This is a genomic window from Candidatus Neomarinimicrobiota bacterium (genome assembly GCA_016784545.1).
Lineage (GTDB): Bacteria > Fidelibacterota > UBA8477 > UBA8477 > JABMPR01 > JABMPR01.
This window is the reverse complement of sequence record JADHUM010000037.1, coordinates 1-41,065: the sequence shown is the minus strand read 5'-3', so window position 1 is coordinate 41,065 and position 41,065 is coordinate 1. Positions and strand designations below refer to the sequence as shown.

30 protein-coding genes are annotated in these 41,065 nt (G+C 44.8%); 18 read left to right on the top strand and 12 right to left on the bottom strand.

The features are described from left to right. The first annotated feature begins 499 nt into the window (after positions 1-499). On the top strand, positions 500-2,308 hold the full coding sequence (locus tag ISR87_09700) for an ABC-F family ATP-binding cassette domain-containing protein (GenBank protein ID MBL7025720.1): 1,809 nt from the start codon (positions 500-502) through the stop codon (positions 2,306-2,308). A gap of 224 nt (positions 2,309-2,532) precedes the next feature. Here ISR87_09700 and ISR87_09695 read toward each other — a convergent pair whose 3' ends face one another. The 9 genes from ISR87_09695 to ISR87_09655 all read right to left on the bottom strand — a co-directional run bounded on the left by ISR87_09695 (position 2,533) and on the right by ISR87_09655 (position 16,391). Beyond that, entirely contained in the window at positions 2,533-8,742 is a 6,210-nt protein-coding gene (locus ISR87_09695) for a UvrD-helicase domain-containing protein (protein MBL7025719.1), read from the bottom strand. Between the two features lie 79 nt (positions 8,743-8,821). Further along, complete coding sequence (locus tag ISR87_09690; protein ID MBL7025718.1) at positions 8,822-9,247, bottom strand: hypothetical protein; 426 nt, start codon at positions 9,245-9,247, stop codon at positions 8,822-8,824. 88 nt (positions 9,248-9,335) lie between these two features. After that, positions 9,336-9,545: a zinc ribbon domain-containing protein gene (locus ISR87_09685; GenBank protein MBL7025717.1), complete on the bottom strand. Its 210-nt coding sequence runs from the start codon at positions 9,543-9,545 to the stop codon at positions 9,336-9,338. Positions 9,546-9,687: 142 nt separating this feature from the next. Continuing rightward, the gene (locus ISR87_09680; protein ID MBL7025716.1) at positions 9,688-10,605 is read right to left on the bottom strand and encodes a DMT family transporter; all 918 of its coding nucleotides are present in this window, start codon (positions 10,603-10,605) and stop codon (positions 9,688-9,690) included. Positions 10,606-10,844: 239 nt separating this feature from the next. After that, positions 10,845-11,969, bottom strand: a complete 1,125-nt coding sequence (locus ISR87_09675) for a sensor histidine kinase (GenBank protein ID MBL7025715.1) — start codon at positions 11,967-11,969, stop codon at positions 10,845-10,847. Positions 11,970-12,056: 87 nt separating this feature from the next. Continuing rightward, positions 12,057-12,899 (bottom strand): NAD(P)-dependent oxidoreductase, encoded by an 843-nt coding sequence (locus tag ISR87_09670; protein MBL7025714.1) that lies wholly within the window; start codon positions 12,897-12,899, stop codon positions 12,057-12,059. Between the two features lie 25 nt (positions 12,900-12,924). After that, complete coding sequence (locus ISR87_09665; GenBank protein ID MBL7025713.1) at positions 12,925-13,800, bottom strand: 2-oxo acid dehydrogenase subunit E2; 876 nt, start codon at positions 13,798-13,800, stop codon at positions 12,925-12,927. A 13-nt stretch (positions 13,801-13,813) separates the two neighbouring features. Further along, on the bottom strand, positions 13,814-15,049 hold the full coding sequence (locus ISR87_09660; GenBank protein MBL7025712.1) for a C40 family peptidase: 1,236 nt from the start codon (positions 15,047-15,049) through the stop codon (positions 13,814-13,816). Between the two features lie 109 nt (positions 15,050-15,158). Then, on the bottom strand, positions 15,159-16,391 hold the full coding sequence (locus ISR87_09655; GenBank protein ID MBL7025711.1) for a GNAT family N-acetyltransferase: 1,233 nt from the start codon (positions 16,389-16,391) through the stop codon (positions 15,159-15,161). Between the two features lie 265 nt (positions 16,392-16,656). Between ISR87_09655 and ISR87_09650 the strand changes: the two genes are divergently transcribed. Continuing rightward, positions 16,657-18,837, top strand: a complete 2,181-nt coding sequence (locus tag ISR87_09650) for a PBP1A family penicillin-binding protein (protein MBL7025710.1) — start codon at positions 16,657-16,659, stop codon at positions 18,835-18,837. A gap of 92 nt (positions 18,838-18,929) precedes the next feature. Here ISR87_09650 and ISR87_09645 read toward each other — a convergent pair whose 3' ends face one another. Beyond that, positions 18,930-19,703: an AMP nucleosidase gene (locus ISR87_09645; GenBank protein MBL7025709.1), complete on the bottom strand. Its 774-nt coding sequence runs from the start codon at positions 19,701-19,703 to the stop codon at positions 18,930-18,932. A 150-nt stretch (positions 19,704-19,853) separates the two neighbouring features. On the opposite strand from ISR87_09645, the gene ISR87_09640 reads away from it, so the two are divergent. Both ISR87_09640 and ISR87_09635 read left to right on the top strand, forming a co-directional pair. After that, positions 19,854-20,558, top strand: a complete 705-nt coding sequence (locus ISR87_09640; GenBank protein ID MBL7025708.1) for a hypothetical protein — start codon at positions 19,854-19,856, stop codon at positions 20,556-20,558. A gap of 217 nt (positions 20,559-20,775) precedes the next feature. Then, positions 20,776-26,085, top strand: coding sequence for a T9SS type A sorting domain-containing protein (locus ISR87_09635; protein MBL7025707.1), 5,310 nt, complete (start codon positions 20,776-20,778; stop codon positions 26,083-26,085). Between the two features lie 123 nt (positions 26,086-26,208). Here ISR87_09635 and ISR87_09630 read toward each other — a convergent pair whose 3' ends face one another. After that, entirely contained in the window at positions 26,209-26,670 is a 462-nt protein-coding gene (locus ISR87_09630; GenBank protein MBL7025706.1) for a prepilin-type N-terminal cleavage/methylation domain-containing protein, read from the bottom strand. A gap of 372 nt (positions 26,671-27,042) precedes the next feature. On the opposite strand from ISR87_09630, the gene ISR87_09625 reads away from it, so the two are divergent. The 14 genes from ISR87_09625 to ISR87_09560 all read left to right on the top strand — a co-directional run bounded on the left by ISR87_09625 (position 27,043) and on the right by ISR87_09560 (position 39,648). Then, entirely contained in the window at positions 27,043-28,044 is a 1,002-nt protein-coding gene (locus ISR87_09625; GenBank protein MBL7025705.1) for a Gfo/Idh/MocA family oxidoreductase, read from the top strand. A gap of 183 nt (positions 28,045-28,227) precedes the next feature. Beyond that, a complete protein-coding gene (locus ISR87_09620; protein MBL7025704.1) occupies positions 28,228-28,596 on the top strand; it encodes a GntR family transcriptional regulator in 369 nt (122 codons plus the stop codon). Beyond that, the gene (locus ISR87_09615; protein MBL7025703.1) at positions 28,596-29,453 is read left to right on the top strand and encodes an ABC transporter ATP-binding protein; all 858 of its coding nucleotides are present in this window, start codon (positions 28,596-28,598) and stop codon (positions 29,451-29,453) included. The genes ISR87_09620 and ISR87_09615 overlap by 1 nt, the downstream gene beginning before the upstream one ends. Then, positions 29,450-30,448 carry a hypothetical protein gene (locus tag ISR87_09610; GenBank protein MBL7025702.1) on the top strand — a complete coding sequence of 333 codons (999 nt, stop codon included), beginning with the start codon at positions 29,450-29,452 and terminating at the stop codon, positions 30,446-30,448. The genes ISR87_09615 and ISR87_09610 overlap by 4 nt, the downstream gene beginning before the upstream one ends. A gap of 32 nt (positions 30,449-30,480) precedes the next feature. Next, complete coding sequence (locus ISR87_09605; GenBank protein ID MBL7025701.1) at positions 30,481-31,302, top strand: hypothetical protein; 822 nt, start codon at positions 30,481-30,483, stop codon at positions 31,300-31,302. Positions 31,303-31,466: 164 nt separating this feature from the next. Continuing rightward, the gene (locus ISR87_09600; protein ID MBL7025700.1) at positions 31,467-32,261 is read left to right on the top strand and encodes a YIP1 family protein; all 795 of its coding nucleotides are present in this window, start codon (positions 31,467-31,469) and stop codon (positions 32,259-32,261) included. 51 nt (positions 32,262-32,312) lie between these two features. Beyond that, on the top strand, positions 32,313-33,578 hold the full coding sequence (locus tag ISR87_09595) for a TolC family protein (GenBank protein ID MBL7025699.1): 1,266 nt from the start codon (positions 32,313-32,315) through the stop codon (positions 33,576-33,578). A gap of 9 nt (positions 33,579-33,587) precedes the next feature. Further along, positions 33,588-34,832 carry an efflux RND transporter periplasmic adaptor subunit gene (locus ISR87_09590; GenBank protein MBL7025698.1) on the top strand — a complete coding sequence of 415 codons (1,245 nt, stop codon included), beginning with the start codon at positions 33,588-33,590 and terminating at the stop codon, positions 34,830-34,832. 80 nt (positions 34,833-34,912) lie between these two features. Then, a complete protein-coding gene (locus ISR87_09585) occupies positions 34,913-35,122 on the top strand; it encodes a GIY-YIG nuclease family protein (GenBank protein ID MBL7025697.1) in 210 nt (69 codons plus the stop codon). Between the two features lie 147 nt (positions 35,123-35,269). Then, complete coding sequence (locus ISR87_09580) at positions 35,270-35,971, top strand: ABC transporter ATP-binding protein (protein ID MBL7025696.1); 702 nt, start codon at positions 35,270-35,272, stop codon at positions 35,969-35,971. An 88-nt stretch (positions 35,972-36,059) separates the two neighbouring features. Next, a complete protein-coding gene (locus ISR87_09575; protein MBL7025695.1) occupies positions 36,060-37,280 on the top strand; it encodes an ABC transporter permease in 1,221 nt (406 codons plus the stop codon). A gap of 75 nt (positions 37,281-37,355) precedes the next feature. Continuing rightward, positions 37,356-37,694, top strand: coding sequence for a GIY-YIG nuclease family protein (locus tag ISR87_09570; protein ID MBL7025694.1), 339 nt, complete (start codon positions 37,356-37,358; stop codon positions 37,692-37,694). Positions 37,695-37,696: 2 nt separating this feature from the next. Continuing rightward, on the top strand, positions 37,697-38,953 hold the full coding sequence (locus ISR87_09565; GenBank protein ID MBL7025693.1) for an ABC transporter permease: 1,257 nt from the start codon (positions 37,697-37,699) through the stop codon (positions 38,951-38,953). A 29-nt stretch (positions 38,954-38,982) separates the two neighbouring features. Continuing rightward, positions 38,983-39,648 carry a DUF4395 domain-containing protein gene (locus ISR87_09560; GenBank protein ID MBL7025692.1) on the top strand — a complete coding sequence of 222 codons (666 nt, stop codon included), beginning with the start codon at positions 38,983-38,985 and terminating at the stop codon, positions 39,646-39,648. 92 nt (positions 39,649-39,740) lie between these two features. On the opposite strand, the gene ISR87_09555 is transcribed toward ISR87_09560, so the two are convergent. Then, on the bottom strand, positions 39,741-41,065 hold a 1,325-nt coding region (locus ISR87_09555), incomplete at its 5' end, for a proline--tRNA ligase (GenBank protein MBL7025691.1).

The following is a 41,065-nucleotide window of genomic DNA, read 5'->3' as shown; positions in this document are numbered from 1 at the left end:
GCCGCTATAGCAACTTTTGCCTTGAAACTAGAACTGTGATTACGTCTTTTTCGCTTTGTCATGGTGTCCTCCTTCTGGACTTATATTAATCCGGAGTCTACACCTAAGCCACTGTCCAGTTTTTGGGGTCCACCTCTCATGCAATAAATAAAACAATATCAGCACCTTAGGTGCTAATTCATTTCATTTCATTTGATTTAAACATAATATGGGGTGAGGCCTAGTCATACAAGCACTAAAAACGTCACAAATATAACATTTCGCCTTGATTTGATCTCAATCACCCGCCAAGCATTTTCATCCCTACAAAAACATTTTAACTATATCCAAAACACACCCTAATATTCTAATGCAGGTATGAGATTTCGCCATGTTATTGTTAGCCTCTCAGGGATAATTATTATCCCATCACACACATAGTATAGCTCAGCGTAATAATTATATTGATCAAGGTTATTATTTAATTCACATGTTCCTTATTGTTACGAAAGTAAATCATTTGCCCCCAATCACACTCATATCAACTCAGCGCATTAATAAGTCCTATAGCAAGACACTCCTGTTTAAAGATCTATCTCTTAATATCCACTCTGGTGAACGCATTGGTTTGATCGGTCCCAATGGAGCCGGCAAATCCACCCTGTTAAAAATACTGGCAAATCTGGAGCAAATAGACCAGGGAGATATTTCCAGCAGCTCGGGCCTGCGAGTATCCTACTTGCCCCAGACCGACATCCTGGATGAGCAACTGTCTATCCGCGACATCATCTCCCAGCATTTCCCTGAACATCTCGCCCATTGGGAAATTCAGAAACAGCTCAAGGACATTCAGATTCAAATGCAGTTTTCAGACCTTGATAAACTCGCCGGCAGCTTATCCGGGGGATGGAAAAAACGGGTTGCTCTGGCGTGCATCCTGGCCCAGGATAATGATTTGGTGCTGCTGGACGAACCGACAAACCATCTGGATCTCCAGGGGATTCTCTGGCTGGAATCCTTTCTTCAAAATGCCCGGTTCACATTCATCATGATTAGCCATGATCGCTTCATTTTGGAAAATACCTGTAACCGTATCATGGATCTGGACCGACGGTACAAACAGGGCTATCTCAAAGTCGAGGGCAACTATTCTCGCTTCCTCCAGGATCAGGAAAAATATTTAAATGACCAACTCATGGAAGAAGCAGCCCTCTCCAACAAGGTTCGGCGGGAAATTGACTGGCTGCGTCACGGACCCAAAGCGCGGACCACCAAAGCTCAATATCGGATTGACAAAGCCTACGACATGATCGATGATCTCGCTGAATTAAAGGGTCGCAATAACCTTCAGACAGAAGCGGGACTAAAATTTGAAAGCGGGGACAGACGCTCGAAAAAACTGCTCCACGCCAGGGGGATCAGCAAAACCAGAGGGGGACAGCTCCTGTTTAAGGATTTTGATCTCTTTCTCTCTCCCCGCATGAAAATCGGCATTATGGGAGTCAATGGCAGTGGCAAGAGTAGTCTCATAGATGTGCTGAGAGGCGAGTTGAAGGCCGACACGGGAGAGGTTGAACGGACACAGGGTATTAATCTGGTTACACTGGATCAGGCCCGCCATCTCCCTGATGAGACCTTATCGCTGAAACAGGCTCTGGCCCCTGATGGGGAAATGGTCATATTCCATGGCAACCCCATGCATGTCAGCGCCTGGGCCCAGAAATTTCTATTCCAGAAAGAGCAGTTGGAACTTCCCATTTCCCAATTGTCCGGGGGAGAAAGAGCCAGGGTCTTACTGGCCAAGATTATGTTGGAGACATCTGAAATCCTCATTCTGGACGAACCAACCAATGATCTGGATATCCCCACGCTGGAGGTTTTGGAAGAAAGCCTGTTGGAATTTACTGGTGCCCTCTTGCTGATTACTCATGATCGCTATTTAATAGATCGGGTATGTGATGAGATTATCTATTTGGCTGGTGATGGAACCGTGAAGATCTTTGCCGATACCTATCAGTTGACAACTTATCAAAAGTCAATCCACATAGTGAATGAACCTGTTGAGGCTCGCAGACCCAGCAACAACAAACTCCAACGCCAGCAACTTAAAACTCTACGCAAACGTTTTAATAAAACTGAAAGAGATATTGGTAAGTGTGAACAAGCGATTGCAAAATTGGAAGCTGAACTTCATAACCCTGAGAATGCCTCTGATCCGGGTAAACTCTCAGAGCTCTCACAGAATATTGAAAAGCTTAACCATGAGATTGATACCCTTCTGGAAGTCTGGGAAAAAGTGAGCGACGAGATCACCGAGATAGAGAGTTAGTGAGTTTATGAGTTTGTATGTTTGTGAGTGATAGTCAGTTCGTCATCCCGAGCACTTCGACCAAACTCAGCATAGACTTCATCGAGGGACTTGGTCACCAAATACCAACCACTTAACGCTTTAACTTTGATAAATATACTACATCCACTGAAATTTAACACGTATTGGCTGATCAGTAGATAGACGCCCCTGGACTCCGCTCGTGGTGACGTATCCAAAATTAATTATGAGCGAGGCAGAGCAGTTTTCCGGCAGATTCGATCAAAAGGACAATAGCTACAGGCATGTTTCTCATCCCGTGTGGTCAGTGGGAAATGATTGTCCGCCAATGACTGCGCATAGCCAAGAGTTTCAGAGATGATGAGGTCGACTGTCCAGTCAGCTTCACCACCAATGGCCAGCCTGTCCCTGGATTTTGGCGATACGTTAGTCATCACGGGATGATCAGTATTTACATCCCCGATGTATCCCTTCAATCCAATTGCATTGTCCCTGAAGCCCTTGATCTGCTCGTAGGTCAAGACCACATCCTTGTCAGGATACTGTGCTTTGAGAACCAGATAGTAAAACAACATCTGACTGGTCCAGAGTTCTTTGCTTTCCTTAATATCAACTTTACCTGTTTTATAGTCCGTGGCCCATACATGTGCTTCGGAAACCAGGATGCGATCAATTTTTCCACGGAGTGAAAGTTTAATTGCTTCACCTTTGATTTCATAAGCTGGCCAGGAGAGGGCATCCTCCATATCTCCAAAGGCTTGCTCATGCAGTCCTGTATCACGGAAGGCAGGGAGCAAATCCAGTTCAATTTTCAAGAGGGCGGAAATCAGATTTTGTTCCACATCGTGAAAGTTTTTGAAGTATAGTTCACCCCATTTGTTATGGAGTAAATCTGCCTCCAGATCGATTTCTTTTTCAGCAAGAAGCGTGGTTGCAATCTCTTGAAGTTTTTCAAGGGCGGCAGAGAAATTTTCGGCGGCCAGTAAAAAGCCACCATCAAGCCCAAAGCGCTCCAACACCTGGTGAACCAGATTGCCCACTTCAATTTCTTCACGCTCTGCAATATTGGTCTCAGCCGTCTCCAGGCGAAGTTTACGACTATACCAGTATCGCTGAGGACATTTCACCAGTTCATCAAAAGCAGAAGCTGAGATATGATTAAATTCCCTTACTTCATGATCATACAGTTTCCCCTGCCACTCTTCTTTTCCCGGGGCCTGCTGTAGCTGATTGTGTCGAATGCTTCGGGGAGATGATGCTGCTGGAATAAGCTTCCTAGCAAGTTGCGTATATTGCTGATCGCGGGTTAAAACCTTGAGTTCCGGGTAATCCACCTTTTCTAAATATTGACAAAACGTACTTTCCTGGAGAGCTGCTCCATCAGAGTTATAACCAGGAACAGTAATGTGGAGATGATCGGGGGGAAAGTTCAGCCACTGTTTGAAGAGATAAAGGTTTAGAAACCACGGGTTCAGGGCGGCAGGTTTAAGATAGGGATTGATATTCACTGACAATGGAAACTGACCCTCAGTCAGTCCCATAACAAATAAATGGCCTGATTTCAAATTCAGCGTATCCAGAAGCGAAATGACATCGATACCAAAACCCTGGGAGGAGGAAGCCACTTCAACGCCCCTCAACCGCTCCCGCAATTCTCGATTCAAGTCACCCAGGCTCCCCTTTCTACTTAAATATCTGTCCCAATCATTGCGTAGCCCCAGAACGGCATTCTTTAATGATGTATATGCTTTTGAGGCGACTGTGCCTGGATCCAATCGATGAGCAAATTGAAAATCCTTGAGTACGTTAAGTAGCCAATCCGCTGCATCCACCAAACCCAGGGGTTGTCCGGTTTGCCAGGTGTCAGATAGAAATTGAAGCAGTGATTTCGCGGTTTCCTGAAGTTTGGGATGTGACACCATCTCAGGTAATTTCTCACTGACCTGAGTGACACCTAGTTTGCGCATTTCAATATCAAGTTTTAATCTGGCATACCCCTCTGCCCCACTGGGCAGCACTAAAGGATGGAGCCAGACAGACATGGCCAGATCCCAGGATATCTGTTGTCGGAGTCGACCCTGTATGAGGGTGAAGGCCAGTTGAGTAACCGGTCGCTCCATGACCGGCTCACGCTTGCTTAAGCGCACTGAAATTCCCTGTAAATCAAAGACCCGCTTGATAGCCGGGACATAGCGTTCCATGGAGGAGACAGCAATACGAATATCTGAGGGGGCGATGTGATTGGTGATCAATTCTCTGATTTGAGCGCCCACCAGGACTGCCTCTTCATAAATGGAAAAGCAGGAGGTGAAGCTGTGCAGTTTCTCCTGAGAGGGCATCTCTTCCTGGGACATCCACCTATCAATTGACATATCAAAACCTGCCACGGGCTGCCCGCCCTGGAGTGGATCAAAAAAGATGAGGTCATGATCATTAGACAGGTTTCTTAAGAAGTCGTAATCTGATGGAGAGGTGGAGTGAATTGAATTGACAATAATCTTACGGGGGGAAGGAAGATTGCTTATCTCTGATTTTTGCCCAGGTATCTGTATCGAGTGTTTTTTGCACCACTCTAAAAATTCTGAGAAGAGTGACTGCTTCCCCTCAACTACCGCTTCGCCCCCCGTAGCCTTATAGAAGGCTTCTGCCATGCGATTGATGACACCCCATTGCATTCGTTTACCAGAGAGTTGAGCAATGCCCAGGCGGGTCAGGTATGGTGTGAGTCGGCGACCGGCTGGTTCTGTCATTTTCCGAACATCACCCAGGGTCATTATTTGGAGTCGGGGATGGTTTAAGCCTGCTTTTGCCAGAGACTGGCCCAATACTTCGCCACTGTTTTTTGTTGGCTCTATGATGAGGATTTCTGATAAATCATCCTGTCGATTCAAAACGTCTATTAAATGGGGGTTCAAATCTTGGGCCCCTGGCATGACTGGCTGCAAGCCCTGGCCCTGCTCCCGGGTAGCCAGACCTGAAAAATATAAATCTTCCTCAAACTCTATGGGAATAAGCTTGTCAAAACGGTTGAAGTAAAGTTCTCCCCGAGCTTCAATTCCATACAAGTTTTTAATCATCCAAAGATAGGTCTGAATTTGATACCAATAGGCATGTTGCTTTAACTTCTCCAGCGTGGGTAAAACTTTATCAGTCTTATAGTCAAGCACAACCCACTCATCTCCGTTTTGATACAGCAAATCGACAATACCCGATACCTTAAACACATGAGTTTTGCTTTGCAGATATCCAAAGACTGGCAATTCTGGTAATCGGTTAACACCAGGAATCGATGCCAGCTCTCGTGAGAGAGCACTTTCACGGTATGTGTTGAGACATTCATTAAGGTCAGTGAGGAAGGGTCCTTGCGTATCTGGATCAATAACCCCTTCGTCCTCCAGAAACAGTTTGATTTCCAGTTCATGATTCTCGGGCTGATACCATTCCATTTCCATGGCTCTGTGGAGGAGGCGGCCAAATGTAAGGGCCGAGGTCTCCAGTCCTAAATCATCTCCGACCTGCCGTTCATCCGACCCGGCGTAATGACTCTGATCCATCCATGTCATTATGGTATGGGGAGAAATTTCGGAGTAAATCCGGGGCTGCATGATGGGGTCAATCGAGGTGATCGCTTGACCTGTTGACAGTGGTTTAGCTGCTTCAGCGTGGAGAATCTCTGACCCCAATGTGAGATCATAGACAAGCGCTTCATCTGATCTTTGTTGCCATTCCTTTTTTAAAGCGTGAGGATCGTTTAGAGCCAGTTCCTTATCTATATCCACATCAAATACAGGTTGAAGATACCGGCTCCAGCGTGAATTGGAGAAAGCTTTGGTTTCAGGTTTAATTTTTGCGACGAAACCTATGCCATACTTTGCACGGGTCACCGCGACATAGAATAATCGCTTGTCTTCAGCTTCCTCCTCGGCCTTTGTTTGCGCCTTTATGCGCTCATACATTCTGGTTTTGTGACTGGCGTGTTGGGAGTCCAGAGTTATTCCGACCTGCCAGTTAATTCCATCCCGGCCAATAAAGATTCCGCTGGTATTGCTGGGATTCGGGGACTCCATTCCCGGTAAAATGACAACTGGAAATTCCAGACCCTTGGCTTTGTGAATGGTGAGAATTTGAACTCTGGCCGCACCTGGCAACTCAGCTTGACTGGCGTCCCCATGTTGAATCTGATACTTCATGTATTCATGAATTTCACGCATACCCAGACCATCCAGAGAAAGCTGGTGAATCGTATCGATGATTCGATCCAGATTTGCTAACCTCAGGAGTCCCCCGGTTTCAGATATCCAGCTCAGTCTTCTCTCATCCTCAGATATGATTCTATCCATAAGCCGATCAAGGGGTTCGCGGGCACTGGCCTGTTGCCAGGCTCTGAGCGAATCACATATCTCAGGATTCAATTGCTGCAGTCCTTGCCAGACCCAACCCGATCCGCTGGATGCTCCTGTAACATCCTTCAAGCGCTGGATATCGGCATCCTTCATCACAAAAAAGGGGCTGCGTAAAACACCTATCAAGGCCAGGTCATCCAGGGGGTTGACCAGCACACTGATCAAATGGTAAATGTCATAGCTCTCTTGTTGTTTGAATAATCCCTTACTCGAGAGCACCTCAAAAGCTATCCCCCTCGAAGTAAATATTCTGATGTATTCCAGGATGGGCGTAAAGGCTCTGAGCAGAATTCCAATGGAGGGTCCCCGTTTTGGTTCCAGTCCATGATCTGCAATCCAGTTGAGCCACTCATGGGTCATATCTGCTGTCTTGATTATATCAACCGGGTACCCTCTCGAGGCCTCATCATCCAGTACCACATGGATTGAACAGCGTGATATATCGGCCTTATGATTAGCTTTTAATATGCTTTTCGCTGCACTAGTCTTACGAAACACCGTTTCATATAATTCAGTTTTTCCGCGGTCTTTTTCTCCTGGAAAGGCTGAACTGATAAGCGGATTCACGACTGAGGAAACATAACTTTGAGAGGAGCGATAGGTTTCATCCGCTGTGAGGCACCATCCGCCACCGCCAGCGAAAATATTACGAACTCGGTTCATCACCTGTACATCAGCCTGGGTAAATCTGTAGATAGACTGCTTGGTGTCACCTACTATAAACAACCCATGATTACGGAGTATTCCCTGACCGGCTTCAGCAATGAGCCTTACAATATCCCAGCGGACATCGTTGGTATCCTGAAACTCATCAAAAAGAATATGCTGGTAACGCTGTCCATAAATGGCAGCGACTTCTTTGTTTTCCAGCACCTCGCGAGTTCTTAGCATAACTTCATTAAAGCTGAGAATTCCCTCACGGCGCAGGCGCTGATTGAGTTCCTCAAGATATCCCATAAAGAATTTTGCCAGATGATGATTAACCAGGCAGGCATTAACATCCCACCTGCTGGGTATATCCTGCATCAAGGTATCATATGGAACCAGAAGCTCAGCTTTGTCTTTGAATGCTCTCAATCGAGATCTTAATTCATCCCGAAAATCCTCAGGCCAGACAGACGACAATACTGAAGGATTTTTTAAATAATTACTTCTATTCTGAGTTAGGGCAATACGGCGGGTGAATTCAAACAACTCCAACCCGTAGCGATAATCATCTTCAATTGGACTTTTTAAAAAACTCAAAAGATCCCGCAATGAAAGGTACTGTGGATTGGTGGTATCCAGTATCTCCTCTTCAGGGGGAAGTCTATCAACCAATTGAATCAAGGCAGCTTCAATCTCATCCAGCACATCAGGGAGTGGGTTTCTCTTTATAAATTCGGATTGGAGTTGATCAGCTGGCGTGCTGCTCTGGTGTTTCAACCAATTTGTCAACAGCTGAGCATGCGATTGGAATTGCTTGATATATTCACTGATGTGCCATACTGAGAGGTGTTCAAGTAGAATTTGCAAATCCGGGTCATTGCTGCGACTCCGCTCCCCCAGATATTTTTCCCAGGTCTCAAGCTCCATCCGCTGAGTGTCGGCTTCATCCTGGATCCTAAATTCTGGATCAATTTCCAGTCGCTCTGCTTGTTCACGCAGGATTTGTGCACAAAACGAATCTATTGTTGAAATGGCATTCTTCGAAAATGTGGAGCGAAAATGCATTTTGGTCTTTTGTGAAGCTGATCGCAAATAGGAACCAAATCCCGCATCGACATTTTCCAGAGGCTCATCATTAAGCAGTTTATTCAAGTCCTCATATATCCGGCCAGCCATTTCGGCCGCTGCCTTACGAGTAAAAGTTATCACCAGGATATTTGAGGCATCTTTTGGGGAGTGAACTGAATCGTCTTGCGACTTCGCAAATTCATTCATAATGGCTGAATAACGTTTAGAGAGCAGCCATGTTTTTCCGGCTCCAGCACAAGCTTCAATAAAAACGTTTTTATCGAGATCAAATACTTTACTTAAATCAATACTCATACTGTTTTAATTTTGGATAGATGCATCTGCATTAAACACAAATACGTATTGTAAGCTGTGGTTTGATAAAGTATAGCGGTCAGGGTGTTTGATCAATAATCGCAAGGAGCCTTTGTGAGAAGTCTGGTTTCAAATCCTCCAGATATTTTGCCACACCCGGCATGGCGCATATTCTGTGGACAGCCTCCTCCAATGCTAATATCTCTCCTTCTTCAAGATCACCTGCATCAGCTTCATCACACTGGGATTCAAAGCCCTGGAAGGCTGCAGTCACCATTAGAGTCATACGCACTTCTTCATCAGGACTGCTCGCCTCTATTCCTTTGGCCAACTTCGCCCATAGCAAAGGTTGATCCATAAAACCCTGCATAAAGTCTTCGGCTTTATCGCTACTAGACTTTTCCTTGGTTCCCCGCATCAATTTTGTATTATTGTATATTTTGTAAGCAAGAATTATAAATAAAATAATTGTGACGACTGCTGCAGATATGTCAATTATGGTCATGCTTTCCTCTCAAGCAGTTAAATTTATGCACATGCTCGGCTTTAAGTTTTAACAAAGAATTAACACAATAAAACTTAAAACTGTTGGACTAGCTGGTAAACAGGTCCAGTATGTTTCCGAGAGAACTTGTCTCAGATTTATATATCTCAGTATACTTGCAATTCACGCAGGTAACTGTTGTAAATTTTTTATTCTGGACATCAAATATTTTGGAAAGTCCGCCACCAGTCGCTGCGAACTGCCCTGTTTCATATTCATTGTTTTTACATTTTGGACATTGCCAGTTACTATGCTGCATGAAGTCATCCCTATTATTCTTCCTTTTGAGGAATCTAACAATCCAAAAAAACTACCACCTCAAAATTGTCAGAAGTGGATGAATGTAGTTAATTGAACTCCAATCTACAATACTCATGCTTCATCAGGCGAGGCACATATTTTCAGGCCTTAGAAGGCTTGAATTGAACCAGTATTGCTCCCAGAGCGGCAATGGCCATTCCGATTCCCTCCTGAGTAGAAATCCTTTCACCCAGAAAAAACCAGGCAAGAAAGGCAATTTGAATCAGCATGGTTCCATTAATGATACTGGATTCCATGGCAGATATGGAGCGGAGTGTGTGATTCCAGAGCGTAAATGCAAATGCCGTATTCACCACTGCCAACCAGATGAGATAGAGCCAATTCCGGAAGTCAATTATGGGGATTCCTGAGTACAGAAAACCGGAGAACAATAATATGATTGAGCCAACGCCCATACTGATAAATGTGATGACTACAGGACTGATATCCTTCTGTCTGTTAATATCGCGTCCCAGAATACCTGCTCCCGAATTAGCCAGGACCCCAAATGTCATCACCAGCAAACCCAACCCTTGATTCCCTTCAAAAGAGATGGGGAAAAAGTAAAAAATGATTCCAATTATAAATATACCAGTACCCAGCCATTGCAGGCGACTGGGAATTTCATTGATAAACAGGATGCCCATAATTGCCACGACAATTGGAGTAAAATTTAACATCAAGCTTACACTCACAGCAGGGAGCAGGGACAAACCTAAAAACTGCGTGCCTTGCGTCAGGGTGTAAAATACAAATCCAAGCAGGATTAACTTGCTCCACTGCTTTGAAGAAAGACCCCTGATTTCATCGGTATATTGTTTTTTAAAGATAAAGGGTAAAAAGCACAGGAAGGCCAGGAAATATCTCAAACCAGCGTAGGTGATGGGAGGTATGTCTGCCAGTCCCCATTTGATAATGATAAACGAAGTCGACCATAAAAAAGTAACGAGGAGTGCCTGGAGAATGGCAAAAATATGTGGTTGCTGTTTAGCATTCATCTCAAGTGCTGTTCCGTTCATGTTCTAATTGGTTTACTCTTTAACTCCCAGAAACTGAGGCGTTACGCAAATATTTTTAAATCTACAGATGTGGCTAACAAAACTCCAATCCCATAAGCCACCAAAGGGTCAAAAATCACTCCCAACAAATAGTTGTTGAAATACTGAGACAAGCAAGCGCGAGTTCCATAATTACAATTTAAAACGACTTTGCGAGCCTCTTGTAACAAGTCAGGGAATCAAAGCATTTTGACAGAAAGTTACATGATGGGGAGTGAAAAAGTAAAGGTTGTTCCTGCCTTTGGCTTTGAGGTGAAGTGAACATCCCCTCCCAATATATTTTCTCCAAACAGTTTCATGGAGAAGGTGCCCAGCCCTCTGCCTGACTGACCTTTGGTGCTGAAATTTCGCTGAAATACTCTCAGGCGGACATCCTCAGGAATGACTTGATTATTATGAACATTGATGCTCACTCTATTGGTCTCAAGCGCATGTGAAACATGTACGGAATCACCTTCGTCTGATGCTTCCAGTGCATTAGTAATCATATTCGCAATTACTCTCTCCATAAGCGATACATCCGTTGTGATAATAAAATCTTCAAAATCTTCAGCATAAACGAGGTGCTTATTTTTGCTAGCCGGATGTTGAAGGAAAAGGGTCATCATGTCTTCCCGAATCTGACCAAGCGAAGTATTTTGTTGCACTAGATTATTGTAATCTGCACCACTCTCCAGCAAAAATCTCTGAATTTCAACGGCCTTCTGCAATCGCAGGGAAGAACGACGGACAATATCAACCATGGGGGATTTGTTCTCATCACGAGCTAAAATTTCACTGGCTCCAACCAGACCAGATAGCATGTTGTTGATATCGTGGAAAAAGGTTCTTTCAAGCGCAGCTCTTTGCTGTTCGAGAGTAATATCTCTCAGAAAAAGCATGATATATCGAGTGTTTTGAATAACTGCTGGGTGGGACCGAACCTTCAGAACAAGATCAACATCGCTCCCGTGATTATTTGCTTTTAAGGCACAAATCTCCTCAGTAGGCTCGTTGCTCTCCAAACTACTCACAATAGCCTTAGCTGCGCCACAGGTCGAACAATATTTAGTCGTCCCACATCCTGCAGGGGCACCACTGGCATGAATACAATCCAGAGCGTTACCCGGACGTAAACCCAGAGCTACTATTGGATCCTTCACACCCAACATTTTCAGAAAGGAATCATTGATAGAAATAATCTGACGTTGCTCATTTAGAACGGCCAGCAACCCGCCAACCGTTTCCATCAATCCCTCAATGAAGAGGCTTTCTGATATTATGGAATGCTGTTGGTGCAGTTGTTCTTCAGTCGCTTTTTCCGCGGGTGCAAAATAACTATCCATTTGATGCATCCTCCCCGAAGGTTTTAACTGTATCTCATAATATGCACATTGGCATGTTTTAAATTAACATGAAAAAAATGACCATCATCAAATTGATTTAGCGTTTTTTAAGCTTTCAAGGACCTCTTCAATCGAGGGAGTCACTTTTTCATCCTTATATTGTGCAATCCTGTCGTAGATATCCCTCGCTGAGAGGTGAAATCCAGATGGTTGCCCTGCACGCTGGAGGGTGGCTGCAATTTCTTCCATCTCACCTGAAAACCTCCACGCTTTTAATGTCACCCCAGTGATTCGATTGATAGTGCGCTGGGCAAAATCTGATCCATTCCTGGACCATTGTTTTTCTAATTCTGATCGAATGCCCAGTTCATCTGCCGTCGCCATAATTGAGCACAATAGAGCAGTGGTTCCTTTGGTATATCCAGCAAAGCACATTTTGATGGCCGAAGCCTTCCCTACCTCAGTCCCCATAACATTCGTCTCCAGGGGTCCTCCTTGAAAACAGGCTGCCACTTCAGCAGCTTTGGCCCCGGCCAAATGAAGCCAGGTGCTTTCAGGCTCCCAGGCTGGACCGCCGATGATCCCCCCATCAACAAAATCAATATCTCTTGAACTCATCAAGTGATGAATGGATTTAGCCTTTTCTGGAGAGATGGCATTTACATCAGCGTAGATACCTCTAAATGAATATTCAAGTACTTGACTGGCAACATTCTGGGCAGCGTGAGGGGGGCAAACTGAGACAATAACATCAGTTGTTTCACAAAGGTCCTTTAATGATTTCGATTCATTCAGATTGTGTTCAGCAGCTCGAGCCGTTGTTTCATCGCTGCGCCCTGCAGAAACCCAAAATGCCTGATGCCCTGTCGCCTGAGCTGAAGCGGCCAGTGAGATACCCATAGCACCTGGATGCAAAAATCCAATGTTCATGTTAATTCGCCCTTTTCGCTATTGGCTAAATCCCCAGCGTATCCTCGCCTGGGATTTTTTCCACGGTGGGTTGTTCCAGTTCCATCTCAGGATTTTCAACCAGATTTTTCAATAATTCCAAGGCCTTGATACTATAGAAACCATCATTAATTCGTTCATCGAAACTGTATTTGATGGTCATCATGTCTTTCACGGCGGGACGACCACGATCATCGAGGGCCATGCGAGGCTCGTTTGTCCCCAGAGCCATAAAGATGGGGATGTCACCCCACTCATACAGGTGATGATAGGCTGGCTGAAGACCAATACTTCCCAGATTGGCGATGAACAGACTAGCATACAATTCATCGCCTTTAATCATAAATCCCGGTAGTAACCCAAAATGATTGAGTGTTTTCAGCAACCAGGTAAAAAAACTAACCATGAACATTGGAAACATGAATACCAGATCCATCTCCTTATCCGAAACTGATCTTGCACCTTCACGACCCTTTTTGATGCCACCCTGAATATTTCGAACTGTTTCTTCAAAGGACCAGTCAGGATTAATTTTCTTTTTGACGACAACGATGGGCGCTTCATCATTCATCTCTTTTTTCATAGAGAAGCTGACCCAAATCCCGTCACGCTGAAAAATGCGCCGACCAGCTACAAATCGATTCAAACCAGGTCGCTCCTTAAAAACCTGAGCGGACCTCCAGATAATGAGATGTAAGATACTGGCCTTTAGTCCCGTTTCTTTTTGAAAATCCTCCACATACTTCCAGGCTTTTTCCACTTCAATGTGCTGTTCATAGTAAACTGTCGATTCAGTTCTGCCATGCATGAGAAATGGCATTATCCTCCGCGTGTTGGGCAGGTTCTTCACAAATTTTCCATCAGGTCTCCAGCGAAAAGGCATAGCTATTCTCCCTCTAATATTCAAGTATGTAACTGAACTGCATGGCACGCTCCAACGAACGCTCCCGAGCGCCAACATTCCGCCATGTATAGGCAATGCTGGATGAATTATTCAGAGCAAACTGGAACCCCATATTCCAGGTGATCCCTATGTCTTTTAAAAAGACGTGGTCAAATTCTATAGTAGTCAGGAGTCGTCGGGTGATTTGCTGCTCAACTCCAAAAAAGAAATAAGTGTCATCATTTCCATCATAGGTGGCCGACTTATCATGATAAGCGAAAAGGTCCGTCGTGGCGATACCCCCACTCACTCGCCCTCGACCCAGATGCAATTTTTTGAAGCGCTCATATTTATATGAGGCGACCATATAGGCATTGCGGGGTGGACTCCAGCGGTTTTCAACTATTTCAACAGAGTTGGTATCAGTCGTCACTGTCCAATTCCTGCTATTGCTTTCAGCACCAATTGCCAGAGAGGGAAGTAGCTTCCCTTTTTGCTCCCAGAATCGAAATTTGGTGCTCACAAAGGGCAGCTCAAATCCAAAGTTATCCATGTTGTGTCCGAGAAACTGATTGACCTGAATTTCTGCCCCAAACTCCCAGCGATTCCACAGGCTTACTGCACTGGCAACTCTGAGGTTACCCTGGGCATCATTCTGGATATCCAAGCCGATAAATCGATTTTCTATCACATCAGCAGTAGGGATATCTATGAGTCGGCGAATCCGGATGGGATATGCCTTGGGAAGCAAATGGAATTCTCCTGCAACCTCACCAGAACGATAATCGGAGCCCGTCAATCGTCTGGCACCAATGTAACGTCTCATCCAGTAGTCCGTATCCAGAGGAACTTCTGTGACCCCAGCACTGGTGCTGGCGTGAATCATCTTGTCGCTCTTGGTATAGACCCCGACATGACTGACACCCTTTCCCAGCGTATCAAAAAATATTAAATCTCCATATTGAAGTTCATCCCTGGAGACTTCATCACCTACTGTGTATTGCATGCTGGAAGTTCTTGGAATGATAATCCCCTGATCACGGTAAACACCTGATGTTAACCCTGAGCAATCCACACCACGACCTGGCTCGGTGCCTCCCCATTTGTAGGGAGTACCCATATATTTGTCAAATGACTTATCCATTTTACTCTTATTCAAGTCATCATAGACACCCACTTTTTGCGAACTACAGGCATTTAGCAGGATAGCAAAGATGACCATACTCAGAGGTAAATATTTACGTCCCATGAACGCTCCCATTTGTTCTCAAGTCAGAATTATGCCCAAAATATAGTTGCTAAAGAGATGCACGCAACTATGCGTTCTGTACATAATTTTTTCATTGGAGTCTTGCGACTTAATAATCCCAATCCGGATGGGGATTAGGAAGACAGAGCACTTCATCCAAATCGTTCAGCAGCGATTCTGGACTACTTAGCCTGCCAGTGGCTGCTAAACCCGTAGCCGGCCTGACGCCCAGCCACATGCGAGTGAATGTGCCAATATCGGTGACCAGCGTCGGGAGCGATTTATCTAATCCCTTGCTAAGGTGAGATGTGGGTCCAAGTTCGACTGTATACTCACCGGCACATCCTCGCCAAGTCATTTCCGAGTCTATGAGCTCTTCAAGCGGGTCACTGAGATCAAGATTAAAGCGCAGGGATCTGGAATTTAATTGTGTGGCTTCAATGCATGTTTCCAGATTGCAGATTCTTGTCTGCCAGTAAGCAGTGGCTCGATTGATGTGCTCAAAGCCTGATTTCTCGGTGACAATTCTTGATCGGAAAGGATTTTTAATCAAATCCTGAAGCTGTATCCCTCCAGGTTCTCTCATTTTGACCAGTCGAATTTGATCCCCCAGGGACTTAATCAATGCCATCAATTCGATAAATTGGTCCATGGTCTGAAATGCCATCATATGAATATCCATAGGACCGTGCTCACCCTTACTGCTAGCCCAGAAGAAGTGAGTCAATTCCCCCTTTGTGCCATCTGAATAACCCAGGCCAAAACCCTTTTTTATCCATGCCAATTCGGCTTCAATTAGATTTTCCTGGGTTATCGTGACCCCCCCATGCTGGGTTTTCCGGTTTTGAAGTGCGTGATGAATTTGCTTCCAATCCTCCCCTTTTAGACGCTGAGGAGGACGAAAACTTTTTTCTATAGTAATGTCAGCTGGATCAAAACTCATCCAGTGTACATAACTGCCACTACCGTATCCCAGTTGATCGTAAAACCCTTGTTCAAAAATTCCCAGGGTTGAGACGGCTGCGCCTGCTTCAGCCTCCTCAGCAATGAGTTGGGCAGTCAACTTTTTTGCCAGACCTTGTTTGCGTGCAATTCTGCTTGTTGTAACTGACGAGACTACTGATAGGGGTAAGTCTTTTTTCAAGAATCTCATTTTGCCAGGATTGGCTGTAACCAGACATTCAGCGCTCCCATTCAGGTCAGCAACCAGAGCTCTTCCCTTACCCAGAAAGGCTTCAAGTAATTTTTCTTCAGAGATGTCTTCAATCCATTGTACTTCACGCCAGATTCTTTTGGCTGCTTCAATGTCTTTGTTATGATCATATTTTCTAAATGTATACATCGAGGGAATTCCCTATAAATTTAAAGATTCGTTGCTGTTCATCTGCATAATCAGTCTGTCTGACGGTATGCAAAAATATAGTAGTAAAGCGGGGGTGTGCAATATGCCGTTTTTGGGGATAAATCGCACTCAAAAGCCATACCTCTCAGTACCGGACAGGACCAGGTTGACTTTATCTACCTGAAACCTGAAGCGATTGAAATATTACTTATTTGAGTCAAAAACGTGTGAACATGACAGGCATATAGGTTTATAATTGTAAGATATGATGAAACAGTTCCAAGCCAGGGGTAGTCGACAGAAATTTAAGCAGAGGTTCTATATTGCCTCAATCGTGTCCTTGGCTGTTGTTGTGGGCATTTTTACCTGGCTGTTTTTTTTATCAAAAGACCTCCCCTCTCTGGATGAGCTGGAGCGTTATGATCCAGATTTAATCACTCGTATTGTATCAGCTGATGACCAGGTTATTCAGGAACTGTTTACCACGCAACGCACACTGGTGAAATCGAATGAAATCCCACCCCACGTGAAAAAAGCACTCATTGTGACAGAGGATCAACAATTCTATGGCCATTGGGGAATGAACTTTTTCAGGACGGTTTACAACATTTCCCTGAATGTTTTTACAGGAAAAATTCATGGTGGAGCCTCCTCACTGACCCAGCAATTGGCCCGCAGTTTATATGCACGCATTGGCTTTAAGCAAACCTATCTGCGCAAACTTCGAGAACTGATCACTGCCATTCAAATCGAGCATACCTTTACCAAAGAAGAGATTTTGACCATGTACCTGAATACGGTGTATTTTGGACATGGAACCTATGGTCTACAGGCAGCCTCCTCCAAATATTTTAACAAACGGGTGGAGAATCTGACCCTGGATGAAGGGGCCATCCTCGTGGGGATGCTCCGCTCGCCGGCCTACTATTCACCAATTACCCATCCAGATCGATCCAAACACATTCGAAATGTGGTCATCAATAATATGTTTCGTGAAAAAGCCATCAATGCGGTGGAGAGAAATTATTATAAATCGCTCCCCATTGAAACCTATCTCCCGGATAGCGTGGATGTTGCCAATGTAGCTCCTCATTTTGGTGAATATGTGCGTCGTCAGCTTGAAAAAGAAGATGATGAACTCGGGGTCGATCTTTATCGAGATGGTCTGACCATTTATACCAGTCTGGATACTCGCATGCAGACTATCGCCAATGAGGTTGTAGCCCGTGAGCTGGAGCGGGTTCAGGCAATTTTTGACGCTCGTATGATGGATGAAAAATCAAAAGCCTTGGCAAATATTCTGGAAATACACAATATTGACCTGACGGTTGATACGGTTCGCTTGATGATTTCTGATTCTGTTGAAATGACGCATCAGATTGAGGATTTATTGACTGTTCAAGCCCAATTGATTTCTCTTGATGTGGAGACGGGTGAGATACGAGCCATGGTTGGTGGAAAAGATTTCAGCAAATCAAAATGGAATCGGTCGACCCAGATGAAGCGTCAACCTGGTTCATCCTTTAAGGCCTTCCTGTATACAGCAGCCATTGACAACGGCTACCCTGTCACAACCACCCTCTTAAACCAGCCTGTTGTCATCAAGCTGGGGACAAATGATTCCACGGATTGGCGCCCAAAGAATTATGATTTAAGCATGGGCGGCGAAACCACCATGAGAGAAGGGATTCGACGCTCACTCAACTTGATTGCAGTCCGCACGATCCAGGAGCTTATTGCACCAGCAGCTGTAGTGGAAAAAGCTCGGGCCATGGGTATTACCACCAGATTGTATCCTGGCGATGCCCTGGCTCTAGGGGCCTCAGGAGTTTACCCAATTGAGATGGCAGCAGCCTATGCTGTATATCCTCGGATGGGAATCTGGATCGAGCCCCTGGGAATTCTATCAGTCCAGGATCGCTTTGGCGGTGTCCTGCGAACCTATAAACCTGAACGCAAGGAGGTTTTAGGACGTGGAACATCTTATGTAATGCTGTCGCTTCTGGAAACTGTGGCCAATCGGGGAACCGGGGTAGGTGCAAGAACCAGATTTGGATTCCATGAACCTGCTGGTGGAAAAACTGGGACAACAACTGGGTTTACAGATGCCTGGTATGTCGGATTTACCACTCGCTTATCCACGGCGGTCTGGGTTGGTATGGATTCTCCCTCAATTAGTCTGGGTCCCGGAATGGCTGGATCCGCACTGGGAGTTCCCATCTGGGCGCAATATATGAAAGCTGTTTATGATAGTCTGGATTGGGATCGTCAGGAATTTGAGGTTCCTGAAGAGTCTGTTGTATTTGCCAATGTCTGCTCTGAAACACATAAGTTGGCGACCCAGTATTGCACTCCTGAGCGCGAGGTATTCTTACCTGGAACTGTCCCCACCCAGCATTGCGATGTTCATGGGAATCGTTCCAAACCAAAAGTTATCGACTTTTAAATAATCAGTTACCGTTGGGAATTGTCCTGTTTTTCTCCAGGCGAGGATTCGAATCCTCGCCTGAAGAAAAATGAATTATCTGAGGATGTTTTCTAAAACGAGAAGTGTTTGATTGATTCACCCTGCTCAGCAATATGGGTCATGGCCTCGATGCCAATATCCAGGTGCATATCTACATATTTCTTGGTGACACTTTGGTCCAGAGCTTCAGTCTTGATGCCATCAGGAACCATGGGGAGATCGCTGACCAGCAACAGGGCTCCACGGGGGATGTTATTGGCTAAACCTGTGATAAAAATGGTAGCCGTTTCCATGTCAATACCGATACACCGTGTTTCGCGGAGATATTCTTTAAATTCCTCGTCATGTTCCCACACTCGGCGGTTGGTCGTGTACACGACTCCTGTGCGATAATCAAGGTCCTTCTCAACCAATATCTGTGAGATGTATTTGTGGATCTTAAAGCTAGGCATTGCCGGGACTTCGGGTCGGAGATAATCGTTACTGGTTCCTTCGCCTCGGATGGCAGCGATGGGGAGAATAAAATGGCCCAGATCGGTGGATTGTTTTAGACCGCCACATTTTCCCAGAAAGAGAACACCATAGGGATCGATTGCTGAAAGCAAATCCATAATGGTCGCTGCATTTGCCGAGCCCATTCCAAAATTTATGATACTTAAGCCATCCTGATTGGTAGCCACAGTCATACTGCGATCTTCGCCAAAAATAGGCACCTCAAAGCGGTGTGCAAACTTGTCCACATAATTTTTAAAATTGGTAAGTAATATTCTATCCCCGAAGGCTTCTGGCTCCACCCCGGTATAACGGAAGATCCAGTCTTTTACAATTGCTTGTTTTGTATCCATGCCGTTAATCTAACCTGCTTCGCTCTTGTCCAAAACAGTTTGCTCAAATTGTCGTTGCTTCCAGCATTCATAGATTCCATCCATGGATCATTATTTCAATCGCAGTCTGTGACCCCGAATAAGGGCAATTTGGTTTTGGAAAGAGCCTATATGTGGAGAACAAAAGTCTTGTCATCAATGGCACCTGCGGGGAAATTCGAGGACATGCCCAAAAATCCAAAATATTACTTTCTATCTACTCTCCTGTACCTCTTGGTAGTGTCCTGCACTTCCCATGCTGTTATTTCTCCAGAGCCCCTGAAGCCTGAAGAAACGTACAAGGGTGTGGTTCTTTCAGCTGAAAATATGATTCCACAATTTGTCTTCAGGAAGGGCATGGGACAAAAGATGGATGCTGGTATTCGCATTGGTATGCTCCCTGTTCACGGAAGCGGTGTGGATGCAACCTTTTTGCTCCGAGATGAGGGCAGCAGATTGCATACAGTTAATTTTGCCGCGACCTATGCAGAGCAAAGTTCTTTTGGAGCAACCTACTACAATGTGTCCAGAAAAGATCGAACCAAAACCGTGCGGCGAGATGGAAAAGTTTTCAAGCAAACTGAAGTTGATGCATTTAATTACGGCTACATTGGGCTTCGCTATAATTATATCCCTTCAGGTTTCTGGGGGGACAAGGTTCATCTCTTTGGTTTACTTTATGGAATGAATTTTAGAAAGACCTGGGGTCTGGAGTTTGGATATTTCCATGATTTCTCAGGTCGAACTCCAGTTTCTGATCTGGGGTTCAATCCCAAGTACGCCCCGCTCTCAGGGATTTCCATGCGAGTATGGTTTGGTCAGTTAATTAAAATTTGAGACCCTTATATATCTATATCACTAATATATCTCATTTTCATGTCATCCAGAATGCTTCAGGCAATAGCCTTGAATTGGTTCTGAGCTAGCTCTATATTTGATGTTTAACCATAGAAATTCGAGCGTTTTCAAAAGCTCTTATTTTTTGCTATAAAAATTTTGTACTGTGAAAAGACTAATTGAGGTCCACGATTAAATGAATACTAAGGAGTATACCATGAAACGATTGTTCTCTAACGGATGGGTTCTTGTCCTCGTCATGCTACTGGCAACTGGTGCCTTTGCAGACCGGAAGGTTGCACCATCAGCTGCTTGTGATCTGTGTCTGAAGACAGCGGCCGATGGAACATTGGCTGTAAACTGGAACGCTGAGACAATCCACAATTCATCGCTCCGCGATGAAGAAGCTGTATATCATGATGGCTCCTTCGAAGGTCAAATCGGCTGTGGTGGAGGCTGTGGCTTCAGTGTACGTTTCACAGCAGAAACCCCCATCTTCCTCACTGGCTTGCAGCTTTATACCCAGGGTGGAGATGCTTTTGCCGCAGTTGTCAGCATCTATACTGATCCTGCCTCTGCAGTTACCGGTCCTCCAACTCTCCCCATTGGCCCATATGATGGCACCGCGCTTTGGGAATCTGAACCCATGGATCTCACCACTATTGATGATCCAACCTCACAATTTGATATTGTCCTGGACAATCTGGTTCTGGATGCTGGCGACTACTATGTTGTGGTCTGGGAAAATGCTTCTGGCTTCCTCGGGATTGCCAGTGACTTGCAACCAAATTATTTAGATCGTAACTGGGCATACTCCGCCAACGGTTGGGAAATGATCAATGATGCCGTAGGTGGTGATCCTGAACTCGTGGGAAATTTTGCCATTTCTGCGACATACATCCCCCAGGAAATTGAAGGCTCCTACATGACCGTTGATACGCGGAATATAAACTTTGGCGTTCTCCAGCTCGATGATGGAGCAGTGACTGCAGATGTCACCATTGGAAACATCGGTCTGGACCCCTTTGATGTAACAGCCATAACCATTGATGGAGTAGATTTCTCCACAACACTGGTAACTCCTGTAACTGTCCTGGCAGATTCATTTGTGGTTTTTGATGTAACTCTGACTCCTTCTGCTGAAGGTGCCGTAAACGGAACGTATACCATTATTTCAGATGCAGACAATGTCACCGAGATTGTGGTGAATGCCTCTGCCATGGTATTCGACGGGTTTCCAGAATACATGGTATGGAATCCTGCCAGCTCCATTAGTGGACCAGCCTTCGTCACCGCCTTTGGTGAGCTGGGCTTAACTGCTATTGAAACTCCTGATTTGTTCATTTTTGGTGATCCGCTGGATGCAGAATATTCAGCTATCTTTATAACTCTTGGTATATACGCGAACAATTATGTCCTCCAGGATAGCTCTGAGGAAGTGATGGCCCTCATGGCTTTTGCCGATGCAGGGTATCCACTTTATATGGAAGGTGGCGACACCTGGGCATTCGACCAACAAACCGTCCTTCATCCCTACTTTGGTGTTGATGGTATCGCAGATGGAGGAGCCGATTTAAGCTCAGTCATGGGTGCGAATCTCCTGGCAGGAATGGACTATCCATATGCTGGTGAGAACAGCTTTATGGACCATCTTGCACCGCTCACTCCAGATGCTCAGATAATTCATGTGAACCCTGCCGATGGTGAGGGTTGTGGAATTGGGAACCTTACTCCAACCATGACTTCAATTGGTACTTCTTTTGAATTTGGTGGATTGACTGATAGTATATCAACCAAGACAGAACTGCTTTCAGAATATCTTGATTTCTTCGCAACACCTTATACTGACATTAGACCACCCGTTGTCTCTGGTGTAACCCAATTCACCTTCACCCTAGACACGGAAGGTCCGTATGCAGTCGAAGCCTATATCGCTGATAATGTTGAAATGGATTTTGCCATCATTTTTTACAATGTCAATGGTGGTGCTTTTTCAACAGCATCTATGAGCGAATTGGGTGATGGTATGTACACCGGTGATATCCCTGGACAACCCATTGGTAGCACTGTTGGATATTACATCCAGGCTTTTGACGCCGAAGGTAATGAAGGCTTTTCTCCTGAAGGTGCTCCAGATGAACTCTATTTCTTTGATGTCGTCTCTCATCTTCCCCCCATGTTTGTGGAAGCCGTCTCTGGTCTTGATGGAACCATCGAATTATCATGGTTGGCACCAGGCACCGAAGCTCCACCCCTGGTGGAATGTGCCGATTTCCCCATCCCTTCACTCCCCTTCAATGCAACAGGTACAAATCTGGGTATGGTCGATGATTTTGACGTGACTTTTAGCGATGGAGAAGATGTGGCTTATCAATTGAATGTGATGGTCCCCTCCACCTATACCATCACGCTTCAAAATGGCACAGACTATGACTCCAAACTGGAAGTTTTCTTTGACGATTGTATCACGAGCACTGGCTACTACAATGACGATGCTGGCAATCTCCAATCTGAACTTGTTGATGTTTATCTAGATCCCGGTACCTACCTGGTCGTTGTAGATGGTTTTGGTGGAGCTACTGGAAATTATACACTTGATATCTTTGAGCAAGTCGCTCGTCGACAATCAGTCGTTGTTGCGAAAAACGATCTGAGGTATGAGCTCGATAAACTGCATACCGCTGGAATTGAAATCACATCAGGCATGCTGAGCTCCAGCCCAAATCGTTACTATCTACGTGAATTACGTGAATTGACCAATTTTGGTATCTATCGCAGTGAAGCATCACCCGTTCTCATTGAAGCCGGGAATCAAGTAGCAGTTATTGATACGCTGCCAATGGCTTACACGGATTTTCCACTGGCAAACGGCGTCACATACTATTATCGAGTCACAGCAATTTACGATGATGGTGAAGCAGCTTCTTCACAGGTTGAAGGTGTCCCAATGAATCATGAACCCATGATGCCTACCGGGCTGATGGGTACTGTGGTTGAAAATGATATCTTTTTGGAGTGGCATGCCAATACTGACTATGACCTCGCAGGCTATTATGTCTACCGTGATGGTGAGTATGCTGCTACGGTCACAGACACGACTTACACAGAAAACCTGATCGATGGGGCTTATCAGTATGTGGTATCCTCATTCGATACGGGTGGTATGGAATCTGATGTTTCTGAACGTGTTCAGGTTCTGGTTGGTGAAGTTCCCCCAAGTGAACTTCGTGCTGATGGCTACTTTGATGATCACATCGAATTAACCTGGAGAGTACCTGGGAACCCGGCACCACCCCTCATGCCTTGTGCTGATGAGTTGATCCCATCCCTCCCATTTGTTACCAATGGAAGCACAGTTGGTATGGTGGATGACTTTGATGTCAGTGGAACTGATAACGAAGATTATGCCTACCAGCTCTTCATGCCTCAAGATGGCGCGATTGACATTACCCTTTGTGGACCAAACATCGATTATGATGCAAAGGTCGAGATTTTCAATGGCGATTGTGATGTTATTTTATCAACTGGTTATTATGATGATGATGGTCCTAACTGTCCAGACAATCCAACCTTGATTGGACCCTCTGAAATCCTGGGAGCCTTTCTTCCCGAAGGTGTTTACTTCATCGTAGTGGACGGCTTCAGCACCAACGCAGGTAATTATGATCTTACTGTAACAGAATCAGAAACACAAAGACAGTTCACACCTGCGACTACTCGGGAAACCCTGAAGAAGCTTGTGCTCAACAATGAAATGTCACGCATGGAAGCTGATGCCATCATTGCCGCAGAAGAGATTACTCCTTTCGCTCCAGTCTTTGTTGAGTATGCAGACTCTCAGAACGACTTGCGAGATCTGCGAGATCTTACTCATTACAATGTCTATCGTGATGGCAGTGTCATTGGTACAACGACCGAGACCATCTATAATGATGCCGTTGAAGAGGATATGCCCTACTTCTATCAGGTCACAGCCACTTATGACAATGGTGAAGAATCTGCTCCTACCAATCTGGTTGAAGCACGCGCCAATATGGCACCTGGTCCTCCCACCAACCTCAATATTGAGGATACTGGTCATACGGTTACCATGACCTGGCAAGATCCACTGTTTAATATGGATGGGTCCCAATGCTTTGACCTTGAAGGTCTTGAGATCAAACGGAATGGCAACATGATTTCTACTGTGGATGTTTTTGAGTGGAGCTTTATGGATTTCGCCTTACCAGATGGACATTATGTCTACGAAATTTCTGGCTTTGATGAAGTCCCCAATCACGGTGCCTCTGTTTCTGCTGACGTCTGGGTCGGACCAAAACCTGTTATCGTTCAGGTCCTTACCGATGGTTATCCCTACGAATCTTCATGGAACATCTATAATTCCAGCAGCAACATCGTTGCCAGTATCGCGCCCGGTGATTTGGCTGATGCAGGCGTACTCTACGAATGGGCCATTGCTCTGGATCCTGGAACCTATCTGTTCGAAATGCTGGACACATATGGAGACGGAATCTTTGCTCCAGGGTACTATCAGGTCATGCATGGTACCAACATCCTGGTTGGACCTGGTGGTGATTTTACTACCCAGGAAATCACTCCCTTCGTTGTCGAATCGACCATTCTCATGGGTGATATGGATGGGGATGGATTCCTGAACATTCTGGATGTCACCCGCTTTATTGAAATCGTGACTGAAACTGGTGATGCTCCCACATTTGATGAATTGGCAATCATGGATATAAATGGTGATGGTACCCACAATATCCTGGATGTTGTCCTCCTGATTGAGGCAGTCCTCAACACAGGTGGACTTGCCAAAGACGCGCCGATAATTGAGGACATCACAGCCACAATCGCTCCCCTTACATTGACCAATACTCGTGAATGGCAGAATATTCCCGTCACGGTGGATTGCTTTGAGATGGTAGCTGGTTTCCAGGCTGATCTGATTTTCGATCCCAGCATTGTCGAACTGGGTACACCTGTTCTGGCTGAGGGAAATGAATCCGTAGGTGTTTTCTCATCTGTGAATGGCAATACCATGCGCGTTCTGGGTATTGATCTGGCTGGGAATATGATTGATCTGGCTTCTGGTCTGCTCATGAATGTCCCGGTTCAAGTCATTGATGAAAATGCAACAGGCGCTCTGGATTTTGATGTTGAGGGTCTGATCATTTCCGGTCCTGGCGGTGTGGAAATCGTCGCGGAATGTCTGGTTAGTATCATTGATATTGGTCTGCCAGCTCCAACCGAGTTCAGTTTAAAGCAGAACTATCCCAACCCCTTCAACCCGACTACCAACATTCGCTATGATCTGGCTGAGAAGGGGAATGCCCATCTCGTGATTTATAACATGTTGGGTCAGGAAGTCCGCTCCCTGGTGAATGGAAGTCAGGATGCTGGACGATATGAAGTGATCTGGAATGGACTGGACAACTCTGGGCAACCAGTAGCCACGGGCATTTATATTTATCACTTACAAGCTGGCAGCTATTCCAATACCATCAAAATGGCCTACATCAAGTAGGACTCATTTTGCAGGGGCTTCCCCTGAGTATATATCAAAAAAGGCGAGGATGTACTCCTCGCCTTTTTTTGTTATTTGATTGAAAGGGGATCAATCAGACTTACCTGGAGGAAAGTTTATTCCTTAATAAGCCCAACCACGCTCCTCAGAAATGCTGACACTTAAGCTGTCTCTGATATTGTCAGGCTCAAACCAGGCGAACATGACTGTAACCTTGAGATAATCTGGTAGGGAGGTGTCCAGGGGGGCAACACCATCAAAGGGGTCATCCACTCCTCTGACTGTTGTGGTGCGATAGCCCTGCATCCCATCCAGGGTGATGGGGACTGAATATTCAGGCATGCTATCTTGAATTGTGAAATAATCCATATCAACTGCAATAGCCATACGGGTAGCCATATTAGTCCAGGCCAACTGATCGCGCCTACCGGCATCGGCTTCCCAGCGAACGTGATTGTAAATCTGGTATGAGCCCACAGCAACCACAGAGAGCAGGACGGCGGACAAAACAACCTCAACCAGGCTATAGCCATTATTCTTGTTTGAATTTAAATGTTTAGCTAATCCCATAACTTCCCACGTCACGACTTCCCCATCATGAGATTCATATCAATTGAACGTTGTGCTGAAGCAGAAAAATTGATCCGGAAGCGCAGACAAGTCAGAATGCAATTCCCTCCCCGCAGAAGCGGGATTGCAAGTACTCTATAGCAAGTAATTGTTTTTTCAATACCTCGATGTCAATTCATGATGATCCCGTAATCATGATCGTCGTGGAACTTAGAAAAAATTGTTTCCCATATCTATCATTAATTTGAAGGGAAGTTTCCAGAAAAACTACTTCCTAAATGTTGGATAACTCACCTCAATTCTTAGGTTAAATCATACACATCTAAATTGCTTTCGGACAGCAGAGCCTCAAGTTATTGAAATTCTGACAATAGGAACATCTCTTCAATGAACAATGCAAAAACTCTTAAATGGGGGATTATGGGACTTGGAAACATCGCCCATACAATGGCCAATGTCCTCAAGATAACTCCTCAGAATCAGCTCGTTGCCGTGGCATCGAAGTCACATTCCAGAGCAGTAGCATTTGGCAAAAAGTACTCGGTTAAGCATGTATTCACTTATCAGGAGATTGTGAATAGTTCAGAAGTTGATATCATTTATGTGGCTACCACCCATAATTTCCATTTTGAGAATGCCAAGTTAGCTCTGGAATCCGGAAAACATGTGCTGATTGAGAAGGCCTTTACCGTCAACTCCGTGGAGGCCCGGGAACTCGTGAACATCGCCCGATCCCATCATCTGTTTTTAATGGAAGCCATCTGGACCCGATTCCTGCCCAGTGTGAATATGATAAAAGCTAAAATTGTAGAATCAGAACTTGGGGAGATTAAGCAAATCAATATTTCTTATGGTGGCTTTGTGGGTCCAGATTATGAAAAACGACTCAATGATCCAGATCTGGCTGGCGGTGTTACCCTTGATATGGGTATTTATGCCATCTCCTTTGTCTGCTATATCCTGGGTGAATTACCAGTTGAGATAAAATCCATGACACGTTTCAGCGAGTCAGGTGTGGATGAATTATCAAATTACATGTTTAGGTTTCCCTCAGGCTGCCTGGCTAATATAAGTACCAGCTATAACTTGAAAATGGTGAGTGAAGCCATGATTTACGGATCTAAAGGTTACATTAATTTCCCAAAATTTTCAGGTGGATCGCAATTTACCCTTTTCAGACATGACGGTAGCAATGAGATAAAGGATACTCTGGAGGTTCAGGGAAATAACCATGAGCAGGGATTCATATATCAGGTCCTGGAGGTTGCCCGCTGCATCCAGTCCGGCGAAATAGAGAGTCCCATTATACCCCTGAATGAGACTGTTGCCATCATGGAAATCATGGATACCATGCGTAAGGAGTGGGGTTTTTGCTATCCCTTTGAGTAGGAAGTCGATTACACCTTTGTAAATCTCATCCAGTCAAATCTATTGACTACCCCGCCTTTGGAAAGTCCTCCAGCAGGTTCACCTTGATCTCCTAAATGATTACATATCTTGTGTAAAAAGTTCTTGCATCTTGTATTGTATTGGTGTTATAGTAATGTAGAACACCAAAAGAGGTGAAAGAAAATGAACTTTGATCAAAAAACACCGATCTACCAACAACTGGCTGAGTCTATTCGCCAGGACATACTCTCAGGGGCGCTTCCTGCTGAAACAGCAATCCCCTCAGTCAGACAAATATCTGTCGAGTATGGCCTGAATCCTCAGACCGTTTTAAATGCAACCCAATTACTGATTCAGGAGGGTCTTTTGGAAAAAAGAAGAGGACTGGGCATGTTTGTCCAGAAAAGTGCTCGCAAACAGCTTAATCAAAGCGCCAGCGAACGCTTTAAAAACGAAACTATTCAGGCTTTGGTTCAGGAAGCTCAATTGCTTTCCATTTCCCAATCTGATCTCATCGAACTTATCCAAAAGAATTACGGGGAGGGAGTATGATGTCTGCCCTTATTGAATTAACGAATGTCAGCAAATCCTATGGTGATCTTAAAGCACTTGATGGTGTCAGCATCCAGATTCCACCTGGAAGAATCGTCGGTCTCGTCGGTCCCAATGGCGCAGGTAAAACCACCCTCCTGAGAGCCATCACCGGCGAGTTGGATTATCAGGGCGAAGCAAAAGTGCTGGACTTTGAGCCACGGACTCAACGTGCTGCACTCATGGAAAAAACGGGAGTTATTCATGATATAGCTGTGCTACCATCTTGGATGAAAGTCAAAGAGCTCCTCAGTTTCCTGGAAGGAATTCATCCCGGGTTTCATCGCGAAAAAGCAGAGAGCTTTCTGAAATCCACAACCATATCAATGGATAAAAAGATCAAGTCCCTGAGCAAGGGGATGAAAACCCAATTACATCTTGCGGTTACTCTGGCTGCAGACACCAATTTACTCATCCTGGATGAGCCCACCCACGGCCTGGATATCCTTTTCAGAAAACAACTGTATACCAGCGTTTTGGAAGATTACTTCGATGAAGAAAAATCCGTTCTCATCTCTACACACCAAATCGAAGAGGTGGAGCATATCCTCTCTGATGTCATTTTTATCAACAGAGGTAAAATCCTGCTCTACGCCAGTATCGATGAGCTGAGCCAGCGATTTACCCAGATAACCGTTCCAGCCGATCAGGTAGAAGCGCTGAGAGAACAACTCAAACCGATAAGCGAGTACGGTATCCTTGGGCGGAGAGTCTTTTTACTTGAAAACACTGAGAGCAAAGCGTTGGTCGGTCTGGGTGAAATCCAGACACCCTCTGTCGCTGACATATTTGTCGCTCTTATGGGAGGTGAGTCATGAAACAGTTATTGGTTCTTTTTAAACGTGAATGGCTGGAATGGCAAAGGGTCATCATCGGAACCATCCTGGTCATCACCTTTCTAAACCTGCTCATGTTGCTGTCGGTATCCCGTGGATCAGACTTTTTCCATGAAAAATTGGATCAGGAAGGGCATATCATATTAGAGGATTTTCAATTCAATGACGATGAAGAAGTTGATCTGGATATCCGCCTGAATGGAAACGATCTTGAGATTACCATTGATGGGAAGGACGCTCCCCGCAGTGTTGAAAAGATGCTCAGTAAAGTCGCCGTGCCTGTTGCCTTCGGTCTCCGTTTTGGAATGATGGGCACCTTTGCATTCATCCTTTTCCTGAGCATGTTCTACTTTTCAGATGCCATTTACAAGGAGCGTGCTGACAACAGTACCCTCTTTTATCGCAGCCTACCTGTAAATGATCATATGCTTCTCGGCTCCAAAATAGGTGCTGGACTTGTCGGTGTGATTGGATTAACACTCTTCCTTTCGCTGGAATATCTCATGTTCATTCGAATGGCTATCTGGATCATGGGTGAACCCTTTTCTTCTCTGGCTGGTTTGATCTTGAGTCAAATATCCTACTTCAGACTTATCTGGGATTGGTTTGGCTATCTCATTTTTGCAGCCATCCACATGGCACCACTTGCCCTGTTCCTGATGCTGGTGGGAACCTATGTGAAAGGACGCCCCCTCCTGATTGGAATCGGTGCACCCATTCTTCTGTCAATCAGCTGGGCTATCATATTCCAGAGTGCCGCCCTGTTAAAAACCATCGGGAAGTTTTTCTGGGGTTTCAACCAGGTCATTATCGATCAATGGGAAATCATGGAAAAAGGGTTCGATTCCGATATGGCTATATACGGGAATTTTTGGGCATATATCTTTAATATGGATACAGCTATTTCTGTTTTGGTATCCGCCTTGCTTTATTATGGCATATGGCACGTGTATCGCAAAAACATACCAACAGGATAGAATCCTGGAACTTTGGAGAAAGAGAAATTATTATGAAAACTAGAACTGCTTTAATCCTTGCAATTATTTTAGGTCTTTTCACCTATACCCTCCCCCTTTATGCAGGTGATAAGGAATATCACATAGAGGAAAAAACGGTCATTGAGATTCCGGTCGTGGGAAAAATATCAACCTCGACCTCAAGCTATCTCTCAGGTTGCAAGCTAAAGGAAGCTACCACTGTCAAGATGCACAATGCTCTGATCAAGATGGTGAGCGATTCAGATGGTAAGCATACTGATGTAGTTCTATCCAACCTCTGTGATGAAGTTCAATGGCAATATGATCAAGAATCTTCATCATATGAGTCACTTACTTTCCAAGAAATTCGTGACCAGAAATCCCAGCAAAAAGAAGAACATGAAACTCATATTGATATGGCGTCAGATCAAAATGATATAGATCAGCCCGGGGAAATGGTAAGAGAAATTCTGGGCTATGAGAAAAATATTAATGGCCAAAAAGCTAGAAAAGTCGTCACGACTATACATCCCGAAGATTCTAAGGTTTATGTAGTTATTGAAGAATACTATACCTCAAACTCATCTGCCTTATCCAAGATCACCAGAGCCAGAGAAGATCTTAGTCTCAAACTGGGTTATGAAGAGGATCATATTGAAGGTGTTCCCTCCCTTGTGAATGTGATATATAACGATATGAAGAGAGATCGGGAATGGTCTCGTCCAGAGGGTGAAATTGTCAGATTTGTTATTCGTCTCCTGGATGGTGATGATGATGACGTGTTCACCATGAAGTATGATGTCCTGGAAGCAGAGACAGCCAGCTATCAGGAGGATCATTTTGCCTTGAAGTGAGTTAGTGGTTCAAGAATTAAAACGCAGAAAGTAATACCCTTGACTTGAACAAATGGCATATTCATTGCCGAAATATAGAGCACAAGAAGTGAATTGGATCGGTTCACTTCAACGATATAAAATGACACCTATACCGATCCCCAATTGCAAGAGGGTTAAATCTCATGGAAAACATATCATTCATTCAACGGATTGTGAATTTATTCTTCACGCCCAGCCAGGCTTTTGAGGGATTCTCTGACGGGGTTTCCTACAAGGATTGGCTTTACCCACTGCTTATTGTGACGGCTGGAATAATCGTTTTGCCTTTATTTTATCGAGATATCAGCCTCGATGAGGGCGAATCTCGAATCAATCAGGCCATAAACTCAATTGAAAATAACGCCGATCTACCTGAAGAAAGAAGGACCGCAATCCTTGATAAAATGTATGGAGGTCTCGATAAAATCCAGGACTCACGAGACAACCCCCTGGCTTTTCGCAACATGTGGGGCTATGTATTCATTCCAGCTATGATTTTTGTCATGGCGGCCTTCTTTGCAGCAATTTTGCTTCTGGTTGGCAATTTTGGTATGGGCGGGAAAATCAAATTCTTCCAGATGTTTACCATGGTGATGCTAACATATCTCATCAGCGGCAATGGATTCTTTATGAACATGATTCCCGGTGTTGGAACCCTGGAACTCATGATCAAAACTCCCCTCATCATCATGAAGGAATCTTCAAGTCTCACATTAAGTCCTGGGCTTATGTTTGATGAGATTGACACCTTCCTCAAACATTTTCTAAATCAACTCGACATATTTAGAGTCTGGGGTATGGTGGTAATGGGATTTGGGTTCGCCAAACTCTATAACAAACCGACAGCTACTGGCATGATGGCTGTTGGATTTCCCTGGCTCATCCTCGTCTCAATTGGAGCAGCCCTCATGAAAGCCAATTCAGTGGCTATGGGCTAAGAACCCATTTCAATAACATACAAATCAATAAAATATATGATAGGAAATTCCATGCGCTCAAACACAATCGGGTCTTTACTCATCCTTCTGGTCAGTCTAGCTGGCTATAGTCAATCAAACTCGCCCATTACTCTGGATGATTGCATCCGCATCGGCGTAGAAAACAATCAATCTCTAAGAATAAACCGCTTTGAAACGGATCGAAGTGTCTCACAAGCCAAAAGCAATATCAGTATGGTTTTACCCGTGGTTAATTTTTCAGTTTCAGGCGGCAGTACAGACCTGGCAGGACTTGGTTGGAATGATGGCTATTCCTCCTCACTCTCCCTCTCGCAAAATATCTGGGATGGGGGTGCCTGGTGGAACACACTCAAATCGGCCAAAGTTGCCCAGGATGCAGCTTCAATTCAGTATGACAGCTATGAGGTCAACACCGTTTACCAAATCAAAGCAGCCTATTATAACTACCTTTCAACCCAACAATTGCTGGATGTGTACCGTGAGAATCTCACCACCAGTGAATATCAGCATCAGTTGACTCTTGAAAGATTCAAATTGGGTGCCGCATCACAGAATGACACCCTGAGAACTCGGGTAAATATTGAACGTGCCCGGCTTCAGATTGTAAATGGAGAAGTTGATCTCCAATCACGATCTCGAAATCTCAATATCATCCTGGGCCGCGAAGCAAATGATCCCCTCACTCTGGCAGAACCTGTGTGGGAGGCAGTTGTAGTCCCGGGAGTCGATCAAATCATGGATGAAGTGCTTGCCTCCAATCATTCCTTGAAACTATTGGAACAGAACAAAGAGATTATGGCTTACAATGTAAAAATTGCCAGATCCGGGTATATGCCCTCCTTAGGGATGTCGGCAGCATACGGAAACAATGGCGCTACTTCATTTGGTGATGTTTTTGGAGAGAGTACCTCCTCTAAGTCTGTCGGGCTTTCCCTCAATTGGAATCTCTTCAACGGTACACGAACAAGTCGGGGGGTTGAACAAGGGAAGATTAACGCCAAACTAGCCATGGAAAACTATGATCTTTCTGAGAGAAATCTCCGCAAAGAGCTCACACAAACCCTGGAGCAGATGGATGCCTTGAATGAGTCGGTGACCATCTCTCAACTCATTCTAACTGCATCTGAGCAGGATCTTCTACTGGCACAGGAACAATACAAAATCGGGTCGCTTTCCATCCTGGATGTATTGAGAATCACCGCAAGTTATGAGGATGCAAAATCAAATTTAATCCGCACCCAGCATAATTTAAAGGTCGCTGAAGCTGGTTTACTTCAGCTCATGGGAAAGCGCTAAGGGGTAGTTATGTCTAAAAAGAAAATCATAATTATTGTCCTCGTAGTTATTGTAATCGGGGTCGGTGGCTTTTTTGCTGTGAAGAAGGATCAAGGCAACAATAAAGAGGTTCAGTCCGCAAAAGTGGAGCGGGGGCAGGTCGTTCACAAGGTTGCTGCTTCGGGAAGAATTCAACCTGTTGTAGAAGTAGATGTCAGCGCCGATGTAGCAGGTCGCGTGATTCGCATGGCAGTCAAAGAGGGTGATTGGGTTGAAAAGGGTCAGTTCCTGGCCCAACTCGATGCCACCCGCTATAAAGCAGATGTAGATCGCGCCGAACAGGTTCTGGCATCCTCGGAAGCCTCACTATCTCTCGCAGAATTAGAAAAGAATCAGCAATACGAACTGTTTCAAAAGAAATTGGTGAGTGAACTTATTTATCAGGGCGCCCTGGTTCGTTATCAGCAGAGCTTGTCAGCCAAGAAGCAAGCTGAGGCGTCTCTGGCTCAGTCGCAAGACAACTACAATAAGACCATGATGTTTGCGCCCATGTCGGGCACGGTTACCCTGGTAAACAAAGAGGTGGGTGAAATGGCTTTGGGCTCTGCCTTTAGTCGTGATATCATCATGATTATTGCTGATCTGAATGAAATGGAAGTTCTTGTGGATGTGAACGAAAATGATGTGGTTGACGTCTCACTTGGTGATACGACTGAAATTGAAATTGACGCCCTGCAGGACACCATGTTTCAGGGAATCGTCACAGAAATTGCCCACAGCGCACAGAATACGGGGGGCGGAAGTCTTGATCAGGTTACCAATTTCAAAGTACAGATTCGTCTTTTAGATCCCCCCAAAGAAATCCGGCCAGGTATGTCAGCAGCAGTTGATATTCGTTCGGATGTGAAAAATGATGTGCTCTTTGTCCCCATACAGAGCATCACCATGCGCAAACCCAAGCAACTCAGAGAAAAACAGGATAAAGAACTTTCAAGAGCTGACAGCAGCATGAATATGCCAGATGAAGATCTTGAGCCTGTAGAAGTTGTTTTTGTAGTGGTGGAGAGTGAGAACGGTAAGGGCAAGAAAGTCATTCAAAGAGAAGTGGTAACGGGAATTATTGGGGAGCGTGATTTTGAAATTATCGCTGGCCTGGAATTGGACGATGAAATTGTCACAGGTCCCTACAAGGAAATCAGCCGCGGATTGAACGATGGCGACATGGTAAAGATAACCAAGCGTAAAAAATTCAATGCCGACGACATGAAGAACTGATAGGTAGAGCAATAAGTTGAACATTACTCTCACCAATATTTTGAATCGTCATCCCGAGCGGAGTCGAGGGATATGAATCCATGAAACAGGGTCAAGTATACATTCTTGAATGTGCTGATAACTCATTATATACTGGAGTAACCAGTAATCTTGAATACCGACTTTACCAACATCATGAAGGATACTTCCAAGGATATACGCATAGAAGACGACCGTTAAAATCTTTATGGAATACTAACCTGATGGATATTCAGGATGCCATTATGTTAGAGAGACAGATAAAAAATTGAGATGCGCTTCATTTGTTATCTATCTGTAAAAATTCCAGTAGCAGTAATAATCTGTCCCTCGACCAAGCCTGTGCTGAGCGTGGCGGAAGTACTCGGGATGACAGAAGTTGAATCAATCATGAACCCTGACCTAAGTCGAGTAAATATATGTCACTAATCCAGGTTAAAGATCTATACAAAATTTATCAGATGGGTAACTCTGAAGTTCGAGCCCTTGATGGGGTTTCAGTATCCATTGAGCAGAATGAATATGTATCCATTATGGGACCATCAGGGTCAGGTAAATCAACCCTTATGAACCTCCTGGGATGTCTGGATACTCCCACTTCAGGGGAGTTTTTTATGGATGGCATAGATGTGGCCACCATGGGTGATGATGAGCTGGCCCATATCCGCAATAAGAAAATCGGCTTCGTTTTTCAAACTTTTAATCTGCTCCCCAAATCTACCAGTTTGCGAAATGTTGAACTGCCCCTCATTTACAATGGTGAAATTAAAGCATCCGCTCGTCGAGAAATGGCCATTCAAGCCCTCACGCGAGTCAACCTGGGTGATCGAGTCAACCATAAACCCAACGAGCTGTCTGGAGGGCAACGTCAACGGGTCGCTGTTGCCAGGGCCCTGGTAAACAATCCGGCAATCATCCTGGCAGATGAACCTACTGGAAATCTTGATTCAAAAACCGGTGAAGAAATTATGGTTCTTTTTGATGAGCTCCATAAGCAGGGCAACACCATTATTCTGGTTACTCATGAGGAACATATTGCAGCCCATGCTTCCCGAGTCGTTAGACTCCTCGATGGCAAAATCGCAGTGGATGAGGCAACCCCGCGAGGTAAGAAAAAGTGAGGCATCCACTTTTTATGACGAGAAATAATGACTGTCATCCCGAGCCTAGACAAGCTCAGTTAAGTTTAGAACCCCGAAGACTCCTCATATGAAAAGTTTCTTCTGGGAAAATTTACGTATCGCTCTGGCCGAATTATGGAGTCATAAAACGCGGTCAATACTCACCGGTACAGGAATTGTCATTGGGATCATCGCTGTTTCCCTCATGTCCACCTTGATCAATGGAGTTGATGGCTTGTTTGAAGACAGCATGAAATTCCTGGGTCGAGGAAATCTTTATGTAGAAAAGTGGCCCTGGTTTGGTGATGAAGACTGGTGGACATTGCGCAATCGTCCACGTATTGATCTGGATATGGCTGATGAAATTAAAGAACGCTCGCAGTATGCCCTGGTTGTGGCAGCAGAGCGAGGCCGGTCGGCCAATCTTAGCTATAAAGAACTATCCGCGGATAATATTTATATCCATGGAGTAACAGCAAACTATCCTGAAGTCTCCACTGTTGATGTTGAATTCGGTCGGTTTTTCACCGAGTCTGAAGATAGAACTGGTGCCCAGGTTGTCTTACTGGGGTCTGAAGTTGCCAAGACTCTGTTTCCCCAGGAAAACCCTGTGGATAAAATGATCTTTGCTGGCTCCAAGCGCTTTAGAGTTATTGGGGTCCTCGCTGAAATGGGGAAGTTCATGGGTGCTTTTTCCAATGATACCCAGGTCATCATTCCCCTCGCAACTTTTAATAAGATTTTTCATGGTCCCTGGGGGCGCAGGAGCATCACGGTCAAAGTCCCGGAACACCTCGTAGAAGAAGCTAAAGAAGAACTACGAGGTGTTGTCCGGGTATTGCGGGGGCTCAAACCTGAGGAAAAGGATGATTTTGCCATCAATCAGCAAAATGCCTTCCGACAGACCTACCAGGGTATCAAGCTGGCTATCGGTGGTACGGGCATGATTATCACTGCCCTCTCTCTCCTGGTAGGTGGAATAGGTATTGCCAACATCATGTTCGTATCAGTAAAGGAGCGCACGCGAGAGATTGGTGTTCGAAAGGCACTGGGTGCCACCAGGAGTCAGATACAGGGACAATTTCTCATTGAAGCCATGGTCATCACCGCTTCTGGAGGTCTGGTGGGATTAATCATCTCCACCCTGATCAGCATGGCTATCAGTAAATTCTTATTCCCTGCTACCATGTCATTTGGCGTGGCCTTCATGGCTATTGCGCTAAGTGCTATCGTGGGCTTGTTCGCTGGTCTGGCTCCAGCCCGAAAAGGGGCAAAACTTGATCCTATCGAAGCCTTGAGATACGAGTAGAAGAGGTAGTGAAATCGTTATGAGCCATAGTATTCCAGATCGTCATCCCGAGCGGAGTCGAGGGATATCTAACATATGAAACGGGGACAAGTTTACAGATTAGAATGTTCAGATTCGTCATTGTATACTGGGGAGACCAGCAATCTCGAGGTTAGATTGGCACAACACCATGAGGGAAGTTTTTACGGTTTCACCCATTCAAGAAGACCAGTTAAATTGCTCTGGAATTCGGATATGATGGATATTCAAGATGCCATCCTCTTAGAGCGACAGATAAAAAATTGGAGTGAGCAAAAGAAAAAGGCTCTAATAAGCGAGGATCGGGATACGCTTCACTTGTTAGCCAGATGTAAAAACTCCAGCCACAGCAATAACTTCTCCCTCGACTCCGCTCGGGATAACGAGGATGATTAGCCATGTATATCAGAACAACCTTTAAAACCTTAAATGACGCCTTCTTTATGGCCTTGGAAGCGATCAAGGACAACCTGCTCAGATCAATTCTCACTCTACTGGGTATCGTGATTGGCGTTTTTGCGATTATTGCAGTAATGACTGCCATTCGTACTCTGGAGTCCTCCATTAACACGGGCTTAAATGTGTTTGGTTCAGACGTGATCTTTGTGCAAAAATCGCCTGTAATTCAGATGGGAGATCATAACAGTCGACGGAAATATTGGCGCCGCCCCAATATCACCTATGATATGGCACTCGAATTAAGAGAGCGTATGATGGGCGCTGAATTTGTGAGCGCTCAGGATGGGACAGGCGGAAAAACTATACGGTTTAAAAAAGAATCGACCAACCCTAATGTTGGTGTTCAGGGAGTTGATGAGTTTGGGCTGGAAGCGCTGAATCACAAGCTCGACTATGGCCGTAACTTTATCCCTGAGGATATCGAATACAATCGCCGGGTTGTTATTCTTGGTACAGATGTCATTCAAAAACTATTTCCCTTCCAGGATCCCATCAACCAGTCCATTAGCATCAATGGAATAAGTTTTGATATTATCGGTGCACTACAACGCAAGGGGGAGATGTTTGGCCAAAGCCAGGATAATTTTGTCATTGTCCCAATTACCACTTATCTCCAGTATTATGGAAGCCGCTGGACTTCTTTGGGTATTTCCATAAAAGCTCCAGATGCTGAGAGTTTTGATCTGACCAAAGAAGAAGTTATTGATCAAATGCGTATCGTTCGTGGCTTGGGTCCTGAAGATGAGAATGATTTTGAGGTCACCTCAAATGATGCCCTCATCGATACATTTGGCTCTTTCACTGCAGGAATAAAAATGTTCGCCGGAGCAGTAAGTGTGATTGCTCTTGTTGTGGCTGGAATCGGCATTATGAATATCATGCTGGTTTCAGTAAGTGAACGCATCAAGGAAATTGGTGTCAGAAAGGCCATTGGGGCAACACGGAATAACATTCTGTTCCAGTTTCTATTGGAAGCCGTTTTTCTCTCCTTAATTGGCGGTGTTATTGGCGTTCTCCTGGGGATCGGTGTGGGAAATATGGTGACTCTGGTATTCAAAAACGTGGCACCGGTTATCCCTATCGACTGGGTGTTTATTGGATTGGGAGTCTGTTCTTTTATCGGGATCGTATTTGGTATATACCCTGCCTATAAGGCAGCAGGTCTGGATCCCATAGAATCACTGCGCCATGAGTAAAACTAATCAAAATAAAACGAAGGAATAAAATGAGTAAAATTATTGGGTTTGGTGAAAAGGTTGATGGCTACAATATCCCTGTATTAAATGAGCGGGAAATACGAGCTGCTGCAGGTCTTCTTTTTCTGGTGATGTTATTTTCAATTCAAGCTGCTGGTGGTGCTGGTAATTTTACGCCAATTAAGTACGCCGTTACCTTTTTTCTGACAGACATGTTGATTCGCGTTTTTATCAACCCAAGATATTCCCCAACTCTTATTGTTGGTCGTTTGATAGTGAGGAATCAAGTTCCAGAATATGTTGGCGCACAGCAAAAGAAATTCGCCTGGTATATTGGAATTGGCATGGCCATAGTCATGTTTGTCCTCATTGTACTTGTCAATTCATATAGTCCCATTACTGGTCTGATCTGTTTCATATGTCTCATATTTCTATTCTTTGAATCAGCATTTGGCATCTGCCTGGGATGCAAGGTCTATCCATGGATTTACAAGGAGAAAGCACAATATTGCCCTGGAGAAGTCTGCGAAATAAAAGATCGGCATGAAATTCAGAAAACATCCAGAGTACATTGGTTGATTCTCTCTGGTTTTGTTGTTTATATGCTGCTGACCATTCAATTATTTAATGATTTTTACAGCAAACCGCCCTATGATCTGTTTGGGCTGAGCAGTCACTCCCAAGTGGAAGAGTAATAATAAAAAAGCCCTCACTGTTTGGTGGGGGCTTTTTTTATTATTACTCCCAGGTTGGGATTCGAATCCCAACCTGGAATTTTTATCATAGTCTAATATGCTTTGGCAAAAATCACCTGCTGCGTGCTATCGTCGCCAGTATACACACACTTTCCTGAGGCTTCGGGTTGCTCAAAAGGAATACAGCGGATGGTTGCTTTGGTTTCATTTTTTATCTTTTCTTCAACCTCAGCAGAACCATTCCAATAGGCTTTGATAAAGCCACCCTTGTTTTCCAGGGTTTCCTTAAAGTCCTCCCAGTTTTCCACAGTATGGGTGTTGGCTTCACGGAAATCCAGGGCACGTTGAAATAGTTCCTGTTGAACAATGTCCTGCTGATCTGCCAGGAATTTCACAAGCTCAGTTAATTGGATAAAATGTTTCTCAGAGGAATGCCTGATGACGACCACGGCATGTCCCTTCTCAATATCCTTGGGTCCAATCTCAACCCTCATGGGAACGCCGCACATTTCCCACTCATTAAATTTAAAACCAGGTGAACTCTTCTCATCATCATCCACATGGACACGAACTTCAGCCACCTTCAAATCAGCGACAATTTCGTTGACCTTATCCATGACAAGTTCTTTGGTATCTTTGCGAAAGATGGGAATGATTACCACCTGATAGGGAGCCACTTTGGGAGGTAAAATCAAGCCTTTATCATCACCATGGCACATGATAAGACCACCAACCAGGCGGGTGCTGACACCCCAGCTTGTGGCATAGACAAACTCTTCCTTGTTGTCTTTGTTCTGAAAGGTCACCTCAAATGCTTTGGCAAAATTTTGCCCGAGATAATGACTGGTACCTGATTGAAGCGCTTTAGTATCTCGCATCATAGCTTCAATTGAAAAAGTATTTATTGCTCCGGCAAATTTTTCGGATTCAGTCTTCTGACCCGTGATCACTGGCATGGCCATGTAATCTTCAGCAAAACGGCGATACACCTCAAGCATTTGCAAAGTTTCTGCTTCAGCCTCTTCTGCCGTGGCATGGGCAGTATGACCTTCCTGCCACAAGAACTCAGTCGTGCGTAAAAACAAACGGGTGCGCATTTCCCAGCGCACAACATTGGCCCATTGATTAATCAGAAGGGGCAAGTCTCTGTATGAGGAAATCCATTTCTTGTACATGTGCCAGATAATGGTTTCAGAAGTAGGACGAACAACCAGGGGCTCTTCCAGTTCTTTCCCACCGGCATGAGTAACCACAGCAACTTCTGGTGCGAATCCCTCAACATGTTCAGCTTCCTTCTGGAGGAAGTGTTCAGGTATAAACATGGGAAAGTATGCATTCACATGACCCGTGTCCTTAAACATTTGATTCAGGATAGCTTGAAAATTCTCCCAGATCGCATATCCATACGGTCGTATAA

Bases quoted from the DNA above. Each gene is read 5' to 3' on its own strand.
- ISR87_09695 (MBL7025719.1), bottom strand. From the start codon at position 8,742: ATGAGTATTGATTTAAGTAAAGTATTTGATCTCGATAAAAACGTTTTT.
- ISR87_09690 (MBL7025718.1), bottom strand. From the start codon at position 9,247: ATGACCATAATTGACATATCTGCAGCAGTCGTCACAATTATTTTATTT.
- ISR87_09685 (MBL7025717.1), bottom strand. From the start codon at position 9,545: ATGCAGCATAGTAACTGGCAATGTCCAAAATGTAAAAACAATGAATAT.
- ISR87_09680 (MBL7025716.1), bottom strand. From the start codon at position 10,605: ATGAACGGAACAGCACTTGAGATGAATGCTAAACAGCAACCACATATT.
- ISR87_09675 (MBL7025715.1), bottom strand. From the start codon at position 11,969: ATGGATAGTTATTTTGCACCCGCGGAAAAAGCGACTGAAGAACAACTG.
- ISR87_09670 (MBL7025714.1), bottom strand. From the start codon at position 12,899: ATGAACATTGGATTTTTGCATCCAGGTGCTATGGGTATCTCACTGGCC.
- ISR87_09665 (MBL7025713.1), bottom strand. From the start codon at position 13,800: ATGCCTTTTCGCTGGAGACCTGATGGAAAATTTGTGAAGAACCTGCCC.
- ISR87_09660 (MBL7025712.1), bottom strand. From the start codon at position 15,049: ATGGGACGTAAATATTTACCTCTGAGTATGGTCATCTTTGCTATCCTG.
- ISR87_09655 (MBL7025711.1), bottom strand. From the start codon at position 16,391: ATGTATACATTTAGAAAATATGATCATAACAAAGACATTGAAGCAGCC.
- ISR87_09650 (MBL7025710.1), top strand. From the start codon at position 16,657: ATGATGAAACAGTTCCAAGCCAGGGGTAGTCGACAGAAATTTAAGCAG.
- ISR87_09645 (MBL7025709.1), bottom strand. From the start codon at position 19,703: ATGGATACAAAACAAGCAATTGTAAAAGACTGGATCTTCCGTTATACC.
- ISR87_09640 (MBL7025708.1), top strand. From the start codon at position 19,854: ATGTGGAGAACAAAAGTCTTGTCATCAATGGCACCTGCGGGGAAATTC.
- ISR87_09635 (MBL7025707.1), top strand. From the start codon at position 20,776: ATGAAACGATTGTTCTCTAACGGATGGGTTCTTGTCCTCGTCATGCTA.
- ISR87_09625 (MBL7025705.1), top strand. From the start codon at position 27,043: ATGAACAATGCAAAAACTCTTAAATGGGGGATTATGGGACTTGGAAAC.
- ISR87_09620 (MBL7025704.1), top strand. From the start codon at position 28,228: ATGAACTTTGATCAAAAAACACCGATCTACCAACAACTGGCTGAGTCT.
- ISR87_09615 (MBL7025703.1), top strand. From the start codon at position 28,596: ATGTCTGCCCTTATTGAATTAACGAATGTCAGCAAATCCTATGGTGAT.
- ISR87_09610 (MBL7025702.1), top strand. From the start codon at position 29,450: ATGAAACAGTTATTGGTTCTTTTTAAACGTGAATGGCTGGAATGGCAA.
- ISR87_09605 (MBL7025701.1), top strand. From the start codon at position 30,481: ATGAAAACTAGAACTGCTTTAATCCTTGCAATTATTTTAGGTCTTTTC.
- ISR87_09600 (MBL7025700.1), top strand. From the start codon at position 31,467: ATGGAAAACATATCATTCATTCAACGGATTGTGAATTTATTCTTCACG.
- ISR87_09595 (MBL7025699.1), top strand. From the start codon at position 32,313: ATGCGCTCAAACACAATCGGGTCTTTACTCATCCTTCTGGTCAGTCTA.
- ISR87_09590 (MBL7025698.1), top strand. From the start codon at position 33,588: ATGTCTAAAAAGAAAATCATAATTATTGTCCTCGTAGTTATTGTAATC.
- ISR87_09585 (MBL7025697.1), top strand. From the start codon at position 34,913: ATGAAACAGGGTCAAGTATACATTCTTGAATGTGCTGATAACTCATTA.
- ISR87_09580 (MBL7025696.1), top strand. From the start codon at position 35,270: ATGTCACTAATCCAGGTTAAAGATCTATACAAAATTTATCAGATGGGT.
- ISR87_09575 (MBL7025695.1), top strand. From the start codon at position 36,060: ATGAAAAGTTTCTTCTGGGAAAATTTACGTATCGCTCTGGCCGAATTA.
- ISR87_09570 (MBL7025694.1), top strand. From the start codon at position 37,356: ATGAAACGGGGACAAGTTTACAGATTAGAATGTTCAGATTCGTCATTG.
- ISR87_09565 (MBL7025693.1), top strand. From the start codon at position 37,697: ATGTATATCAGAACAACCTTTAAAACCTTAAATGACGCCTTCTTTATG.
- ISR87_09560 (MBL7025692.1), top strand. From the start codon at position 38,983: ATGAGTAAAATTATTGGGTTTGGTGAAAAGGTTGATGGCTACAATATC.